The sequence below is a fragment of the Stenotrophomonas maltophilia group sp. RNC7 genome (assembly GCF_030910085.1).
Lineage (GTDB): Bacteria > Pseudomonadota > Gammaproteobacteria > Xanthomonadales > Xanthomonadaceae > Stenotrophomonas > Stenotrophomonas sepilia.
In genome coordinates, this window is the sequence record NZ_JAVFVN010000412.1 from 1 (window position 1) to 56,241 (window position 56,241).

Annotated in this window: 53 protein-coding genes and 1 pseudogene (1 of these 54 only partly in view); 12 read left to right on the top strand and 42 right to left on the bottom strand. The window is 68.6% G+C overall.

What is annotated here, in order from left to right:
* Positions 1-192 precede the first annotated feature (192 nt).
* On the bottom strand, positions 193-894 hold the full coding sequence (locus RCF13_RS06910) for an alpha/beta hydrolase (RefSeq protein WP_134969057.1): 702 nt from the start codon (positions 892-894) through the stop codon (positions 193-195).
* A gap of 98 nt (positions 895-992) precedes the next feature.
* Between RCF13_RS06910 and RCF13_RS06915 the strand changes: the two genes are divergently transcribed.
* Positions 993-1,373, top strand: a complete 381-nt coding sequence (locus tag RCF13_RS06915; RefSeq protein ID WP_065185897.1) for a YbjQ family protein — start codon at positions 993-995, stop codon at positions 1,371-1,373.
* Between the two features lie 55 nt (positions 1,374-1,428).
* Here the strand turns inward: RCF13_RS06915 and RCF13_RS06920 are convergent, their stop codons facing one another.
* Both RCF13_RS06920 and mgtE read right to left on the bottom strand, forming a co-directional pair.
* Positions 1,429-4,155 (bottom strand): bifunctional acetate--CoA ligase family protein/GNAT family N-acetyltransferase, encoded by a 2,727-nt coding sequence (locus tag RCF13_RS06920; protein WP_134969058.1) that lies wholly within the window; start codon positions 4,153-4,155, stop codon positions 1,429-1,431.
* Positions 4,156-4,289: 134 nt separating this feature from the next.
* Positions 4,290-5,660, bottom strand: coding sequence for a magnesium transporter (mgtE, locus tag RCF13_RS06925; protein WP_134969059.1), 1,371 nt, complete (start codon positions 5,658-5,660; stop codon positions 4,290-4,292).
* A gap of 340 nt (positions 5,661-6,000) precedes the next feature.
* On the opposite strand from mgtE, the gene RCF13_RS06930 reads away from it, so the two are divergent.
* The gene (locus RCF13_RS06930; RefSeq protein ID WP_134969060.1) at positions 6,001-7,779 is read left to right on the top strand and encodes a monovalent cation:proton antiporter-2 (CPA2) family protein; all 1,779 of its coding nucleotides are present in this window, start codon (positions 6,001-6,003) and stop codon (positions 7,777-7,779) included.
* A gap of 76 nt (positions 7,780-7,855) precedes the next feature.
* On the opposite strand, the gene RCF13_RS06935 is transcribed toward RCF13_RS06930, so the two are convergent.
* From RCF13_RS06935 to RCF13_RS07060, 26 genes are all read right to left on the bottom strand, one after another.
* Entirely contained in the window at positions 7,856-11,194 is a 3,339-nt protein-coding gene (locus RCF13_RS06935) for an ankyrin repeat domain-containing protein (protein WP_061478971.1), read from the bottom strand.
* Positions 11,187-11,447 (bottom strand): YcgL domain-containing protein, encoded by a 261-nt coding sequence (locus RCF13_RS06940; protein ID WP_014648833.1) that lies wholly within the window; start codon positions 11,445-11,447, stop codon positions 11,187-11,189. Before RCF13_RS06940 ends, RCF13_RS06935 begins: the two co-directional genes overlap by 8 nt.
* 160 nt (positions 11,448-11,607) lie before the next feature.
* On the bottom strand, positions 11,608-12,048 hold the full coding sequence (locus RCF13_RS06945; protein WP_005420284.1) for a hypothetical protein: 441 nt from the start codon (positions 12,046-12,048) through the stop codon (positions 11,608-11,610).
* 59 nt (positions 12,049-12,107) lie between these two features.
* The gene (locus RCF13_RS06950) at positions 12,108-13,346 is read right to left on the bottom strand and encodes a beta-ketoacyl-ACP synthase (protein WP_134968941.1); all 1,239 of its coding nucleotides are present in this window, start codon (positions 13,344-13,346) and stop codon (positions 12,108-12,110) included.
* On the bottom strand, positions 13,346-14,077 hold the full coding sequence (locus RCF13_RS06955) for a 3-ketoacyl-ACP reductase FabG2 (protein WP_134968940.1): 732 nt from the start codon (positions 14,075-14,077) through the stop codon (positions 13,346-13,348). The genes RCF13_RS06950 and RCF13_RS06955 overlap by 1 nt, the downstream gene beginning before the upstream one ends.
* Positions 14,074-14,529 carry a hypothetical protein gene (locus RCF13_RS06960; protein WP_005420287.1) on the bottom strand — a complete coding sequence of 152 codons (456 nt, stop codon included), beginning with the start codon at positions 14,527-14,529 and terminating at the stop codon, positions 14,074-14,076. Before RCF13_RS06960 ends, RCF13_RS06955 begins: the two co-directional genes overlap by 4 nt.
* On the bottom strand, positions 14,526-15,710 hold the full coding sequence (locus RCF13_RS06965; protein WP_061480631.1) for a beta-ketoacyl-ACP synthase: 1,185 nt from the start codon (positions 15,708-15,710) through the stop codon (positions 14,526-14,528). Before RCF13_RS06965 ends, RCF13_RS06960 begins: the two co-directional genes overlap by 4 nt.
* The gene (locus RCF13_RS06970) at positions 15,707-16,264 is read right to left on the bottom strand and encodes a DUF3261 domain-containing protein (RefSeq protein ID WP_134968939.1); all 558 of its coding nucleotides are present in this window, start codon (positions 16,262-16,264) and stop codon (positions 15,707-15,709) included. The genes RCF13_RS06965 and RCF13_RS06970 overlap by 4 nt, the downstream gene beginning before the upstream one ends.
* Positions 16,252-17,502, bottom strand: coding sequence for an NAD(P)/FAD-dependent oxidoreductase (locus RCF13_RS06975; RefSeq protein WP_134968938.1), 1,251 nt, complete (start codon positions 17,500-17,502; stop codon positions 16,252-16,254). The genes RCF13_RS06970 and RCF13_RS06975 overlap by 13 nt, the downstream gene beginning before the upstream one ends.
* Positions 17,503-17,555: 53 nt before the next feature.
* Positions 17,556-19,910 (bottom strand): MMPL family transporter, encoded by a 2,355-nt coding sequence (locus RCF13_RS06980; RefSeq protein WP_231352395.1) that lies wholly within the window; start codon positions 19,908-19,910, stop codon positions 17,556-17,558.
* Positions 19,903-20,532, bottom strand: coding sequence for an outer membrane lipoprotein carrier protein LolA (locus tag RCF13_RS06985; protein WP_061480635.1), 630 nt, complete (start codon positions 20,530-20,532; stop codon positions 19,903-19,905). Before RCF13_RS06985 ends, RCF13_RS06980 begins: the two co-directional genes overlap by 8 nt.
* Complete coding sequence (locus RCF13_RS06990) at positions 20,529-20,960, bottom strand: acyl-CoA thioesterase (RefSeq protein WP_134968937.1); 432 nt, start codon at positions 20,958-20,960, stop codon at positions 20,529-20,531. Before RCF13_RS06990 ends, RCF13_RS06985 begins: the two co-directional genes overlap by 4 nt.
* The gene (locus RCF13_RS06995; RefSeq protein WP_134968936.1) at positions 20,947-22,497 is read right to left on the bottom strand and encodes an aromatic amino acid ammonia-lyase; all 1,551 of its coding nucleotides are present in this window, start codon (positions 22,495-22,497) and stop codon (positions 20,947-20,949) included. The genes RCF13_RS06990 and RCF13_RS06995 overlap by 14 nt, the downstream gene beginning before the upstream one ends.
* Entirely contained in the window at positions 22,487-23,428 is a 942-nt protein-coding gene (locus RCF13_RS07000) for an acyltransferase (RefSeq protein ID WP_061480637.1), read from the bottom strand. The genes RCF13_RS06995 and RCF13_RS07000 overlap by 11 nt, the downstream gene beginning before the upstream one ends.
* A 1-nt stretch (position 23,429) precedes the next feature.
* A complete protein-coding gene (locus RCF13_RS07005) occupies positions 23,430-24,200 on the bottom strand; it encodes a glycosyltransferase family 2 protein (protein ID WP_061480638.1) in 771 nt (256 codons plus the stop codon).
* On the bottom strand, positions 24,190-25,875 hold the full coding sequence (locus tag RCF13_RS07010) for an AMP-binding protein (RefSeq protein ID WP_231352396.1): 1,686 nt from the start codon (positions 25,873-25,875) through the stop codon (positions 24,190-24,192). Before RCF13_RS07010 ends, RCF13_RS07005 begins: the two co-directional genes overlap by 11 nt.
* The gene (locus RCF13_RS07015; RefSeq protein ID WP_049416044.1) at positions 25,868-26,419 is read right to left on the bottom strand and encodes a membrane protein; all 552 of its coding nucleotides are present in this window, start codon (positions 26,417-26,419) and stop codon (positions 25,868-25,870) included. Before RCF13_RS07015 ends, RCF13_RS07010 begins: the two co-directional genes overlap by 8 nt.
* 22 nt (positions 26,420-26,441) lie before the next feature.
* Positions 26,442-26,699, bottom strand: a complete 258-nt coding sequence (locus RCF13_RS07020) for an acyl carrier protein (protein WP_005411609.1) — start codon at positions 26,697-26,699, stop codon at positions 26,442-26,444.
* A gap of 17 nt (positions 26,700-26,716) precedes the next feature.
* Positions 26,717-26,974, bottom strand: a complete 258-nt coding sequence (locus tag RCF13_RS07025; RefSeq protein ID WP_005411610.1) for a phosphopantetheine-binding protein — start codon at positions 26,972-26,974, stop codon at positions 26,717-26,719.
* Positions 26,961-27,758: a lysophospholipid acyltransferase family protein gene (locus tag RCF13_RS07030; RefSeq protein ID WP_308141009.1), complete on the bottom strand. Its 798-nt coding sequence runs from the start codon at positions 27,756-27,758 to the stop codon at positions 26,961-26,963. The genes RCF13_RS07025 and RCF13_RS07030 overlap by 14 nt, the downstream gene beginning before the upstream one ends.
* A complete protein-coding gene (locus tag RCF13_RS07035; protein ID WP_231352397.1) occupies positions 27,751-28,494 on the bottom strand; it encodes a beta-ketoacyl synthase chain length factor in 744 nt (247 codons plus the stop codon). The genes RCF13_RS07030 and RCF13_RS07035 overlap by 8 nt, the downstream gene beginning before the upstream one ends.
* 215 nt (positions 28,495-28,709) lie before the next feature.
* Positions 28,710-29,723 (bottom strand): cytochrome d ubiquinol oxidase subunit II, encoded by a 1,014-nt coding sequence (cydB, locus tag RCF13_RS07040; protein WP_134969411.1) that lies wholly within the window; start codon positions 29,721-29,723, stop codon positions 28,710-28,712.
* Between the two features lies 1 nt (position 29,724).
* Positions 29,725-31,122, bottom strand: coding sequence for a cytochrome ubiquinol oxidase subunit I (locus tag RCF13_RS07045; RefSeq protein ID WP_111201091.1), 1,398 nt, complete (start codon positions 31,120-31,122; stop codon positions 29,725-29,727).
* Positions 31,123-31,334: 212 nt separating this feature from the next.
* Positions 31,335-31,550 carry a hypothetical protein gene (locus RCF13_RS07050; RefSeq protein WP_134969410.1) on the bottom strand — a complete coding sequence of 72 codons (216 nt, stop codon included), beginning with the start codon at positions 31,548-31,550 and terminating at the stop codon, positions 31,335-31,337.
* On the bottom strand, positions 31,547-32,200 hold the full coding sequence (locus RCF13_RS07055; protein ID WP_088496996.1) for a sigma-70 family RNA polymerase sigma factor: 654 nt from the start codon (positions 32,198-32,200) through the stop codon (positions 31,547-31,549). Before RCF13_RS07055 ends, RCF13_RS07050 begins: the two co-directional genes overlap by 4 nt.
* Before the next feature lie 37 nt (positions 32,201-32,237).
* Positions 32,238-32,567 carry a hypothetical protein gene (locus RCF13_RS07060; RefSeq protein WP_134969422.1) on the bottom strand — a complete coding sequence of 110 codons (330 nt, stop codon included), beginning with the start codon at positions 32,565-32,567 and terminating at the stop codon, positions 32,238-32,240.
* 167 nt (positions 32,568-32,734) lie between these two features.
* Here RCF13_RS07060 and RCF13_RS07065 point away from each other — a divergent pair, with 167 nt between their 5' ends.
* The 5 genes from RCF13_RS07065 to hemF all read left to right on the top strand — a co-directional run bounded on the left by RCF13_RS07065 (position 32,735) and on the right by hemF (position 38,746).
* Positions 32,735-35,104: a S9 family peptidase gene (locus tag RCF13_RS07065; RefSeq protein ID WP_134969423.1), complete on the top strand. Its 2,370-nt coding sequence runs from the start codon at positions 32,735-32,737 to the stop codon at positions 35,102-35,104.
* Positions 35,101-35,520 carry an NUDIX domain-containing protein gene (locus RCF13_RS07070; RefSeq protein WP_061480546.1) on the top strand — a complete coding sequence of 140 codons (420 nt, stop codon included), beginning with the start codon at positions 35,101-35,103 and terminating at the stop codon, positions 35,518-35,520. Before RCF13_RS07065 ends, RCF13_RS07070 begins: the two co-directional genes overlap by 4 nt.
* A 30-nt stretch (positions 35,521-35,550) precedes the next feature.
* Positions 35,551-36,111, top strand: a complete 561-nt coding sequence (locus RCF13_RS07075) for a hypothetical protein (RefSeq protein ID WP_134969425.1) — start codon at positions 35,551-35,553, stop codon at positions 36,109-36,111.
* Between the two features lie 70 nt (positions 36,112-36,181).
* On the top strand, positions 36,182-37,795 hold the full coding sequence (locus RCF13_RS07080) for a hypothetical protein (RefSeq protein ID WP_134972533.1): 1,614 nt from the start codon (positions 36,182-36,184) through the stop codon (positions 37,793-37,795).
* A gap of 54 nt (positions 37,796-37,849) precedes the next feature.
* Positions 37,850-38,746 carry an oxygen-dependent coproporphyrinogen oxidase gene (gene hemF / locus RCF13_RS07085; RefSeq protein ID WP_154351638.1) on the top strand — a complete coding sequence of 299 codons (897 nt, stop codon included), beginning with the start codon at positions 37,850-37,852 and terminating at the stop codon, positions 38,744-38,746.
* Positions 38,747-38,782: 36 nt separating this feature from the next.
* Here hemF and RCF13_RS07090 read toward each other — a convergent pair.
* Together RCF13_RS07090 and polA are read right to left on the bottom strand one after the other, a co-directional pair.
* Positions 38,783-38,950: pseudogene (locus RCF13_RS07090) on the bottom strand (YetF domain-containing protein); the annotation flags it as partial.
* Positions 38,951-39,321: 371 nt separating this feature from the next.
* Entirely contained in the window at positions 39,322-42,096 is a 2,775-nt protein-coding gene (gene polA / locus RCF13_RS07095) for a DNA polymerase I (protein ID WP_231352398.1), read from the bottom strand.
* A 98-nt stretch (positions 42,097-42,194) separates the two neighbouring features.
* On the opposite strand from polA, the gene RCF13_RS07100 reads away from it, so the two are divergent.
* A complete protein-coding gene (locus RCF13_RS07100; RefSeq protein WP_049443782.1) occupies positions 42,195-42,479 on the top strand; it encodes a DUF2782 domain-containing protein in 285 nt (94 codons plus the stop codon).
* Between the two features lie 147 nt (positions 42,480-42,626).
* On the opposite strand, the gene RCF13_RS07105 is transcribed toward RCF13_RS07100, so the two are convergent.
* The 11 genes from RCF13_RS07105 to RCF13_RS07155 all read right to left on the bottom strand — a co-directional run bounded on the left by RCF13_RS07105 (position 42,627) and on the right by RCF13_RS07155 (position 52,820).
* Positions 42,627-43,073: a universal stress protein gene (locus RCF13_RS07105; RefSeq protein WP_005420335.1), complete on the bottom strand. Its 447-nt coding sequence runs from the start codon at positions 43,071-43,073 to the stop codon at positions 42,627-42,629.
* Positions 43,074-43,277: 204 nt separating this feature from the next.
* Positions 43,278-43,832, bottom strand: a complete 555-nt coding sequence (locus RCF13_RS07110) for a hypothetical protein (RefSeq protein ID WP_134969325.1) — start codon at positions 43,830-43,832, stop codon at positions 43,278-43,280.
* Between the two features lie 106 nt (positions 43,833-43,938).
* Positions 43,939-44,265, bottom strand: coding sequence for a low molecular weight protein tyrosine phosphatase family protein (locus RCF13_RS07115; RefSeq protein WP_049454192.1), 327 nt, complete (start codon positions 44,263-44,265; stop codon positions 43,939-43,941).
* A 65-nt stretch (positions 44,266-44,330) separates the two neighbouring features.
* Positions 44,331-46,523 carry a DNA helicase II gene (gene uvrD, locus RCF13_RS07120; RefSeq protein WP_134969326.1) on the bottom strand — a complete coding sequence of 731 codons (2,193 nt, stop codon included), beginning with the start codon at positions 46,521-46,523 and terminating at the stop codon, positions 44,331-44,333.
* A 9-nt stretch (positions 46,524-46,532) separates the two neighbouring features.
* Positions 46,533-47,954 carry an FAD/NAD(P)-binding protein gene (locus RCF13_RS07125; protein ID WP_231352399.1) on the bottom strand — a complete coding sequence of 474 codons (1,422 nt, stop codon included), beginning with the start codon at positions 47,952-47,954 and terminating at the stop codon, positions 46,533-46,535.
* Between the two features lie 45 nt (positions 47,955-47,999).
* Positions 48,000-49,418 (bottom strand): cardiolipin synthase, encoded by a 1,419-nt coding sequence (gene cls, locus RCF13_RS07130; protein ID WP_061480536.1) that lies wholly within the window; start codon positions 49,416-49,418, stop codon positions 48,000-48,002.
* 125 nt (positions 49,419-49,543) lie between these two features.
* A complete protein-coding gene (locus RCF13_RS07135; RefSeq protein ID WP_014038959.1) occupies positions 49,544-49,792 on the bottom strand; it encodes a hypothetical protein in 249 nt (82 codons plus the stop codon).
* A gap of 517 nt (positions 49,793-50,309) precedes the next feature.
* Complete coding sequence (rpmG, locus tag RCF13_RS07140) at positions 50,310-50,477, bottom strand: 50S ribosomal protein L33 (RefSeq protein ID WP_169411268.1); 168 nt, start codon at positions 50,475-50,477, stop codon at positions 50,310-50,312.
* A gap of 10 nt (positions 50,478-50,487) precedes the next feature.
* The gene (gene rpmB, locus RCF13_RS07145) at positions 50,488-50,724 is read right to left on the bottom strand and encodes a 50S ribosomal protein L28 (RefSeq protein ID WP_005411638.1); all 237 of its coding nucleotides are present in this window, start codon (positions 50,722-50,724) and stop codon (positions 50,488-50,490) included.
* A gap of 522 nt (positions 50,725-51,246) precedes the next feature.
* Positions 51,247-51,756 carry a DNA polymerase III subunit epsilon gene (gene dnaQ, locus RCF13_RS07150; protein ID WP_061480535.1) on the bottom strand — a complete coding sequence of 170 codons (510 nt, stop codon included), beginning with the start codon at positions 51,754-51,756 and terminating at the stop codon, positions 51,247-51,249.
* 170 nt (positions 51,757-51,926) lie between these two features.
* Positions 51,927-52,820 carry a LysR family transcriptional regulator gene (locus RCF13_RS07155; RefSeq protein ID WP_061480534.1) on the bottom strand — a complete coding sequence of 298 codons (894 nt, stop codon included), beginning with the start codon at positions 52,818-52,820 and terminating at the stop codon, positions 51,927-51,929.
* Between the two features lie 108 nt (positions 52,821-52,928).
* Here RCF13_RS07155 and RCF13_RS07160 point away from each other — a divergent pair, with 108 nt between their 5' ends.
* From RCF13_RS07160 to RCF13_RS07175, 4 genes are all read left to right on the top strand, one after another.
* Positions 52,929-53,318 carry a RidA family protein gene (locus RCF13_RS07160; RefSeq protein WP_061480533.1) on the top strand — a complete coding sequence of 130 codons (390 nt, stop codon included), beginning with the start codon at positions 52,929-52,931 and terminating at the stop codon, positions 53,316-53,318.
* Positions 53,319-53,509: 191 nt separating this feature from the next.
* Positions 53,510-53,848 carry a hypothetical protein gene (locus RCF13_RS07165; protein ID WP_134969470.1) on the top strand — a complete coding sequence of 113 codons (339 nt, stop codon included), beginning with the start codon at positions 53,510-53,512 and terminating at the stop codon, positions 53,846-53,848.
* A gap of 56 nt (positions 53,849-53,904) precedes the next feature.
* Positions 53,905-55,158 carry a TolC family protein gene (locus tag RCF13_RS07170; RefSeq protein ID WP_231352400.1) on the top strand — a complete coding sequence of 418 codons (1,254 nt, stop codon included), beginning with the start codon at positions 53,905-53,907 and terminating at the stop codon, positions 55,156-55,158.
* A protein-coding gene (locus RCF13_RS07175; RefSeq protein ID WP_231352401.1) for an efflux RND transporter periplasmic adaptor subunit crosses the window boundary here: on the top strand, positions 55,155-56,241 show its 5' portion. It continues 104 nt past the right edge of the window; 1,087 of the gene's 1,191 nt are visible here — the first part of the coding sequence; its start codon is at positions 55,155-55,157; its stop codon lies beyond the right edge, outside the window. The genes RCF13_RS07170 and RCF13_RS07175 overlap by 4 nt, the downstream gene beginning before the upstream one ends.

Here is a 56,241-nt window from a genome sequence, read left to right on the forward strand (position 1 = left end):
GTGGTTGTTGCAGGCCTGATGGATCCGCCGGGCAAGGCCCCGCGCGAACCCCGCCTATACCGGTGCCCCCGGCCCCGCCCCGCGGGCCCGCCTAAAAACCAGGCCCGCCCCAATCCCTGCCGGGTGGGCACGCGCATGCCCGGGCTCTCCCGCATACGAATGGGTAGCGCCGGCCAAGGCCCGGCGGATCCATCAGGCCTGCAACAACCACCCACGCATCGCCGCACTGACCTCGTCCGGCTTTTCCATCGGGGCCAGGTGCCCGCAATCGGGCACCACCACCAGCTGCGAGTGCGGCACCAGGTCGTGCATTTCCTCGCTCACTGCCAGCGGCGTGATGCGGTCGTTGGCCCCGCAGACGATCAACAGCGGATCTTGGTAACCGGCCAGCAGATCATGGCCGTCGCGCCGCTCCAGCGCACTCTGGCGCAGGAATACCTCCGCCCCCAGGCGGGCGGTCATGTCGCGCACGCGCTGCACCAGCACATAGTCGTCCAGCCGCGAGGCGTCGATGTAGCTGCGCATCAGCGCATCGCCGAAGCCGTGGAACCTGCCCGGCAGGCGCACGCTGGCGCGCTGGCTGCGGCGTTGTTCGGCACGTTCCGGTGAATCGGCGTGGATCGAGGTATCGATCAGCGCCAGCTGCAGCACGCGCTCCGGCGCAATGCGCAGGATCTGCTGGGCAACGAAGCCGCCCAGTGAGAAACCAGCCAGCGCAAAGCGCTCCGGTGCCTGTGCGAGCACGTCCTCGGCGACCGCTTGGAGGGTCTCGCCACGGGTCTGGTCGCCTACCGTGCAGTCAGCGATGTCGGCCAGGTCGGCCATCTGCGCGCGCCACAGCTCGGCATCGTTGAGCAGGCCGGGCAGCAGCAACAGGGGGATACGGTCGGTCATGGAGATATTGTCGCGCCGGCGGGGTGACGGCACCATGCCGCAACGGGTGATTGCACTGTAGAGTCGAGCAAGCTCGACTCTACGACACGGACGCGACCATGGCAGACCCCTACAACAGCGGCACCCCTTCCCCGCCGGCACTGCGCTTCGACGATGCGCTGGTCACCACCGCCTTCGAGCTGCCCGGCCATCGCGTGGTGCGCAACCTCGGCGTGGTACGCGGCATCACCGTGCGCTCGCGCTCGATCGTCGGCAATTTCCTCGGCGGCATCCAGACCCTGTTCGGCGGCAACATCACCATCTACACCGAACTGTGCGAACAGGCCCGCGAGGAAACCTACCGCGACATGGTCAAGCACGCGCGGCAGCTGGGCGCCAACGCGATCATCGGCATGCGCTACGACGCCACCGATGTGATGACCGGGCTGACCGAAGTGCTGTGCTATGGCACGGCGGTGGTGGTAGAGCCGGTGCGGTGATGCAGCCGCCAAGCGTACGCAAAAGCAGCCGAGCGTAGGCTCGGCTCTACAGGAATTACGCCACCGGCGGCACGTCGGGCACCTCGACCTGCTGCACCGGCAAGGTCACCATCATCACCGTCGGGTCGTCCGGGTCGAGTCGGGTCTTGAATCCCAGGCTCTGGCACATCGCCAGCATGGTGCTGTTCTCGCGCAGCACCTGGCCTTCGACCACGTCCAGGCCCAGCCACTTGGCGTACTCGATCATGATCGCCATCAGCCGCCAGCCGATGCCGTGGCCCTTCAGGTCCGAGCGGATCAGGATGCCGTACTCGCCGCGATGATAATCGGCATCGGCGTGCAGGCGCACGGCGCCCAGCATCTCGCCGCTGCGCGGTTCGATCGCTACCAGCGCGATCGAGCGCGCGTAGTCGAGCTGGGTCAGGCGCGCGATGAACTCGTGGCTGAAGTGCTTCACCGACTGGAAGAAGCGCAGGCGCAGGTCCTCGTCGCTGACGCGGGCGAAGAACGCACGGAACAGCGCGTCATCCTCCGGCCGCACCGGGCGCACGAAGGCCCGGCCGCCATCGGACAGTTCGATGGTGCGCTCCCACTCCTTCGGATACGGAAACACCGAAAAGCGCGGATGGCCACGGCCCTTGTGCAGGATGCGCGACGGTGCCACCGCCACGCGTGCGTCGAGGGCAAGGATGCCCTTGCTGTCGACCAGCAGCGGGTTGATGTCCAGCGTGCGCACTTCGGGAATATCGGCGGCCAGCTGTGCCAGCTTCACCAGTGCCAGCGCCAGCACGCGTTCGTCGGCAGCCGGTACATCGCCGTAGGCCTTGAGGATGCGCGAAGCACGGGTCTGGCCGATCAGCTCGTGGGCCAGGCGCAGGTCCAGCGGCGGCAGGGCCAGCGCCTTGTCGTTGATCACTTCGACGGCGGTGCCGCCACGGCCGACCACGATCACCGGGCCGAACGTCGCGTCATCGGCGATGCCGACAATCAGTTCGCGCGCCTTCGGGCGGACGATGGTCGGCTGCACCAGCAGGCCATCGATGCGCGCATCCGGCCGCAGCTGGCGCGCACGCGACAGGATCGCGTTGGCCGCGCTCTGCACCGCCGGCAGCGTGGACAGGTTCAGGCGCACACCATCCACTTCCGACTTGTGCGGAATATCCGGCGAGAGAATCTTCAGCGCAACCGTGGCACCGCGTTCCAGCAGCGGCTGCGCAAGGTCCATCGCCTCGTGCGCATCACGCGCGTGCATCACCGGCGCGGACGGGATGCCGTAGGCCTTGAGCAGCTCATGCGTGGCCAGAGGGTCCAGCCACTGCTGGCCATTGGCCAGCGCGGCATCGACCAGTGCGCGCCCGGTGCCCGTGTCGACGCTGAAGTCCTGCGGCAGGCTGGGCGGCGTTTCCATCAACGCGCTCTGTGCCTCGCGATAGCGCACCAGATGCTGGAAGCCACGTACGGCTTCGGCCTCGGTCGGATAGGTCGGCACCCGCGCCGCGTTGAGCGTGGCGGTGGCCTGGTCATCGTTGCCCAGCCACACCGCGAACACCGGCTTGTCGCGATGATGGCGCGGGCGTAGGCCGAGCGTGCGGGTGAGGGCCTGCGCCGCGTCTGCGGACGAGGTGAATGCGGTGGGTACGTTGACCACCATCACCGCGTCATTCTCGTTGTCGGCCAGCAGCGCTTCGATGGCCGCGGCATAGCGGTCACCATCGGCGTCGACCACGATGTCCACCGGATTGCTGCGCGACCAGCCCTGCGGCAGCACCGCGTCGAGTTTCTCGACCGTGCTGTCGGACAGGTTGGCCAGCGTGCCACGCAATGCGATGAGTTGGTCCACGGCCAGGCGACCGACACCACCACCATTGCTGAGGATGGCCAGGCGGCGACCGGGGAAGGTGCCCAACCGCCCGAGCGATTCGGCGGCGGTGAACAGTTCGTCCAGCGCACCCACGCGCAGCAGGCCGGCACGATTGAAGGCCGCGCCGTACACATCATCGGCACGCGCCAGGGCCTGCACATGGGTATCGCGGCTGCCCGGCTGCACGCGCTCGGCGCGACCGGACTTCACCACCACCACCGGCTTGGCGCGGGCGGCGGCACGCGCGGCCGACATGAACTTGCGCGCGTCCTTGATCTGCTCGACATAGAGCAGGATGGCGCGGGTGCGGTAGTCGGTGGCGAAGTAGTCGAGCAGGTCGCCGAAGTCGACGTCCATCGTGTCGCCCAGCGAGACCACGGCGGAGAAGCCCACCGAGCGCGCCACGCCCCACTCCACCAGCGCGGCGGCAATGGCCGAGGATTCGGAGATCAGGGCGAGGTCGCCGGCCTGCGGGAAGTGCGCGGCGATGCTGGCATTGAGTCGCGCGTGCGGCGCGATGACGCCCAGGCAATGCGGCCCGAGGATGCGCAGGCCATGCTTGCGCGCCACCGCCTCTACCTGTGCGGACAACGAACCCGGGCCTTCGCCCAGGTGCGCGGTGAGGATGATCGCCGCCTGCACGCCCCGCTCTGCAGCGGTACGCACCACCTGCGGCACGATCGCCGCGGGCGCGGTGATCACCACCAGGTCGGGCACCCAGTCCAGGTCCTTCAGCCGCTTGATCGTGCGGATGCCATCAATTTCGGCGTGCCGCGGGTTGATCCACGCCACCTTGCCGGGGAAGCCGGTGCTGCGCAGGTTGCGCATCACCGCGCGGCCGGCCGAACGCTCACGCGGGCTGCCGCCGATCACCGCGACCGACTGCGGACGGAAGACGGACTGCAGGTGGTAGGTACTCATGCGCCTACGGTACCCAAAAAAGGGGACGGAGGGGATTAAGTCGTTTGTGCCACAAACGACTTAATCCCCTCCGTCCCCTTTTTGTTCTGCGTGCCGACCAAGGTCGGCACCTACCAGAGCACGGTGGCTCCGGCTTACAACAACGTGCCGTGCAGGATCATCGCGGCGATGCTGAAGTAGATCACCAGGCCGGTCACATCCACCAGGGTGGCCACGAACGGGGCCGAGGCGCTGGCCGGGTCGAAGCCGAGCCGCTTCAGGATGAAGGGCAGCATCGAGCCGGACAGCGAACCGAAGGTGACGATGCCGACCAGCGCGGCACCGATGGTGATCGCCAGCAGGATCCAGTGCTCGCCGTAGTCATGCAGGCCACCCAGCTGCCAGATCACGATGCGCACGATCGCCAGGCAGCCGAGGATGGCACCCAGCACCATGCCGGTCGGGATCTCGCGGATGGCCACCTTCCACCAGTCGCGCAGGCGCAGTTCGCGCAGCGCCAGGCTGCGGATCAGCAGCGAGGTGGCCTGCGAGCCGGAATTGCCGCCCGAACTCATGATCAACGGGATGAACAAGGTCAGCACCACCGCGCGCGCCAGTTCGTCCTCGTAGTGCTGCATCGCGCTGGCGGTCAGCATCTCGCCCAGGAACAGCACGCTCAGCCAGCCGGCGCGCTTGCGCAGCATCTCTAATAAGCCGATCTGCATGTACGGCTTGTCCAGCGCTTCCATGCCGCCGAACTTGTGCGCGTCCTCGGTGGATTCCTCGATCAGCGCATCGAGCACGTCGTCCACGGTGACGATGCCGAGCATCTGCTGCTGCGCATCGACCACCGGGATCGCCAGCAGGTCGTGGCGGCGGATCAGACGCGCGACTTCTTCCTGGTCCATCAGCGCGTTCACCGTCACCGGCGGATTGACCTGGGCCACGTCCAGGATCGATTCCTCGGGCAGGCCGGTGATCAGCCGGCGCATGGTCACCACCTGCTGCAACTGCTGGCTGGCCGGCTCCAGCACGTAGATCGCGTACACCGTCTCGCGGGTACGCTCGACCTGGCGGATGTGCTGCAGGGTCTGCGCCACGGTCCAGCTGGCGGGTACCGCCACGTACTCGGTGGTCATCAGCGCGCCGGCGGTGTTCGGCGGATAGCTCAGCAGCTTCTGGATGGCCTGGCGGGCGTCGGTGCCCAGCAGTGGGATCAGCCGCGCGCGTTCTTCCTCATCCAGCTCGTGGACGATGTCGGTCGCGCGGTCATCGGCCATCAGACCGAGCAGGGCGGCGGCGCGCGCCGGCGGCAGCGCGGCCACCAGTTCGCCACTGCGGTGCAGTTCCGGCGCTTCCAGCATTTTTACTGCACGCGGCAACGGCAGCGCGGCCAGCGTTTCCGCGGCGCGGGCCAGTTCCAGTGTGTTGAGAAATTCCACCGCATCGGCGGTGTTGTAGTTCGCCAGCGGTGCAGCCAATGCGGCGGCATCGGCCACCGGGCGCAGCAATTGCTTCTGGTTCATCGGTTTTGCCTTGTGGGGGTGCGACCTCGCGCAACGCCAACGCAGGCAAACCGTCCCGATGTCAGGCGGTGGCCATCGCTGGCGTCGAACGAGGTCGACTTCTACTGTCGCTGGACATGGGTTGGGGACTCCGGAATGCGCGTGCCGGCGGTGCGCCGCCAGCGGCGGGCAGTCTGGACCCGCGGGCCATGCAGGTCAACCCGGCAGCCCCGCACCGAAGCCTGGCCGGTTGTTCTCGTGCGTACACAGACCGGCGCGCATAATGTCGCGGTGGTGCTCACCACGCCCTACCCCACCCGAACGGACGCACTGCGGGCTTCCCCGATGACCAGGTATTCCCATGCATAGCGGCGGTCTGGAACTGGCCCTGGTGCTGCTGCTGGCGGCGGTCATTGCCGTGCCGGTGTTCAAGAAGTTCGGCTTCGGCGCGGTGCTGGGCTACCTGGCGGCCGGCGTGGTGCTGGGCCCGGACGGGCTGGGCTTCGTGCAGGACGCCGACCGCATCCTCGGCGCGGCCGAGATCGGCGTGGTGATGCTGCTGTTCGTGATCGGCCTGGAGCTGTCGCCGGCACGCCTGAAGGTGATGCGGCGCTCGGTGTTCGGCGCGGGCGCGGCGCAGGTGGCGATGTCCGGGCTGGTGCTGGGCGGCCTGCTGCTGCTCGACCACTTCCAGTGGAAGAGCGCGCTGGTGGTCGGTATTGCGCTGGCGCTGTCATCCACCGCGGTAGGCCTGCAGCTGCTGTCCGAGCACAAGGCGATCAACAGCGACCATGGCCGGCTGGGTTTTGCCATCCTGCTGTTCCAGGACCTGATCGCGATCCCGCTGCTGGCGGCCATCCCGCTGCTGGGCGGGGCGAAGAACGAGACCCTGCGCTGGGAAGATGCCGCCGTGGCCCTCGGCGCGCTGGCCGTGGTGATCCTGTGCGGGCGACCGGTGCTGCGCAAGGTGTTCAGCATCATCGCCCGCACCCGCAGCCCGGAAGTGTTCACCGCCACCGCCCTGCTGGTGGTACTGGGCACTGCCTGGTTCATGCAGGAAGCGGGCCTCAGCCCCAGCCTGGGCGCGTTCCTGGCCGGGGTGCTGCTGTCCGATTCGGAGTTCCGGCACGAACTGGAAGCGCAGATCGAGCCGTTCAAGGGCCTGCTGCTGGGGCTGTTCTTCATCGCCGTGGGCATGGGCATCGATCTCGACCGCATCGCCGCAGAGCCGTGGCTGATCGCCGCCGGCGTGGCGATCCTGCTGGTGGTCAAGTTCAGCCTGCTGTATGTGATTGGCCGTATTGCAAAGCTCAGTCCGCGGCAGTCGCTGCTGCTGGGCGGCGTGCTGTGGCTGGGGGGCGAGTTCGCCTTCGTGGTGTTCAACGAAGCGCAGCGCGCGCACCTGCTCGGCAACGCCAATCACGATCGGCTGGTGGCGATCGTCGGCCTGTCGATGGCGATCACGCCACTGCTGATGATCGCGCTGCTCAAGCTGCTCGGCCAGGAGAAGGTTCCACCGCGCGGGAGCGCCGAGGCCGACAAGGTGGCACCGGACAACCGGCCCAAGGTGCTGATCGCCGGCATGGGCCGCTTCGGCCAGGTGATCGCGCGCCTGCTGACCGCACAGAAGGTGCCGTTCGTGGCGCTGGAGGCAAACCCGGACACGGTGGCCGACCTGCGCCGCTTCGGCAACCAGCTGTACTACGGCGACCCGACCCGCCCGGAGATGCTGCGTGCAGCGGGTGGCGAACACATCGATGTGTTCGTCATCACCGTGGACGACCCGGAGACCAACCTGCGCGCGGTGCGCATGGTGCGCCGGCTGTACCCGGACGCGAAGGTGCTGGCGCGTGCACGCAACCGCCAGCATGCCTGGCGACTGATGGACATGTCGGCCGAGCCGTTCCGCGAAGTGTTCGGCACCAGTCTGGAAATGAGCGGGCGCGTGCTGACCGCATTGGGCGTGGCGCCGGACGTGGCCGAACGCCATGTGCAGCGCTTCCGTGAGCATGATGAGCAGCTGCTGCGCGACCAGTACCTGGTGTACGACGACGAGGCCGCGGTGATCCAGACCTCGCGTGATGCACGCAACGACCTGATGCATCTGTTCGAGGCCGACGCGGAAAGCGACGGCAAGTAGGCGTGCCGACCCACGGTCGGCACCCACCACAGATTGCGGTTGCCGGCCAGCGGCCGGCACGACCCTTTTCCAGGAATCAGCCGTTGTCGCGCAGGAACCGCGCCATCGAGGAAACGCCCGGCACACGCGGCTCGAATTCGCCGGCCACGTCGATGAAGCCGCGCATCACCGCGATCTCGCGCGGACTGCGGTTGAGGCTGTCGCGCGCTTCAGGATCGGCGCCGGCGCGCAGCAGGCGCTGCACCAGCAGCGGCAGGCCATGCAGCGCGGCCAGATGCAGCGGGCCGAAGCCGCGCGGGTCGCGTACGTCCAGGCTTACGTCCTCGTCCAGCAGGCGCTCCACTGCGGCCATCACCACCTGCTCGTCGCAGGCGGTACCCGGCTCGGCGCGCGCGCCCAGCAGCAGCAGCAGCGGCGTGACAGAACCAGCGGCGGCCTGGTCCGGTTCGGCGCCGGCCAGCAGCAGGGTGTCGAGCAGCGCCAGCAGGCGCGAGCGGTCGCGGGCACTGAAACCGTAAAGCGCGGCACAGTGCAGCGGACCCAGCTGCTGCGCGTCACCGGCATGCACGTCGGCACCCGCCGTGAGCAGGCGCGCGACGATGTCCGGAAGGCCCAGCGCGGAGGCCAGCATCAGCACCGTCACGCCACCCGGCAGGCGGTGTTCCAGCTTGGCGCCAGCGTCGAGCAGGGCCGAAACGATGTCCACCTGGCGCATGCTGACCGCCGCCGACAGCGGCGTCGCGCCACTGGCCGCCGCGTGCTGCGGATCGGCGCCGCGCGCCAGCAGCAGGTCGGTTACCGCCAGGTGGCCGCCACCGGCAGCACGCAGCAGCGCGGTGCAGCCCTGTGCGTCGACGGCGTCGACGGCGAAGCCCAGATCGATCAGGCGGCGCACGGCATCGACGTCACCGGCCATTGCGGCGGCCGGTAGATCGGCCTCGCGCAGGGTGCGGCGCGGCAACGGCCACACCCGCCAATCGAGCCAGTCGGCCAGATCGCGGCGACCGATCGACAGCGCCACGCCCAGCGGTGTCTGGCCGTCGGCGGCACGTGCTTCCGGCGAGGCACCATGCTGCACCAGCAGCTTAAGCGCGCCTTCGCGGGCCAATGCGGTGGCCAGGTGCAGTGCGGTCATGCCGTGGCTGTCGCGTGCCTCGCGATCAACGCCGGCCTTGAGCAGGGCCTGCTGCAGCCGCAGCCACCCCAGCCGCACCGCCAGCGACAGCGGCGGATCGCCCGCCGGCGAGGCGGCGAACGGATCGGCGCCACGCTCAAGCAGTTCCAGTGCCAGCTGTTCCAGGCCACGCGCGGCCTGGTCGTGCTGTGCGCAGGCAGCAAGGAAGCGTGCCAGGCCACCGCGTCCGGCCGGCGACAGGCCACGCTGCAGCATGACCTGCAGCGCCGGCACCGCGTCGATGCCGCGCGACAACAGCGCGAACATCGGTGTGTCGGAACAGGCGTCACGCACGTAGGGATCGGCGCCGTGGCCCAGCAGCCAGTCCACCGCACGCGGTTCCAGCGCCAACTCCGGATCGAGCAGCAGCCCGCCCAGTTCCTCCGGCTGGCACAGCCTGGCCAGCGCCGCCATGCCGTCGGTATTGCCGAAGCCCAGGGCCTCGCGCAGCAGGGTCAGCGGCGGACGGTCCGGCAGCAGACCGCTGGCACTGGCCGCTTCGCCACGATCGGCCAGGCCATCACTGACCGCGGCCGGCAACGGATAGGACGGGTCCAGCAGGGCTACGATCGCCCAGCGGCCGGCTTCGGCGGCGTAGTCCACCGCACGGCGGCCGAGCGGATCGGTGGCATCGGCCGCGATGCCCAGTTCGACCAGGCGCTTGATCAGCAGCGGCGAGACATCCTCGGCCATCGCCGCCAGCTGCACCGCATTGCGGCCTTCGCCGTCCACCGCGACCAGGTCCGGCTTGTGCGGCAGCAGGTGCTCGATCACGGCGGCGCGACCGGCACGGGCCGCTTCCAGCCACGGCGTACGCCCCAGTGCATCGCGCGCCTCCAGATTGGCGCCCGCGCCGAGCAGCACGCCGATGATCTCGACATGGCCGGCCAGGGCCGCCTCATGCAACGCACTGCGGCGCTGGCGATCGCGGGCGTCGGCCCGTGCCTTGTGCTTGAGCAGCAGCTGCACGCCCGCCGGATCATCATCCTCGGTGGCGGCGGCGGCCAGCAGCACCGGGGTGCCATCGGCCGGTTCGCAGCGTGCACCGCGTTCGAGCAGGAAGCGGGCCAGACGCCAGTTGCCCACCTGGCAGGCCACCGCCAGCGGCGACCAGCCATCACGGTTCAGCGCATCGACTTCGGCAGCGGCATCGCGCAGCAGCGCGGCCACCCCCGGGTCGGAACTGCGTGCGGCATGGTGCAGCGGGGTGTTGCCATCACTGTCGGTGGCACGCGAGTCGGCGCCGTTGGCGAGCAGGGTCATCACCGCTTCGGGGCGGCCATGCCAACTGTCGCGGGTCGCCGCCAGCAGCGGGGTCATGCCCCGGTGCGGCGCATTCACATCGACGCCGCGGGCAATCAGTTCGCGCAGCAGGCGCAGGTCCGGCAGCACCGCGGCCAGCACCGCCAGGCTCCGCTGGTCACGCCAGTTCGGGTCCGGCAGCGCATACGGATCGGCACCGGCCTGCAGCAGCTGCAGGCCCCGGTCGATGCGGCCCTGGCGGGCGGCCTCATACAGCGCCGGTGTCAGTTCCTGCGGCGCCATCGCCTCCAGCGGCACGGTTTCGGCCGCCGCTGCGAACATCGGTTCGGGTGCAGCGCTGGACGCCGCCAACGGGCTGGAGCGCAGCGACACCAGCGGCGCGGGCGCGACCCGCTGCAGCAGCAGGTGCAGCACCGGCGACAGCAGTACGACCGCCAGTGCGGCGGGCCAGCGCGCGCTTTCCGGCAACAGGCCCGGCCAGGCCGGCAGCACCACCAGCGCGGCCAGCGCAATGACCAGCGCGGCCACTCCGAGGCCACGCCAGGCAGTCAGGTCGCGCCCCGCCAGCGCCTGCCAGTGCTGGGCCAGGCTGCCATCCAGGCGTTCGACATCGTTCCACAATGGCCAGGTGCGCCAGGCCGCCAGCAGGCCGGCACTGACCAGTACGCTCAGGCCAAGCACTGCCGCCAGGCTGCCGCTGTCACGCAGCGCTGCGAGCGGCCAGGCCAGCAGCAGCGCCAGCAACAGCGGCGCGGCTGCCCACAAGGCCAGCAGCGCCGGCAGGTCCTGGCGTGCGACCACCTTCAGCGGCAGCAGCGCGCGGCTGCGGCGCCACCACGATATCGCCAACGCGAACGCGGGCTGCGCCAATGCGGCAAGGACCGCACCCGGAACGCCGCCCACGGCGGCGCCCAGCGCCAGCACCGCGCCCGCGGCGAAGGCAATTGACAGAATGCGCGGACGGGAGGCGTCAGTCATAGTGGCGCGGCATCAGGCTGGCCACCGACGGCGGCACCTGCAGGTAGAACCCGCGCTCGCTCATTTCGCTGCGGACCTTTTCCGGGTCAGCCTGCGCCAGGCGGCGCTGGGCATCCAGGGCCACCTCCAGCACGAAGGCGAGCGTCCCCAGCGAGGTGAGCAGCGGCGCGGGCAGCGCGCTGAAATCATCGCGTCGGGGAACGTAGACGTAGGTGTCCGGCTTGAGTTGGCTTTTATAGACGTAGGCGTGCATGTCCGCGGGACGATAACCCGGGAAGAGCCATGATTGTGTCGGAAAGCCGACACCGGGGAAAGCCGTCAGCCGGCGATGGCGGCGCGATCGGCGGCGTTTCGCCTGCGGGGTTCAGCAATGTGGCGGCGACGTTCAGGCTGCGCCGCCGCCACACCGGCGCTTACTTGACCTTGGCGTAGGTGCCCTTCAGCGCGACACCCGCGAGGATGGCACCGGCGTAGCACTCGTAGTTGGTGCTGCTCTTGAACTCGTTCTTCTTGTAATAGCTGACGATGTCGACCACGGCGTTGGCGCCGCGCGACTTGGCACCGTCCTGCAGCGCGCGCAGTGCCGACAGCGCAACCCAGCGGCAGGCCTCGGCATCGCTCTTGTTGGCGGCGTTGGTCTTCTTGTTGGTCACGTCTTCGCCCAGGCGCTGCTGCACGCTGACCGGCTGGCCGGCCAGGTAGAAGCGCACGCTGCCGTCGATGCCGGCGTCCTTGGCGGCCTGCGAATTGACCAGTTCCTGCAGGGACTGTTCGACACGCGTGTCGCGGGCGGAAGCGGTGGAAGTCAGGGCCAGCAGCGCGGTAGCCGTGGCGATCATGAGAGTGCGGCGCATCGGAACATCTCCTTGTCGAGGGTGCGGGGGTAACGGGAACGGTGTGTTGGCGCAGTGGATCACTCGCTCCAGCGGCGGAACACCAGCGAGGTGTTGATGCCGCCGAAGGCGAAGTTGTTGCTCATCACGTACTCGGCCTGCAGTTCGCGGCCCTGCCCGGTGATGAAGTCGAGCTGGCCACAGCGCGGGTCGACCTCGGCCAGGTTCAGGGTGGGCGCGAACCAGCCGGCACGCATCATCTGGATGCTCACCCAGGCCTCGAACGCGCCACAGGCACCCAGCATGTGGCCGACGTAGCTCTTCAGCGAGCTGATCGGCACGCGGCTGCCGAACACCTGTGCGGTAGCCTGGGTCTCGGCGATGTCGCCGTGGTCGGTGGCGGTGCCATGGGCGTTGACGTAGTCGATCTGCGCCGCGTCCAGGCCGGCGTCCTCCAATGCCAGGCGCATGGCCTGGGCCATGGTGTCGGCACTGGGCTGGGTGACGTGCTGGCCATCGCTGTTGGTGCCGTAGCCGACCACCTCTGCAAGGATGGTGGCGCCGCGCGCCTGCGCGTGTTCCAGGTCTTCCAGGATCAGCGTGCAGGCGCCCTCGCCCAGCACCAGGCCATCGCGGCCGGCATCGAACGGGCGTGGCGTGGTCTGCGGCGCGTCGTTGCGCACGCTGGTGGCGAACAGCGTGTCGAACACCGCTGCAGCGGTGGCATCGAGCTGCTCGGCACCGCCGGCCACCATCACCGTCTGCTTGCCGCTGCGGATGGCTTCATAGGCCGCGCCCACACCCTGGCTGCCCGACGTGCAGGCGCTGGAGGTGGTGTACACGCGCCCGGACAGGCCGAAGAACACGCCGATGTTGACCGGCGCGGTGTGGCTCATCATCTTCAGGTAGGTCGTGGCGCTGATGCCATCCGTGGTGAATTCGTTGAGCATGCGCCCGAATTCGCCGGTGGCCTCGTGGCTGCCGGACGAGGAACCATAGGCCACGCCGGTACGGCCACTGCGCAGCACCGGATGCTCATGCAGGCCTGCCTCGCGCAGCGCCACCTCGGTGGCGCGCACCGACATGATCGCGACCTTGCCCATCGAGCGGGTGGTCTTGCGGTTGTAGTTCGGCGGCAGCTCGAAGTCCAGCGCCGGCGCGGCCAGCTTGGTGTTCAGCCCGGCATAGACATCCCACTCGGGCATCGCACGCACCGCGTTGCGGCAGCTGCGCAGGTGCGCTTCGATGGTGGGCCAGTCGTGGCCGAGCGGACTGACGGCGGCGGCGCCGGTGACCACCACGCGACGATCGGCGGCCATCAGAGCATGCCTCCGTTCACCGAGATCACCTGCCGGGTGATGTAGCCGGCCGGTTCGGACAGCAGGAACGCCACGGTAGCCGCCACTTCGTCCGGGCGGCCAACGCGGCCGGCGGGAATCAGCTTGAGCGCGTGTTCAACCACTTCGTCGTTGAGCATTTCGGTCTCGATCAGGCCCGGGGCCACGCAGTTGACGGTGATCTGGCGGCTGGCCAGTTCCAGCGCCAGGGCCTTGGTGGCGCCGATGATGCCGGCCTTGGCGGCACTGTAGTTGACCTGCCCGCGGTTGCCGGCCAGTCCGGAGACCGACGACAGGGTGACGATGCGGCCCGGCTTGCGCCGCCGCACCATCGGCATGATCAGCGGATGCAGCACGTTGTAGAAGCCATCCAGGTTGGTGTGGACGACCTGGTCCCAATCGTCCGCTGACAGCGCCGGGAAGGCGCCGTCACGGGCGATGCCGGCATTGCAGACCACGCCGTAATACGCGCCATGTGCCTCGACATCGGCTTCCAGCGCGGCCCTCGCGGCCTCGCGGTCGGCCACGTCGAACACCAGTACGCGGGCCTGCTGGCCCAGTGCCTGGATCTCGGTGACCACCGCCTGTGCTTCATCCACGCGGCTGCGGCAATGCACCACCACGTCGAAGCCATCGCGCGCGATGCGCAGCGCGATGGCCCGGCCGATGCCCCGGCTGGCGCCGGTCACCAGCACGCTTCGATTCCCTGTCATGCCTGTCCACTCTCCAGATAGGCCATCGCGTCGGCCGGTTCGAACACCGAGACGTTGGCTGTCGCCCATTCTTCCTCGCCTGCCAGGATGCGGCAGGCGAACATCCCCAATCCATTGTCACCCAACAGCTCGCAGCGCGCCTGTACGCGCAGCCGCGAACCGCTGGGGAAGCTGCTGCGCGCGCTGCTGTAGCGGCGGCTGCCGAGCAGGAAGCCCAGCTGCGGTGGCCTGCCGGCCGCACGCGCGCGGCAACCGGCCCAGGCCGCGATGGCCTGCGCCATGTACTCGATGCCGACCCATGCCGGCACCTGGTCATCCTCGACGAACAGGCCGGCCTCGGGCACCACCAGTTCGGCCTCGATGGCGTCCTGGTCCCATTGCGTGATGCGCTCCAGCAGGCACATGTCCTGGCGGTGCGGCACCACGTCTTCGATCGCGTACAGCGTGTTCATCGACGCTCCAGTGCCAGCACGGCATTGCTGCCGCCGAAGGCGAACGAATTGCTCAGCACCCGCCGTGGCGGCTGCGCAAGGCGCGTGCCCGGTGCGACCAGCGGCAGCACCGGCAGTGCCGGGTCGGCCACGCCGTCCCACCAGTGCGGCGGCAGCAGCTGCTGCGGGTTCTCGGCCAGCACGATCCAGCACAGCGCCGCCTCGATGGCACCCGAGGCACCCAGCGTGTGGCCGGTCAACGGCTTGGTCGAACTGGCCGGCACGTGGCTGCCCAGCACCTGCGACACGGCCAGGCTTTCCATCGCATCGTTGTGTCCGGTCGCGGTCCCATGCAGGTTCACATAGTCCACTTCACCGGCGGCCCAGCCAGCACGCTGCAGCGCCTGCTGCAGGGCGTCGATGGCACCCAGGCCCTGCGGGTCCGGGGCGGACATGTGATGGGCGTCGGCCGACTCGCCCCACCCCGCCAGGCATACCGGGCCGGGTTCGCGGGTGAGCAGGAACAGCGCGGCGCCTTCGCCGATGTTGATACCGGTACGATGCTGCGAGAACGGATTGCAGCGTTGGGCCGAGACCGATTCCAGCGCGCTGAAGCCGGCCACGGTGAAGCGGCACAGCGAATCGGCGCCACCGGCGATCACCGCATCGACGATGCCGGCGCGCAGCATGCGTGCGGCCGACATCAGCGCCTTGGCACTGGACGAGCAGGCAGTGGACAGGGTCCATGCCGGCCCCTGTGCGCCACTGCGCTGGCGCACGAACTGCGCGGCGGTGCCCATTTCCTGCTGGGCGTAATCAAAGCCCTGCGGCCACTGGCCCTGTTCGGCATGGCTGCGCAATGCCTGCTCCGATTCACCAATGCCCGAGGTGCTGGTGCCCAGCACCACCGCTACGCGCTCGGCGCCATGGCGGGCGATCGCCGCGGCCACTGCCGGCGCGATCTGAGCCAATGCCACGTCCAGCAGGGCATTGTTGCGCCCGCGCAGGGCCACCGGCAGGTCATCCAGCGCCGGCAGCGGCGTGCGTACTTCTCCCAGCGCCAGGGTGCGCCCCGGCAACAGGCTGTCGTTGTCGCTGAGCCCGCCCGGCGCGTCGGCGAACAGTGCCGACGTCACTGCGGCGCGGCCAGCGCCGAGTGCACAGACCACACCCAGGTCGTTCAGGTAGATCGGTGCGCTCATCGGTCCGGCCCGGCCATGTCGATCGATTCGATGCGCAGCGCATAGCCTTCGGCGCGGTTGTCCAGCTGCACGCTGCCATCGTCCAGCCGCTGCAGGTGCAGCCACACGGTGCCCTCACGCGACAGGCTGCGCTGATGGCCATCATCACTGACCTGCCAGCCCGGCGGCAGCACGGCGGCAATGGCCGCGGTCGGCCACAGCGCGAACTGCAGGTCATCCAGCACGCGCTCGGCGCGCACCTGCGGTGGCAGCCATGGCGCGCGCTGCTGGGTCAGCTGCTGGCCGTCCCATTGCAGGCGCACGCCGGTCTGGCCCATCGCCTGCACGGCCAGCTGCACCTGCTGGGCGTCGGCTTCCAGCAGCGCGTCGAGATCGCGCTCATGCGTGCCGAAGCGGAAATGCAGCTGCTGCTGCAGCGCCAGCGGCGTCGGCAGGCTGGCCGGCGCCAGGCGCAGCGGCGGCAGTTCCACCTGCGGTTTCGGCATGCGGCCGGCACAGGCGGCCAGCAGCAGGCACAGCAGCAGGGCCGCAGTACGGAAGATCAGGCGCTGCACAATTCCTCCAGCACGCGCATGCGGCGACCACTTTCATCGGCCACATACGGATTCTTGGTGTCCCAGGCGTAACCGGCCAGGATGGAGCTGATCATGTCGCGCACTTCGGGCTGCTGCTGCGGGTGGTAGATGATCTTCTGGAAGCCGCCCTGGTACCAGCTTTCGACGAAGCGGCGGAAGGTCTTCACGCCCGCGCGCAGCGGGATCGAGAACTCGGCCTCCCAGTCCACGGCCTGGCCGGCATAGCGGCGCTTGAGGCATTCGCTGGCGAGCTGCGCGGACTTGAAGGCAATGGTCACGCCGGAGGAGAACACCGGATCTAGGAACTCGCCGGCGTTGCCCAGCAACGCGTAGCCGGGCCCCCACAGCGAGCTGACGTTGGCCGAATAGCCGGTGATGCGGCGCACCGGCAGCACCGCCCATTCGGCGTTGGCCAGCAGGCGGGTCAGGTTGGGGTCCTCGCCGACGATGGCCTGCAGCTTCTGCAGGTCGTCACCCTCGTAGCGCTCGAAGAACGACGGCTCGGCGACCACGCCCAGCGAACAGCAGCCATTGGAGAACGGGATCGTCCAATACCAGACGTCGATGTGCTCGGGGTGGGTGGTGATCAGGATCTTGTTGCGGTCGAATTCCGCTTCGGCCGGAATGTTGTCGCGCACGTGGCAGAAGATCGCGCCGCGCACCGGGAAGTTGGACGGCGATTCCAGCTGCAGCAGCCGCGGCAGCAGGCGCGCGAAGCCTGAGGCGTCGAGGATGAAATCGGCCTCGATGCGGTACTCGCTGCCGTCCGGGCGGCGTACCGTCACCGCCGGTTGCTCGCCCGGCTCGACCGACAGCACCTCGTCGCCGAAACGCAGCGTGGCCCCCATGCGCTCGGCGCCGCGTGCCAGCACGTTGTCGAAGTCGGCGCGCTGCACCTGGTAGGTGGTGCCCCAACCCGGCGAGAACTTCTTCCTGAAATCGAACGCAGTACGCGCTTCGCCGTGCACGAAGGCGGCACCGTTCTTGTACTGGAAGCCCGCCTCGACCACGTCCTGCAGCAGGCCGGCCGCCTCGATGTACTCCATGCTCTGCGGCAGCAGGCTTTCGCCGATGGAGAAGCGCGGGAACTGCTGGCGCTCCAGCATCAGCACCTGGCGGCCCTGCTGGCGCAGCATCGCCGCGACCACGGAACCGGCCGGGCCGGCGCCGATGATCAGGATTTCAGTGCGTTCGACAGCATCCACAGCAGTGTTCATCGGTGCGTCCTTGTTGCTCGATCAAGTGGAAAGAAGGAAGTCGGAAAACAGGCTCAGGCCGGCGGCAGATCGTGCGGCGGCGGACGGAACAGCGGCGAGATCAGCCAGACCAGGCCGATGCCGAACAGCAGGGTCAGGCCGAACGCGCGCAACGCCGGGGTCTGCGACAGGCCCAGCAAGCCGAACGACAGCCAGGTGCTGGCCGCGCCCACGCACACGGCCAGCCAGGCACTGGCGTCGCCGCGGTGCTCGATCAGGAAAATGCCGTAGTCGATGCCCATGCCCAGCAGCAGCATCAGTGCCAGCACGTTGAACAGCTGCAGCGGCTGGCCGAACAGGCCCAGCAGGCCCAAGGTCAATGCGCCGGCAATCAGGGTCGGCGCGAACACGCGCCAGGCCTGGCGGCGGTAGCGCAGCCACAGCGCGGTGAACACCAGCACGATGCCGACCAGCAGCAGCCCGCCCATCAGCTTGCGGTAGTGGCCCAGCAGCTGCGAGAAGTCGGCGGTGCGATCCACCCAGCGCACACCGGGCAGGCCCTCGGCCGCGCCGCGCAGGGTGGTCAGCGCGTCGGCGCGCGACAGGTCATCGACCATCACCACGCTGATCATCTGCCCGCCGACCTGGCCCACCCACAGGTGCCGGAACGGCTGCGAGGCCGGCGAGGCCAGGAACGCTTCGGCGGTGAGTGGCGCGTCAGCGAACGGCGGTCGCTGCAGTGGCTCTCCCACGGCCTCGGACACGGCCGCAAGCACACCCGGTTCAACCTTCGCGGTCAGCGCCGCATCGGCCTGCTGGCGCGACGGCGACGGCAGCCAATCGCTGATCGCGCGATAGCCCCCAATGCGCTTCTGGTTGGCCAGTACGCGCAGGCGTTCGGTCAACGCTTCCTCACGCTGCAGCAGCTGCGCCGCGTCGGTGCCCTGTACCAGGTAGAACTGTGCCGGGCTGGGCATGCCCAGCAGCTGGCTCAAGCGGATCTGCTGCGCCATCAGCGCGGGCGGCGACGATTGCAGGCTGCGCAGGTCGTCGTTGCTGTGCAGGCGGGCGATGCCGATTGCAGCCAGTGCCAGCGTGATCACCACGAACACCGTCAGCGGGCGGCGGCCATGCAGGCGCGGGAAGCGCTCCAGCGTGTTGCCCAGCCACTGCGAGAAACGGGTCTGGCGGATCTCGCCGCCATCCAGCCACGGGAACCAGAAAATCACCGTAAGGAAGGCGGCGGCCAGGCCGACCACCGAGAACAATGCCATCTGGCGCAGGCCCGGGAACGGGGCCAGGCCCAGTGCCAGGTAGGCCAGCGCGCTGGTCAGCAGGGCCAGCCACAGGCCGGGCAGCAGGTGCCGCAGCAGTTTCCAGCGACGATCAGCCGGTTCGGCCTGGCGCGAAGCGAACCAGTGGATGCCGTAGTCCTCGGCCACGCCCACCAGCGACGCACCAAACACCAGGGTCAGCACATGCACCTTGCCAAACACCAGCACGGTCACCGCCAGCGCCACGCCACAGCCGATCAGCAGTGAGGCGGCAACCAGCAGGATCGGTCGCAGCGAACGGAACGCCAGCCACACCAGCAGCAGCACCGCGGCCAGCGAGCCCCAGCCGATCGTGTTGATCTCCTGGTTGGCCTGCACCGCCGCCGCTTCGGCGTGCAGCGGCACACCCGCATGCAGGATTTCCAGTTCTGGCGCCGCCGCCCTCGCGGCCAGCCCGGCACGTTCCAGCAGGCCGTCGAGATGGCGCTCGCCGTCAAGCTGGAACGCCGACCCCGGCGTATCGAACTGCAGTACGGCCCAATGCCTGCCCTCGGCTTCGAGCAGGCCGTCATCGCCCAGCCGCAACCCCGACCCCTGCGCCTGCTGCTGCCACCATTGCGGCCACAGCGACAGCGGGTCTTGCCGCCAGTCGGTCAGGCGCGGGGCGCCCATCGGGCCGTACAGCGCAGCCAACGCCTGCTCGGCCAACGCGCCCGGTTCGCTGCCCTGCAGCTGCTCGCGCTGGGCCGGGGTCAGCAGGCGGTCGCGGTACGGTGCGTAGAACGCGCGCGCCTCGTCGAACCAGCCTTCGATCGAACCGCTGGGCACCAGCAACGCGCTGTCGGCATCCGCCGCCATCGCCGCAGCGAACGCCGCCTGTGCGCGCTTGGCGGCGGCGCCATCCTTGCTGCCCAGCAGCACCACCACCTGGCGCGAGCTGCCGTCGGCGATGCGCCGGGTGACGTCACTCAACAGGCGGTCATGCGCGTCCTGCGGCAGCAGGGCGAGGATGTCGGTGTCGATCCGCGACTGCTGGCTCCACAGGCGCCATTGCTGCGCCCCCAACACCAGCAGGAGCACCAGCCAGGCGATGCCCAGCCAGTGCCACCAGCGCCGCAACCGGTCCGGCCCGTTCGATGCTGCCCCCTCACTCAAAGCGGCGCGCCTCGTCGGCGGTGAGCGTGGCCGGCGCTTCGCTCAGTGCACTGAACTGGATCTGCGTGCGGTCCTTGTTGGCCTCGACGATCTCGACCTGGCGCACGTAGCGGTCACCTTGCAGGGTCAGCGACTGGAACGCCTTGGCCAGCATCGCCGACTTCGGCGTCAGCCGCAGCCGCCAGCCCTGCCCTTCACGGCTGGCCGCCACGTTGAACTGGCCGGACAGCGCCTGCACGTCGCCACTCATCAGCGCGAACATGATCGCGTTCACCGAACGCATCGCCGGCTGCTGCCGCGCATCGAGCTCGACACGGGTGCTGCCATCGCGCTGGCGGCTGAGGATGCGGTCGGCGGTGACCACCACTTCGGAGGGGAACGGCTTGAGCGTGGTCCAGATCACGCCATGCTGGCGCGCGACCACGAACTGGCCCTGCGAGCGCAGCGGGTTCTTGAAGCCGCTGACCTGCTTTTCCTGGCTGAACTGGCCACGCAGCACGTCCGGCCGCGCCACCGCCTGGGTGATCACATCAATGGCGGCGTCGGCCGCCTGCACCTGCGGCGCGGCAATGAACATCAGCGCGCACAGAAGCACGCTCGAAAGGCGGACAAGGGTGTTCACGGTGCAGGCACTCCCAGGCGTTCCCACAGTACCGGCGGGCACTGGTACAGCATTTCCCTGCTGGTCGCGTCCACCGCGACCTGGATGGTCATCGCACGGGTCAGCACCTGGCCGCTTTCCACATCAAGGATCTCGTACTCGATCTTCAGCCGGTTCTCCCATTCCACGATGCGCGCAATCACGCGCAGCGCCTGGTTGAACAGCAGCGGGCGCACGTACTTCACCCGCGCATCGACCACCGGCCACAGGTAGCCCGATTCGAGCATCTGCGGGTAGTCGTAGTCGTAGCGCCCAAGCAGCGCGCAGCGCGCGATCTCGAAGTACTTGAAGTAGTTGCCATGCCAGACCACGTTCATCGGATCGCAGTCATGGAAGGCGGGGGTCAACGCAATTTCGCCAACCCGTTCAATAGCCTCATTCACCGGCATACAGCTCCCAACGTTGCGCGCGGATCTCCACCAGCAGTTCCCGCAGTTCGCGATCCAGCGCGCGGTCTTCTTCAACCAGGGCGATGCGCTGCCCCAGGTCGGCGTACATGCCGGCCAGACTGCCATGCAGCTGCGCGTTCAGGCCAACCCGTTCGCGCAGCGCCAGGCCCTGGCGGGCGGCGATCAGCATCGCGGCCACCACCTGTTCAGTCAGCTCGATCACGCGCAGGCAGTCGCGCGCGGCGATGGTGCCCATGCTGACCTTGTCCTGGTTGTGGCACTCGGTGGAGCGCGAAAACACGCTGGCCGGCAGTGTCTGCTTCAGCGCTTCGGCCGTCCAGGCCGACACGCTGATCTGCAGCGCCTTCAGGCCGTGGTTGATGGCCGCGCGCGGGCCGGTGGCCGCCGACAGGTTGGCCGGCAGGCCATGGTTGTAGCGGGCATCGACCACCAGCGCCAGCTGCCGGTCGAGCAGGTCGGCCACGTTGGCCACGGTGTTCTTCAGGGTGTCCATCGCCAGCGCGATGTGGCCGCCGTAGAAGTGGCCGCCATGCAGGATGCGCTCGCCGTCGGCATCGATCAGCGGATTGTCGTTGGCGCTGTTCAGTTCGGTTTCGATCAGCTGGCGCAGGAACGGCAGGCTGTCCTCCAGCACGCCGATCACGTGTGGCGCGCAGCGCAGCGAATAGCGGTCCTGCAGGCGCTGTTCATTGCGTGGCGGACGCTCGCTGTGCAGGTCGCTGCGCAGGCGCGCGGCGATGCGGCCCTGGCCCGGGTGCGGCTTGGCCGCGAACAGGGTTTCGTCGAAGTGGTGCGCGTTGCCGTCGCTGGCCAGCACGTTGAACGCGGTCAGGCGCGTGGCCATGCGCGCCAGGTAGTCGGCGCGCTGCCAGGCCAGGCAGGCCAGGCCGGTCATCACGGCGGTGCCGTTCATGATCGCCAGGCCTTCCTTCGGCCGCAGCTTCAGCGGGGTCATGCCGATCTTCGCCAGCACCTCGGCCGCCGGCTGCACGCGGCCATCGTGCAGCACCTCGCGCTCGCCACACAGCACCGCCGCCACGTAGGACAGCGGGGTCAGGTCGCCGCTAGCACCGACCGAGCCTTCGGCCGGAATCATCGGCAGCACATCGTGCTGCAGCAGCGTGGCCAGGCCTTCCAGCAGCGGCACGCTGACACCGGACATGCCGCGCACCAGCGATGCCAGGCGCGCGGCCAGCACCGCACGGGTCTCGACCGGGTCCAGGTAGCGGCCCAGGCCGCAGCCATGGTAGGTGTACAGGTGGTGCGGCAGTTCAGCCACCAGCGCCGGCGGGATGTTCACCGTGCACGAATCGCCATAGCCGGTGGTCACACCGTAGATCACGCCATCCTCGCGCAGCAGGCGGTCAAGGAAGTCGGCACCGCGCTGGATGTGTGCGCGGAACGCCGGCGCGTCGCTCAGTGCGGCCTGGCACTGGCGCTGGGCCAGGGCAACCACGTCTTCGATGGTCAACGGTGCATCGCCAAAGCGGCACACGGGTACGGCGTCAGTCGTCATGCGGAGCCTGATCCCAGAAGGGGAAGAAATTGAACCAGTCCAACGGGGACTGGATGACCTGGAGTTCCAGCCAGCGCGCGAAGCGCTGTGCCTGTTCGGCAAGTGCCGCGTCGCGCGAGCCACGCGGCAGCACGATGCGTTCGGCGAACTGTTCAAAAGCCACGCGATAGCCCTCGCCCTGGTGCAGGCAGGCCATGGTGTAGACCGGGCAGCCCAGCGCCGCAGCCAGCACGTAAGCGCCGATAGGGAACGGTGCGCGGTGGCCGAGGAAATCGGCGGTGACGCTGCGACCGCCCTGCACCGGCGTGCGGTCGCCGACGATGGCGACGAAGCCCCCCGCCGCCACGCGCTCGGCCAGCATCACCGCTGTGGCCGGCCCCATTCCGGTCACCTGCACCAGCTCCACCGCCGCCAGCGGGTCCAGCCGCTGCAGCAGGCGGTTGAAGCGCTGCGCATGCGCGGTGTGCACCAGCACGGTGATGCGGAACCCCGGCACCTGTTCGGCCAGCACCTGGCACAGTTCCAGGCAGCCGATGTGCGCGGTGAGGATCAGACCGCCTTCGCGGCGCGCGATCTTCTGCAGCACCAGGTCGCGGTGCAGGTGGATACGGTTGGCCGGGTAGCGCCCGCCCAGGCCGAGGATCTTGTCCAGCATCGTGTCGGCGAAGGCGAAGAAGTGGCGCAGGCTGTCGCGCCGGGTTGGCGCGCGGCCGAGCACGCCGCTGTATGCCTGCAGCCGCTGCAGGTACTGCATCGAGGCCTGTCGCCCCACACGGTTACCCAGCCAATGGCAGGCCACCACCGGCCACGCGCACAGGCGGAATGGCCAGCGCCCGAACCAGCGGTGCACCCAGCACAGGAACAGCACGCCGGCCACCGACGTCGATTCGCCGATGTCGGCCCAGTGCGGGGCGTCCTGCGCGGTCGCCATTTCAGCGCTGCCCCTGCAGGCGGCGCCACAGCAGCCGCGGTGCGCGCCAGAGCATGCCGAAGAACAGGCGGGTGTGCATGCGGCTGATGCGCACGTTGTCGCGCCACACATCGAAGTGCGACACGCCATCGGCGGGATAGGTCACGCGCGTGGCCAGGTGCTCGACCGGCAGCTGGCGCCAGTACAGGCGCACCATCACTTCAGTATCGAAATCCATGCGCCGGCCGATGGTCTCTTCACCGATCAGGCGCAGCACCGGTGGCAGGGGATACACCCGGAAGCCGCACATGGTGTCGCGCAGGTGCAGCGACAGCGTGTTGATCCAGACCCAGACGTGGGTGGCGTAGCGGCCATACAGGCGTGCCTTGGGAACACTGGCGTCGTAGGCCGGAATGCCGCAGATCACCGCGTCGGGATGCACACGCGCGGCCTCGATGAAGCGTGGCAGGTCAGCGGTATCGTGCTGGCCGTCTGCGTCGATCTGCAGCACGTGGCTGTAGCCACGCGCGCCGGCTTCAACAAAACCGGCCAGCATCGCCCCACCCTTGCCCTGGTTGGCGTCCAGGCGCAGCAGGTCGACGCCCTGGCGCTGTGCCAGCGTGCGCAGCACCGCCGCGCACGCCTCATGCGAACCATCGTCGACCAGCAGGCAAGGCAGGCCAGCGGCCTGCACACCGTCGACCACCGCCACGATGGCGTGCTCGTGGTCGTAGACGGGAATCACCACCAGTGGCGCAAACGCGGCACCGGCAACGGCCGGGTCAGTCCGCATCGGCGAAAACCACCTTGCCGCTGGCATGCACACCGTGGCTGGAGGTATAGCGGAAGGCGAGCACGTTGCGTGCGGCATCCCAGTCCAGCTGCAGGGTCAACTCATCGCCGGGGCGGGCCACGTGCTGGAACTTCACCGCGTCCATGCGCAGGAACACGCGCGGCATCGCAAATGCCTGGCGACCGAAACGCATCGCCCAGTCCAACTGCGCCACACCGGGCAGGATCGCCGCCTGCGGGAAGTGGCCCTGGAACGGTCGCAGCGCCGGGTCGAGGGTCATGCGCAGCGTGGCGCTGGCGGCGTCGCGGCGGTCCCAGACCGGCACCGGCATCAGTGGCTGGAACAGCGCCGCCAATGCCGCCTGGGTCACCTTGCCCTGCGCGTTGATCGGCAACGCCTGCACCAGGCGCCAACGGCGCGGCCGGGTCACCGCGTCATGCGCATGCGCCAGGCGCGCGCCCAGGCGTTGGCCGAGCGCACGGCGCGCGGCGTCGCCGCCCTCCAGCAGCGCCGGATCGGCCGGAACCACCACGGCGGCCAACTGCTCGCGCTGCCCGGGCAGCACCAGCACGCGCACGTCATCCACTTCGGTGTCTTCGCGCAGCGCGCGTTCCAGTGCATCCAGCGAGACGCGGCGCTCTTCGATCTTGACGATGCGGTCGGCGCGGCCCAGCAGCCGGAAACGGCCATCGGCCAAGGCTTCCACGCGGTCCTGGGTGCGCCACCAGCCGGGAGTTTCCAGATGCGCCGAGGCCACCGCCAGGCAGCCGTCGTCGATCCGCCATTGCACACCCGGCAGCGGCTGCCACGGCGGCAGGTCGGTGTCCCAGCGGCGCCAGGCGATACCGCCGGTCTCGCTGCTGCCATAGACCTCGGTCGGCGCCACGCCCAACCACTGCCGCACCTGTCGCGCCGCGTCCTCCGGCAGCGGGCCACCGGAGGAGAACACCGCGCGCAGGCGGCCATGCAGGCTGGCCCAGTCGAGCTGCTCGGGCAGGCGCTTGAGATGGGCCGGCGTCGCCACCAGCACCGTGTCGGTACCGGCCAGCGCACCCACCAGGTCTTCGTGGAAGAACCGGCGCGGATGGATCAGGCGGCCGGCGGCCAGCGGCCACAGCACCCGGAACAGCAGCCCGTAGATGTGCTGGTGGGACACCGTGCCGTGCACCTGCGCGCCCTCCAGCTGCGCGCCGAACGCGGCCTGCAGCGCTTCCACCTCGCGCGCCAGCTGGTCCAGGCGCTTGCCGATCGCACTGGGCTGGCCGGTGCTGCCGGAGGTGAACACGCACAGCTCGCAGGCGCGCTCGTCCAGCGCCTGCAGTTCGTCGTCCAGTGCCGCGTCCAGCGCCGCCAGCGGGCGGTAGTCGGCCGGCACGTCGCCCGCGAAACCGCTCACCTGCGGCTGCAGCGCCTGCAGCGTGGCCGGCAGGTTGTCAGCAGCCAGGAACACCCGCTTGCCGGCATGCCAGGCGCCGAACAGCGCCGCAGCGAAGGCCACGGCGTCATCGAAATACAGGGCCCAGTCGCGGCCTTCGGCCGCCGCAAAGGCGGCGCGCCAGCCCAGCACGCGCTGGCGGAAGCAGGCGTGGTCAACCATGTCTCCGTCGCACAGGCCGACGCTGCGCTGCGGCCGCGCCTCCAGCAGCAGCCGGTCCAGGGCAATCCACTCAGCCATGCGCGTGTGCCGCCTTCACCCGCCGCCGCACCAGCCACTCACCTGCGAACAACACGCCCATCATCACGTACGCCAACAGTCCGTTGTAGAGCATCCAGGCCCGGTCCGACGCGTACAGCGCGGTCAGCAGGGCCAGGCTGCCGTTGAGAACGAAGAAGCCGCACCACACCTGGGTGACGCGGCGGGTATAGGCCACCGCGAACGGGGGCAGGTCCGGCTCCTGCAGCCGCGCCAGGCGCTCCACCAACGGCGGCCCGAAGCGCAGGCTGGTGCCGAACACCGCCAGCATCACCGCATTGACCAGCGCCGGATATAGCTTCAGCGGCAGGGCCTGGTTGAGCACGGTGGCCAGCACCGCCAGCAGGCCGGTGCCGGCGGCGGCGGCCCACCACAACGGCTGGCGAGTGCTCAGCGCACGCAGCAGGGCCAGGGTGAACAGCAGCAGCGACAGCCAGCGCGGCTCGAAGCGGCCCATCGCCAGGTACACCAGCAGCGGGTAGGCAAGCGAAATCGCTGCCACCACGACGGTACGTGCGCGAGCCATGGCGAAGCCGCCGGCGCTGCGGTCAGGCGGCTGCCTGGTCCGGCAGCAGTCCATGCACGACATCAACGATGTCCTGCACGGTGCGCACGGCCTTGAACGCTTCCGGCTGCAGGTTGCGGCCGAGCAGTGGCTTGAGCTGCACGATCAGGTCGACCGCATCGATGCTGTCGATGTCCAGGTCGTCATACAGGCGGGCCTCGGGGGTGATCCGGGCGGTTTCAATCTCGAAGCTGTCGGTCAGGATGCTGACGATGCGTTCGAACAGTTCATTCTTGGTCATGGCTATTCCTGGCGCCGTTACGACTGGCGGGCGGCGACGAACTCGCCGAGCGCGCGCACGCTGGAGAAATGGCGACGGGTTTCTTCCGAATCGGCCGAGAGGCTGACACCGTACTTCTTCTGCAGCGCCAGGCCCAGCTCCAGCGCGTCGATCGAATCCAGGCCCAGGCCCTCGACGAACAGCGGCGCGGTCGGATCGATGTCCTCCGGCGTGATGTCCTCCAGCGAAAGGGAGGAAATGATCAATTCCTTGATCTCGTGCTCAAGTGCTTGCACGGGGCGGATCTCCAGACAGGTCGAAATAACGAGAAAGGTGCTCGGTGACGCGGCGGGCTGCCAAGGCATCCCCCCTTGGCGAGTCGTCATCGGCCAGGAAGGGCGCGATCGGGATATCTTCGCCGATCTGCAGCCGAACGTGAAAGCGACGTGAGGGGACACGATACCACTTCTGTCCCTTGGTCAACGTGGGCGGGGTGCAGGTGATCCGCACCGGGGTGATGTCCAGCCGGCCGCGGACGGCGATGTTGGCGGCCCCGCGCTGCAGCCGCGGCGGCTGGCCCGGCACGCTGCGGGTGCCTTCGGGGAAGATCACCAGGGTGCCGCCGGCGCGCACCGCCGCCACGCAGTCATCGACCAGGCCAGCGCCATCGTCATTGGAGATGTAGCCGGCCGCCCGCACCGGACCGCGCATGAACGGGTTGCGGGCCACGGCGCGTTTCACCACGCAATCGGCGTTGGGCAGCAGCGAGATCAGGCAGACCACGTCGATCAGGGTCGGGGGATTGGCCAGAACCAGCAAACCGTCGCGCTGCAGGCGTTCACCGCCCTCGATCTGGTAGGTCATCACCCCCAGCGCGCGCATCAGGCGCAGATGGCTGGCAAAGGCAACCTGAACCACGCGGCGCGCCCGGCGGCGACGGACCACCGGGTCGCGCATCAGCAGCAGCACCGGCATCACCAGCACGCCCAGCAACAGGCCACCCATGCCGAATGCGGCAAAGCTCAGGCCGGTGCCGAGCACCCGCCAGGCATGATCGAGACGGCGCAGCGCCTCAGCCACGGCGCCCCCAGCGCCAGCGCTGGCCTTGGGCCACGTGCTCCAGCGCCGGCGCACCGGACAGCAGGAAGCGGTGCAGGTCCAGCGCGTGCGGCAGCGCGCCCGGGGCGGTGGCAGTGGCCTCCGGCGCCGCCTCCCACTGCAGGGAGAGGGTCGGCTGGCCCGGCATCGGCGCCGTCAAACGCCAACACCAGGCAAAGAACGGGTCGGGTTCGTCGGCGAACGTCGCGTAAATCTCGGGAAGGCGCGACTCATACACCACCACCCGCACTTCGCGGGCGCCATCGGCGAGCAAACCGGCCGCTTCCAGGCAGGCGGTCTCGACCGTGGCCTGGCCGGCGGCCAGCGCCAGGTAGTTGCCACGGTGGCCGCGCGCGATCGAGTACAACGCAGCGATCGCGTTGTGCACCGACAGGCCGAACCCCGTCGGTGACAAGGGCTGATCGTTGGACAGCGCCCCCAGCAGCTCCATCGAACGGGCCACGTCGCCGTGGCGGCTGGCGAACACCAGCGGGACCTGGCTGTCTGCCCCCTGCCCCTCCTCGCACCAGCAGGCGGCCTGGATCGCCATCCGGCCCAGCCGCTCGATGCGCCGGCGCTGCATTGCCGGGATCTCGGCCAGCGCCGGCGTGTCCTCGCCAACCGGCGGATACGGCGCATCGGCCCAGCCCAGCCACTGGCTACGCTCGCTCAGGCCGGGCGCCCAGGCAGCCCAGTCGACGATGGAGAATTCGATCATTTAGCGAAGGTGGTTCAACGGGAGAACGATAGGCACGAGCCATTACGGCGACGCGCGGCGGCCCCCCAGTCCTGCAGCCGTGCGTCCGTCCAGGACGTCGCCGGCTGCCCCCCTGGCTGCCGGAAAGGAGCGCACGCTAGCACGTCCTGCACGGGGTGTGCAGGTTTCACATTCCCCAACACGGGAGCCGGCACCGGCGGCCCCGCTTCAAACGATCAGTGGTAACCGGTATCGGCGTGCACCTTGCCACGGAACACCCGGTACGACCACGCCGTATAACCGAGGATGACCGGCAGCAGAATGACCAGGCCAACCAAGGTAAAGCCCAGCGAGGAGGCCGGCGCGGCGGCCTGCCACAGGGTCATCGACGGTGGCAGCAGGTAGGGCCACATGCCGAGTACCAGGCCGAGGAAGCCGAGCACGAACAGGGCCAGGCTGAGCACGAACGGCGGCAGGTCGTGGCGCGGGTGGGTGGCACTGCGCCACAGCGCGGCGGCTACCGCGAGGGTCAGCAGCGGCACCGGCGACAGCCACCAGAAGTTGCCGTCGCTGAACCAGCGATCCATCAACCGCGAGTCGAGGAACGGCAGCCAGCTGCTGACCAGGCCCATCGCCGCGATCACCGCCACCACCAGCGGCCGGGTCATCTGCCGCGCCAGCGCCTGCACGCGCCCTTCGGTCTTCAGGATCAGCCAGGTGCTGCCCAGTAACGCATAGCCGGCCACCAGCGCGGCACCGGTCAGCATCGCGAACGGGCTGAACCAGGCGAACGGCCCGCCCTGATAGACACCGTCCACCAGCGGGATGCCCTGCACCAGCGTGCCCAGGATCACGCCCTGGGCGAACGTCGCCAGCAGCGAACCGAGGCCGAACGCCACGCTCCACAGCCGGCGTGACCGATGTGCCTTGAAGCGGAATTCAAAGGCCACGCCACGGAACACCAGCGCCACCACCAGCACCAGCACCGGCAGGTACAGCGCCGACAACAGCACCGCATAGGCCTTGGGGAAGGCCGCCAGCAGGCCGGCACCCCCCAGCACCAGCCAGGTCTCGTTGCCGTCCCAGATCGGCGCGGCGGTGTTCATCATCAGGTCCAGCTGCTCCTCGTCCTCGGCGAAGGGGGCGAGGATGCCGATGCCAAGCACGAAGCCGTCCAGCACCACGTACATCAGCACGCCGAAGCCGATCACCGCGAACCACGCCACCGGCAGCCAGGTCATCAGGTCCATGTCAGCGCTCCTCCAGCGGTTCGTCGGCTGCCGACAGCGGGCGCGCCGGGGTGTGGCTGCCGTGGTCCAGCGACGGCCCTTCGGCGTAGGGCTGCGGTCCGTGGCGCAGGATCTTCACCAGGTACCAGATGCCCCAGCCGAACACGAAGGCGTAGCCGACCACGTAGACGCCCAGCGACAGCGCGGTCATCCACGCGCTCTGCGGGCCGACCGCATCGGCGGTGCGCAGCAGGCCATACACCACCCACGGCTGGCGTCCCATCTCGGTGACGAACCACCCCGACAGCAGCGCGATGAAACCGCTAGGCAGCATCCAGTTCCAGCCGCGCAGCAGCCATGGCGAATCGAGCAGCTTGTTGCGCCACAGCTGGAAGGCCGACACCCAGGCCAGCAGCAGCATCAGCGTGCCCAGCCCGACCATGATGCGGAAGGCAAAGAACACCGGCGTCACCGGCGGCCGCTCGCTGGCCGGTACCGAGGTCAGCGGGTCGAAGGTGCCGTCCAGGCTGTGGGTCAGGATCACGCTGCCCAGCTTCGGGATGGCCACTTCGAAATCGTTGCGCTCCTCCTTCTCGTTGGGCAGCGCGAACACCACCAGCGGTACGCCCTCGCCTTCCCGGGTCTCATGCCAATGCGCCTCCACCGCCGCGATCTTCATCGGCTGGTGCTTGAGCGTGTTCAGGCCGTGCATGTCGCCGACGAAGATCTGCACCGGCACGGTCAGCGCAGCGAATGCCACGGCGGCGATCAGCATGCGCCGGCCCGCTTCCACGTGCGTGCCCTTGCGCAGGTACCACGCACCCACGCCACCAATCACGAAACAGGTGGTGATGAACGAGCCCAGCGCCATGTGCGCGAGGCGGTAGGGGAACGAGGGATTGAACACCACCTGCCACCAGTCCACCGGATGCACGATGCCGTTGACCATCTCGTAGCCGGCCGGCGTGTGCAGCCAGCTGTTGGACGACAGGATCCAGAACGTGGAGAACAGCGTGCCCAGCGCAACCATGCAGGTGGACAGGAAATGCAGGCGCGGCGAGACCCGGCCCCAGCCGAACATCATCACGCCGAGGAAGCTGGCTTCCAGGAAGAACGCGGTCAGCACCTCGTAGGTCAGCAGCGGGCCGATGACCGTGCCGGCCACCTCGCTCAGCCGCGGCCAGTTGGTACCGAACTGGAAGGCCATGACGATGCCGCTGACCACGCCCATGCCGAACGACACCGCGAAGATCTTCTGCCAGAAGAAGTACAGCTCGCGCCACACGGGCAGCCTCGTGCGCAGCCAGCGCCATTCGATGAAGGCCAGCCAGCTGGCCGTACCGATGGTGAAGGCGGGGAACAGCACGTGGAAACTGATGACGAATCCGAACTGGATCCGGGACAACAACAACGCGTCCAAGGGACGCCTCCTGCCTGCGACCGGTGGGATACCGGACCACTTTAGGAGGATTTCGTTAAGACGGGATGCGACCGGGTGACGCGCTGCTTCACTTTGTCGCAGGGGTCAACCGTTCTGGTAGCTGCCAACCTTGGTTGGCACACACGCCCAACGCCGACCCAGGTCGGCCTCTACCCACCGCGATTGGAGCGGCCCCTTGCCCGGCGGGTGCCTCAGTGCCAGAAATACCAGGCCGCCGCAGCCAGCATGGCGCCAAACAACAGCACCTGCACCACCACATAACCCACGCCACCGTCGCGCGACTCAGCGGCAATGCGCTTCTGCAGCGCCTCGCTCACATCCGGCGTTTCTTCCTGCTGCGCGTGCTCACGCAACGCCTGTGCCAGCGCGCGCGCTTCCGCATCGCGAGGGTCGGTCGGTGGATTCACAGCAGCTCTCCGGCGGTGGCATGCCGCGTCAGTTCCTGCTTCAGGATCTGGCGCGCGCGGTGCAGATGGCTCTTGATGGTACCGCGCGCCAGCCCGGTCACCTGTTCGATCTCGGCCAGATCGAAATCCTCCAGGTAATGCAGGCCGACGATCAGGCGCTGCGGCGGACTCAGCCGTTCCAGTGCCGCGCCGAGCTGGCGCCCGGCCTGCAGCGCCTCGCTCAACTCGGCCGGCCCGGGGCCTTCGTCACCGATCCCCAGATCCTCCGGCACCTCCACCGCCACCATCCACTGCGCCTCCAGCCGCCGCCGGCGCAGGTGCTGCAGCGCCGTGGTGTAGGCGATCCGGGAAACCCAGGTGCGCAGCGAGCATTCAAAACGAAACCGATGCAGCTGGCGGAACACGGCAAGGAAAGTTTCCTGCAGCAGGTCGGCGACCTGGTCGCGGTCGCCCACCATGCGTCCGATCACATGCGCGCAGGTGCGCTGGTGTGTCTCCACCAGCTGCGCGAAGGCCGACTGCGAGCCATCGATGATGGCCCGCACCAGGGCCTGGTCCGCGTCCAGCGCTTTGGCGGGGGCTGCCGTCGCCGCCGTATCCTCGCGGCGACGGCCCCGCAGTGCCGACAGCGCTTCGCCGAGCAGGCTCATCTACGGGGCGCCCCCTGTGCCCGTGGCATGCGCCGGCTCAGCCCTTGCGTGCGCCGGGGCGGGTGAAGTGCCAGGCCAGCAGCTGGCCCAGGCCGGCACTGCCGACCAGCGCGGCAGCGGCACCAAAGGTCAGGTCACGCGCACCGATGGCCTCCAGCAGGGCCATGGCCAGGGCCAGGCAGACCAGGCTGATGCCCCAGCGCAGGGCGCCCTGGCGGCGGCGTTCTTCTTCCAGTACCGCCAGCGAGCGGATAACTTCCTCTGGCACGTGCGGAGCCACCAGCTTGCTGCGGGCGCGGGCATCGGCAATGGCATGAATCGCGTAGGCGATGCAGATGAAGAGGGTGATCGGGATCAGTTCCTGCATGGTCGGGCTCCTGTTCGGTGGATGATGCGGGTTCAGGAGAATGGATGCGCGACCACGGCAACCGGTTGCGCCACTTTGCCAATCCCGCTGCCATGACCTGTGGCCCCTGCCCCGGGCCGGGGCGGCTGCTACCCTTGGCCGGTTTCCTCTTCTGGTGCCGTCCGCCCATGTCCCGAGTGCTGCCCCTGTCCCTCCTGCTGTCGGCCGTGCTGGCCGCACCGGCTGCGCATGCCGCGCCGACGCCGATCACCATCGAACAGGCCATGGCCGACCCGGACTGGATCGGTCCGCCGGTAGAGAAGGCCTGGTGGTCGTGGAACAGCCAGCAGGTGGAGTACCAGCTCAAGCGCAACGGCAGCCCGGTGCGCGACACCTTCCGCCAGCCGGTGGCCGGCGGCGTGGCCGCGCAGGTGGCCGATGACCAGCGCGGCACCCTGGACGTGGCCGATCCGGTCTACGACCGCAGCCGCAGCCGCAGCGCCTTCGTGCGCAATGGCGATGTGTTCGTGCGCGACCTGCGCAGCGGCGCGCTGACCCAGCTGACCCGCAGCAACGAGCGCGCGGGCAACGTGAACTTTGCCGCGGACAACGGCGTGATCTGGCGCGTCGGCCAGAACTGGTTCCACTGGACCGCCGCCAGCGGCGTGCAGCAGGTGGCCAGCCTGAAGGCCGAGAAGGACCCGCGCACGCCGCCGAAGGCCGACGTGCTGCGCGACCAGCAGCTGCGCACGCTGGAAACCCTGCGCCGCGACCGCGAGCAGCGCGAGGCATTGAAGGACCAGGACCAGCGCTGGCGCCAGGCTGATCCGACCCGCGCACCGGGCCCGGTCTACCTGGGCGCCGACGTCGAGATCGGTGACAGCGTGCTGTCGCCGGACCTGACCCACCTGATCGTGGTGACCAAGCCGAAGGACTTCGACGACGGCCGCACCAGCAAGATGCCGCTGTACGTGACCGAGTCGGGCTACGAGGAAACCGAGGACACCCGCACCCGCGTCGGCCGCAACGGCTTCGAGCCACACACCCTGTGGTACGTGGATGTGCGCACCGGCAAGGCCGAGAAGGTCTCGCTGTCCGGCCTGCCGGGCATCAGCACCGACCCGCTGGCCGAACTGCGCCGCAAGGCCGGCAAGGATGCGCTGAAGGGCGAGCGCAGCGTGCAGGTGATGAGCGACTTCATGGGCGGCGGCATCCGCTGGAGCGCCGACGGCCAGCAGGCCGCGGTGATGCTGCGCGCCAACGACAACAAGGACCGCTGGATCATCAGCGTCAATGCTGCCGACGGCCGCGTGCAGAACCGCCACCGCCTGACCGACAACGCCTGGATCAACTGGGGCTTCAACGATTTCGGCTGGATGGCCGATGGCCGCACGCTGTGGCTGTTGTCCGAGGAATCGGGCTTCTCGCACCTGTACACCCAGGCCGGCACCGCCAAGCCGCAGGCGCTGACCAGCGGCAAGTGGGAAACCTCGGCGCCGGTGCCGTCGGCCGATGGCAAGGGTTTCTACTTCCTGTGCAACCAGCAGGCGCCGCATGACTACGAAGTCTGCACGGTCGACACCGGCAGCCGCCAGGTGCGCGAGCTGACCAGCCTCAACGGCGTGGAGGATTTCTCGCTGTCGCCCGACGGCCAGCAGCTACTGGTGCGCTACTCCGGCGCCTACCTGCCGCCGCAGCTGGCGGTACTGCCCAGTGCCGGTGGCCAGGCGCGCGTGCTGACCGACACCCGCACCGCCGACTACAAGGCACGCCAGTGGATCCAGCCGAAGCTGGTGGCAGTGCCGTCCAAGCATGGTGCCGGCGTGGTCTGGGCCAAGTACTACGAACCGGAAAACAAGGAACCGGGCCGCAAGTATCCGATCGTGATGTTCGTGCACGGCGCCGGCTACCTGCAGAACGTGCACCAGCGCTACCCGGCCTATTTCCGCGAGCAGATGTTCCACAACCTGCTGGTGCAGAAGGGCTACATCGTGCTGGACATGGACTACCGCGGCAGCGAGGGCTACGGCCGCGACTGGCGCACGGCCATCTACCGCAACATGGGCCACCCGGAACTGGAAGACTACAAGGACGGCCTGGACTGGCTGGTCGACACCCAGCAGGGTGACCGCGACCACGCCGGCATCTACGGCGGTTCCTATGGCGGCTTCATGACCTTCATGGCGCTGTTCCGTGCGCCGGGCACCTTCAAGGCCGGCGCCGCGCTGCGCCCGGTGGTGGATTGGCACAACTACAACCACGGCTACACCAGCAACATCCTCAACACCCCGGACATCGACCCGGAGGCGTACCGCGTGTCCTCGCCGATCGAGTACGCGCAGAACCTGCAGGACAACCTGCTGATCGCCCACGGCATGATGGATGACAACGTGTTCTTCCAGGACTCGGTGAACCTCACCCAGCGCCTGATCGAACTGCACAAGGACAACTGGTCGATCGCCCCATACCCGCTGGAACGCCACGGCTATGTGCGTGCCGATTCCTGGCTGGACCAGTACAAGCGCATCCTCAAGCTGTTCGAGCAGAACCTGAAGTGAGCGACGCCGCAGCCACGATCCGGATCGTGGCTGCGGTCATCCTGGATGACCGCGGCCGGGCGCTGGTGGTGCGCAAGCAGGGTGCGCGCCGCTTCATCCAACCCGGTGGCAAGCCCGAACCCGGCGAGGCGCCCCTGCAGGCGCTGGCCCGCGAGCTGGACGAGGAACTGGGCGTGCAGCTGCGCGCCGATGCCGCCATCGCGCTGGGCACGTTCGAGGACTGGGCGGTGAACGAGCCCGGCCACCGCGTGCAGGCACAGGCGTGGTGGGTGCAGGTGGACGGCACGCCGCAGGCGCGCGCCGAAATTGCCGAACTGGCCTGGGTGCCGCTGCAACCGCCGCATGGCCTGCCCTTGGCACCCTTGAGCGAACACCATATCCTGCCGGCCGTCGCCACCCGGGCGACGGCCCGCTGAGCAGGCGGGCGCCGACTGCAAGGACATCGGATGTCAATGTCGATCCCGTCGATCCCCTCGCCGCTTTCCCCGGCCTATCACGCCTGGGTGCGCCCGGTCGCACAGGCTTCGTTCTGGCTGTCACTGCTGCTGACGATCTACTTCGTGCTGCAGGGACTGGTGCTGTGGCCGCTGCAGAACCTCGCGCTGTGGCACCTGGTGGAAGGTGAAGTGCAGCTCCAGCAGATGCACAGCCTGGTCTGGCTGCTGGCGCACCCGGTGGCCGCGTCAATGATCGTCGCGCTGTTGTGCCTGGCCTCGACCGTGTCCAGTTGGGGCCTGCTGCGTGAACGTCGCTGGGGCCTGTGGAGCTTCGTGGTACTGCTGCTGCTGAGTGCCCTGACCAACTTCGCAGCCGCCTGGTGGCTGGACCTGTTCATGGGCGACTTCATTCCGTTGCTGGCCGATGACCCGGCCCTGCTGCAGGAACTGCAGCTGAAACGCTGGCTGATCACGCTGACCGTGGTCGGCATGTCGTTCGTGCTTCTCGGCCTGCAGGGCTGGCTGGCCTGGCGCCTGCTGCGCCCCGACGTGCGCGCGCGCTTCCACTGAGTTCTGCCGGGCGTGGGCCAAGGCCTCCGGCAGCGCCCGGCGTTTTGCCTTTGATCGTCAAGGAGACGACATGCTCTCATTCGCACCGTACCGCCACTGGCTGGCCTGGGCGTTGCTGCTGGCCACGCCGGTGGCCGCGGCACAGTCACCGCAATGCGGCCTGTTCAAGGCCGACGAAGGCAGCAGCACGCTGCGCGTCAGCTCATCCAACCGTGGCGAGCAGAAGCACTTCGGCAGCGCACCGACCCCGGTCGCGTTCCAGCAGATCGAAGGCAAGCTGCAGCTGGTGAATCTGGAATATGGCCTGCCCAGCGCGCTGCAGGTGCGCGACCGTGGCCGCACCCTCGAGGTGGACGGCACGGTCTACACCCTGCAGGCCCCTGCACAGTGCGCCGCAGCCGCCGCGCCGGCTGCGGGCAGCTGCCTGGCCGATGCGGCGGCCTGCCTGGACAACCGCCACGAGGCGACCCCCACCGCGCTGGCAGCGGCGTGCCGGGAAGGCGTGCCCGGGATGTGCCTGCAGCTGGCCGATCGCTGGCATGACGAGGCCAGGGCGCCGGCCACGCCGGATGAGGCGCAGCAACAGGCCATCCTCGATACCGCACTGGCCGGCATCGAACTGCCTGTGCCGTGCCGGAATGGCGGCTTCAGCAACGAGACACCGGCCTGTGCAGCGGCGCTGGAAGCGGATCCGGCGCTGCAGGAGCAGATCGTCAAGGCCGCGATGGGTGCGGCGATGGTCGAAGCGGTGAGCTCCGTGCTGTCACCCTCCACGCCGGTGGTGGTGCCGGCCGCGCAGCGCCAGCAGCTGTTGCAGTTGTGCCAGCAGGTCGGCCATGGCGGCTTCTGCAGCCGCGTGGCCGAGCTCTCGTGGGAATCCGGCGACCCCTTGCAGGCGGTGCAGGCACTGGCCACAGCGTGCGCGCCCGGCAATGACAGCGCCGCCTGTGAGCGCCTGCCTGCGTTGCAGGCGCTGGGCGCCTCGTTGCGGCCGCAGCCGGCTACGGCGCTGCCCTGCGGCACCTTCCGCGCCGCGGGTGGCCTGATGGATACGCTGGACTTCGGCGATGCAGGACGGGTCGGCATCGGCTGGGACAGCCAGCTGCGTGCCCGTGTCGAAGACGGCGACGTCCGCATCCGCCACGACAAGGGCGGCGACTTCGTGCTGCGGCCGTTGCCCGGCGGCCAGCTGCTGGGCCTGGACACGTGGACACGCTTCCAGGTGTTCGTGCCGACCGGCGAGGGCGCGAGCACCTGCAGCCCGCCGAAACACTACACGGTGCTACCGCTGCCGCAGGACTGCCCGCAGGCGCTGGCCAGCGGCGGTGCCGAAGCCTGCTGCGCGCAGGGCAAGCTGCAGGGCTGCAACATTCTTGGCAACCGTCTTGCGCTGTCCGGCCAGTGGCGACAGGCGGCAGAGCACTACACCACCGTGTGCCGTGCCGGCGTGCGCGAGGGCTGCGAGAACCTGGTCGCAGCGCAGGGCCGCAGCAGCGACGTCGACGCCCATGCGACGCTGGAGCGGCTGTGCGCCGCCGACCGCAGCGGGCGCCACGTCGCCTGCGATGTGCTGGACACCGGAAACTGGAGCGCCCTGGAGCTGGGTCGCGTCCTGCAGGAGGCGGTGGACGAAGCGACGGCCGAGGACGCTCCGGCGCCGCGCACTTCCAATCGCAAGCGCTGAGCCTGCCAGGGCCTGTCCGCAGCGTTGGCCGGGCCCTGCGGTAAAGTACGCGCCATGAACGAATTCGAGCGCGTTCGCGCCTACCTCACCGAGCTGCAGGACCGCATCTGTGCGGCGATCGAGGCCGTCGATGGCCGGGCCCGCTTCCAGGAAGACCTGTGGCAGCGTGCCGAGGGCGGTGGCGGGCGTACCCGCGTGCTGCGCGACGGCGCGGTGTTCGAGCAGGCCGGCATCGGCTTCTCCGACGTCGCTGGCAGCCGCCTGCCGCCGTCGGCCTCGGCCAACCGCCCGGAACTGGCGGGCGCCTCCTGGCGCGCCACCGGCGTGTCGCTGGTGTTCCACCCGCTCAACCCGTACGTGCCGACCACCCATGCCAACGTGCGCTTCTTCCAGGCGCAGCGCGACGGTGAAGTGGTGGCCAGCTGGTTCGGCGGCGGCTTCGACCTGACCCCGTTCTATCCGTTCGACGAGGACGTGCAGCACTGGCACCGGGTCGCACGCGATCTGTGTGCGCCGTTCGGCGACGAACGCTACGCCGCGCACAAGCGCTGGTGCGACGAATACTTCTTCCTGCGTCATCGCAACGAAACGCGCGGCGTCGGCGGTCTGTTCTTCGACGACCTGCACGGCGACTTCGAGCGCGATTTCGATTATCTGCGCGCGGTCGGCGACGGCTTCCTCGATGCGTACCTGCCGATCGTGCAGCAGCGCAAGGACACCCCGCATGGCGAACGCGAACGCGAGTTCCAGCTGTACCGCCGCGGCCGCTACGTGGAATTCAACCTGGTCTACGACCGCGGCACCCTGTTCGGGCTGCAGAGCGGTGGCCGCAGCGAAAGCATCCTGATGAGCCTGCCGCCGCGGGTGCGCTGGGAGTACGGCTTCTCGCCCGAAACCGGCAGCCCCGAATCGCGACTTGCCGACTACCTGGTGCCGCGCGACTGGCTCTGAGGGGTGTCGTCGCGCGGGACGTGGGCTCGGCGCTGGTCAGCTGCCCTTTCGCGCGATGATGGTGATGTGCCCTGTCGTCTCCAGCAGGGCAATCTGCACGTCTTCAATCTGCAGCCCGCCCTGCTGGCGGAGCGCGGCATCGAAGTCGGCGCGGCTGATCAGCTCGCGCCGAAGTACCGCCTCGAACAGGCGACCACCGCGCGCAGGATGAATTCCCACCACGGCATGGCCAGCGCGAACAGGTCGGGCATGGTCTTCCCTTGCTGGACAGTGGCCCAGCCTGACCCCATCTGCGGTTCCGGCAGCACAAATAAAAAGCCCCGCTGACCAGGGGGAGGTCAACGGGGCCGGGGAACGGGCACTTGGGGAGGAGTCCCCGTTCCGAGATCTGCTCCAGGGGATGGGAGAGATCCACAACAGGCATTGCGCCTGTCGGGAGTTATAGAAGCACTCCAAACACTAACGGTTCGTGAAGGGGCCCCATTTAATGAAATTCAATCGGGGAAACATTCATGGTCGAGTCAGAAACCCCCGACTCATGAACACATTCACGTCGTTTTCGGCCTGAAATGCCGTCAGTGCGCTTCGTCCCAGTTGTTGCCGACGCCCGTGTCGACCACCAGAGGCACCCGCAGTTTGGCCGCTTGCGACATGCGCTCCACCACCTGCAAACGCAAGTCTTCCACGAAACCGCTTTCGGTTTCGAACACCAGTTCATCGTGCACCTGCAGGATCATCCGTGCCGGTGCCCCGCTGTCGCGCAGCCACTGGTCCACATCCACCATTGCACGCTTGATGATGTCGGCGGCGGTGCCCTGCATCGGCGCGTTGATCGCGGCGCGCTCGGCCCCGGCACGCAGGCCCTGGTTGCGGGCGTGGATGTCGTTCAGGTACAGGCGGCGGCCGAACAGGGTTTCCACGTAGCCCTGGTCGCGGGCCTGCTGGCGCATCCGCTCCATGAAGTCGCGCACGCCCGGGTAGCGGCTGAAGTACAGCGCCACATAGTCCTGCGCCTGGCCCCGGTCGATGCCCAGGTTGCGGGCCAGGCCGAAGGCGCTCATGCCGTACATCAGGCCGAAGTTGATCGCCTTGGCGGCGCGGCGCTCGTTCGGGGTCACCTCTTCCAGCGTGCGCCCGAACACCTCGGCGGCGGTGGCACGGTGCACGTCGGCGCCCTGCTCGAAGGCGCGCACCAGGCCCGGATCCTCGGACAGGTGCGCCATGATCCGCAGCTCGATCTGCGAATAGTCGGCGGCCAGCAGCTGGAAGCCTTCCGGCGCCACGAACGCGCGGCGGATGCGGCGGCCGTCCTCGGTGCGGATCGGGATGTTCTGCAGGTTCGGGTCCGACGAGGACAGGCGGCCGGTAGCGGCGCCGGACTGGTGGTAGCTGGTGTGCACCCGGCCGGTGTCCGGATTGACCATCTCCGGCAGCTTGTCGGTGTAGGTGCTGCGCAGCTTGGCCAATCCGCGGTAGTCGAGGATCACCCGCGGCAGTTCATGCTGGTCGGCAATCGCCTCCAGCGCCTCTTCGTTGGTGCTGGGCTGGCCCTTCGGGGTCTTCACCACCGCCGGCAGCTTCAGCTCGTCGAACAGCACCGCCTGGAGCTGCTTGGGCGAATCCAGGTTGAAGCTGCGCCCGGCCAGCTCGGTGGCCTTCTGCTGCGCGGCCAGCATGCGCGAGGACAGGTCCTGGCTCTGGCGGCGCAGTTCGTCGGTGTCGATCCGCACGCCGTTGGCTTCGATCGTGGTCAGCACCGGCACCAGCGGCATCTCGATGGTGCGGTACACGCTGTCCAGCGCCGGCTCGGCCAGCAGCTGCGGCTGCAGCGCGCGATGCAGGCGCAGGGTGATGTCGGCGTCCTCCGCCGCATAGCGGCTGGCTTCGTCGATGCCCACCTGCGAGAACGGAATCTGCTTGGCACCCTTGCCGGCCACGTCCTCGAACTTGAGGGTGGTGTAGCCCAGGTAACGCAGGGCCAGCGAATCCATGTCGTGGCGGGTGGCGGTGGAGTTGAGCACGAAGCTCTCGAGCATGGTGTCGTCGTGGTAGCCCTGCACCTCCACGCCGTGGCGGCGCAGCACATGCAGGTCGTACTTGCCATGCTGGCCCAGCTTCTTCTTCGCCGGGTCCTGCAGCACCGGCCGCAGCGCATCCAGCACCTGCTGCATCGGCAGCTGGGCCGGCGCACCCGGGTAATCGTGGCCGACCGGAATGTAGGCCGCCCTGCCCGGCTCGACCGCCAGGCTGACGCCGACCAGGCGCGCGCGCATCGCGTCCAGCGCATCGGTTTCAGTATCGAAGCTGATCAGCTCGGCCTGCTGCAGGCGTTCGATCCAGGCCTGCAGCTGCCCGCTGGTCAGCACGGTCTCGTATTCACCCGGCGCGGACAGTGCCGGATCCAGCGTGCCGGCGGCGGGCGCCTCGACGCTGCCACGCGCGAAGCCGGCCGCAGTGCCGCGCAGGCTCGGGGTCGCCTCGCTGGCGGCCACCGGTGCCGGCACCGGCGCGCCCAGCTCCTTCAACGCCTGGGTGAAGCCATAGCGCGTATACAGCTCGGTCAGCGCCGGCACATCCTGCTCGCGCAGGGCCAGCGTGGCCGGGCTGGCGTCCAGTTCCACGTCGGTACGGATGGTCACCAGCTCGCGGTTCAGCGGCAGCCGCTCCAGGGCGGCACGCAGGTTCTCGCCGATCTTGCCCTTCATGGTCGGCGCGGCCGCCATCACCCCGTCCAGGTGCTGGTACTCGGCCAGCCACTTGGCAGCGGTCTTCGGCCCGCACTTCTCCACGCCCGGCACGTTGTCGACCGCGTCGCCCATCAGCGCCAGCAGGTCGATGATCTGATCGGCGCGCACGCCGAACTTGTCCATCACCGCCGCGTCGGAATCCATGCGGCTGCCGGTCATGGTGTTGACCAGTTCGATGCCCGGCCGCACCAGCTGGGCGAAGTCCTTGTCACCGGTGGAAATGGTCACCTTCAGGTCCTGCGCCAGGCCCTGCAGCGCAAGCGTGCCGATCACATCGTCGGCTTCCACGCCGGGGATGCGCAGGATGCTGATGCCCAGCGCTTCGACGATGCGGCACATCGGCTCGACCTGGCTGCGCAGTTCATCGGGCATCGGCGGGCGGTTGGCCTTGTACTGGTCGTACAGGTCATCACGGAAGGTCTTGCCGGGCGCATCGACCACGAACGCGACGTAGGCCGGGCGCTCCTTCAGCGTCGAACGCAGCATGTTGACCACGCCGAACAGCGCGCCGGTGGGTTCACCCTGTGCATTGGACAGGGGCGGCAGCGCGTGGAACGCGCGGTACAGGTAACTGGACCCGTCGATCAGGACTAATCTGCTCATGCGCCGATTCTACGCGCCCGTGCCTGCACCGCGGCGACACGGCGCGCACACCGCGATGGGGCATAATCAGGGCTCTTTCCAGGCAAAGGCCCCCGCCGATGAAGACCCTGATGCTGGCTTCCCTGCTCCTGCTCGCTGGCTGCGCCAGCATGGGTGGCGCGGGTGCTCCCCCGGTGGACGTCAAGGGCGCGGATGTGTCCAGGCGCACCATGGACAACGGCGATGTCATCGAGGAATACCGTGTGTCCGGCCAGCTGCGCATGGTCAAGGTGACCCCGTCGCGCGGTGCCCCGTTCTACATGTACGACAAGAACGGCGATGGCCGATTCGACAACGACAAGGATGGCGTGTCGCCGGTCTACTGGAAGCTGTACAGCTGGTGAGGTGACCGGGTCGGATCCCTGCGATCCAGTAGATCCACGCCATGCGTGGATTCACCCCAGCCCCCTAAAAAAAACAACGCCGGCACGCATCCTGCGCACCGGCGTCGGGTCCCCTCCCCGGGGAACGCTTCAATCAGCGGGTATGGATCAGCGGATGACCAGTACCGGCAGCGTGCTGCGCGCCAGCACCTCGGCAGTCTGGCTGCCCAGCAGTACACGGGTCACGCCACGGCGGCCGTGCGAGGTCATCACGATCAGGTCGCTGTTGCGCTCGGCCGCCGTCTCGATGATGCCGTCGGCCGCGTAGCGGTCCAGCACGTGCACCGGGTTGGCCGTGATGCCCTGCTCGGCGGCCTTGGCCAGCGCCGGCTGCAGCACCTTCTGCGCGCCCTCCTCGCGGTCGGCCTTGTATTCCGGGCTGTTCATGTAGCCCACGCTCCAGCCCATGGCGTCATACATGCCCACGGCCCACGGCTCGGACACGGTCACGATATCGACCTCGGCATTGAGGTCCTTGGCCAGCTCCAGGCCCTTGGCCAGGCCCTTGTCGGCCAGCTCGGACCCGTCAGTGGCAATCAGGATGCGCTTGTACATGGTAGGGCTCCGTGGCGGTCTGCCAGATGGGAACAACACCATTGCACACCGGATGTGGAGGCGGCGCCTTGAGCAGGATCAATCCGGCGCCGTGCAGCGGCCCGTGCGCGCCACCCGCTTGCCCGCCCCCCTTCTGTAGAGCCGAGCCCATGCTCGGCTTCGGATGCATGAGCCGAGCATGACTCGGCTCCACATTTTCCGCCCTCAGGCGATCTGCACCACGCGTGCGTTCTGGCACAGGGGGTAGCTGCCCACGAATTCAGCGATCGCATCGCGCATCGCCTCGAACGATTGGCCGTACATGTACAGCGCGGTCTCGCTCGGGCCCTGCCACCAGCTGCAGATCTCGCCAAGGCCATCAATGCGCTCGGACAGCTGCTCGAACACGTGGTTGGAATCGCACTGTTCGTAGACCTCGTCCGGCAGGTTCAGGCCATCCAGGTAGATGCCCAGGCCCTCGGTCACGCCGAAGCTGCGATCGGCTTCACCCGCGCCCTGGATCTTCGAGCCCTTCGGCGCACCCAGCTGTTCCAGCAGATCGATCAGCTTCGGCACGCCATCGGCATCGACCAGCGCCACTTCGATATCGCCGTATTCGACCTCACCCAGGTCGGACATCGCCGTGCCGCCGCCGGTGATCTCGCCGACATTGGCCGCCTGCAGCAGCGCATCGAGTGGGTCCTCGAACAGTTCGTGGCGATGCTCGGGCTGCAGCCGGGCGTTCAACGTCACGGTGACGTGCAGCGTGGGTTCGGTCATGGGAGCGGTCCTGAAAGAAGTGCCGCCTATTGTAGAGCCGAGCCCCTGCTCGGCGGCTTTTCGCGCCAGAAGCAGCCGAGCATGGGCTCGGCTCTACAACAGCCCGTCAGCGCAGGAACGGGGTCACCTTGCGCTTGAGCAGCTCCACCAGCACCGGGTCCATGTACTCGTAGTCATCCGGGATATCCAGGCAGATCACTCGCTTGCCGTTCAACCACGCCTTGTAGCGGCTGGACAGCCGGTTGCGGTGGGCGCGCTCCATCACGAACACCAGGTCGGCCCACTGCAGCAGCTCGGGGCTGAGCACTTCCTCGGCGTCGGCCAGCAACCCGGCTGAGGCGGTCTCGATGCCCGGCCAATCGGCGAAGACCTGCTCGGCGGTGGGGCTGCGCAGGCGGTTCTGGCTGCAGAGGAAGAGCACGTTGCGGGTCATGCCGGCAGCCTAATCGGGGTCGGATCCCTTTTCCAACGGAAAGTGATCCGACCCCTTGGCGGTGATCAGATCACCGTCAGGTTGGCATACGCCATCACCAGCCACTTGCTGCCGGCGTCGGCAAACTCGACCTGCACGCGGGCGTGAGCGCCGTTGCCTTCGTAGTCGGTCACCATGCCTTCGCCGAACTTGGGATGGGTGACCAGCGCGCCGAGCTTGATCGGCGGCGCCTCGATCGAAGCATGGCCCATCACCCGGCTGGCGCCCATCGAGGCCGGCCGCGAGACCTGCACCTTGGGGCGCACTTCGTGCAGCAGCTCACGCGGAATCTCGCGCAGGAAGCGCGACGGCAGGCTGTAGTTGTCCTGGCCGTGGATGCGGCGCGATTCGGCATAGCTCAGCACCAGCTTCTGGCGCGCGCGGGTGATGCCGACGTAGGCCAGGCGGCGCTCTTCCTCCAGACGCCCGCTTTCTTCCAGCGAACGTGCGCTGGGGAACAGGCCGTCTTCCATGCCCGCCAGGAACACCAGCGGGAATTCCAGGCCCTTGGCCGAGTGCAGGGTCATCAGCTGCACGCCGTCCTCGCCGGCCTGCGCCTGGCCCTCACCGGCCTCCAGCGCGGCATAGGCCAGGAACGCGACCAGCTCGTCCATGTCCTCGCCCACTTCCTCGATGTCGTCGGCGCGGCGCACGAAGCGCGAGGCGACCGAGACCAGTTCGTCGAGGTTGTCGGTGCGCGATTCCGAGTCCAGCGCGTTGCGGCTTTCCTTGCTCCAGTGCTCGCGCAGCTGCGAGCGGGCCAGCACGTGGTCCACGCGCTCGGCCAGGGTCATGTGCACGGTCTGCGCCTGCAGCTCGTTGACCAGCCCCAGGAAGCCGGCCAGTGCATTGCGCGCGCGCGCGGCCAGCGCACTGCCCTGGGTGACCAGCATCGTTGCTTCCCACAGCGAGATGCCCTGCGCGCGCGCCTCGCGGCGCACTTCGTCCAGCGTGCGGTCGCCGATGCCACGCGTCGGCGTGTTGACCGCGCGCTCGAAGGCGGCGTCATCGTTGCGGTTGGACAGCAGGCGCAGGTAGGCCAGCGCGTCCTTGATTTCGGCACGCTCGAAGAAGCGCATGCCGCCATACACGCGGTACGGCACCTGTTCGCTCAGCAGCGCTTCTTCCAGCGCGCGCGACTGCGCGTTGCTGCGATAGAGCACGGCCACTTCGGTGTAGCTGCCACCGTCGCGCACCCACTGGCGGGCGCGCTCGACGATGTAGCGCGCCTCGTCCATCTCGTTGTACGCGGCGTACAGGTCGATCGGCTCGCCGTCACCGCTGTCGGTCCACAGCTGCTTGCCGATGCGATCCGGGTTGTGCGCGATCACCGCATTGGCGGCGCCGAGGATGTTGGCGGTGGAGCGGTAGTTCTGCTCCAGGCGGATGGTCTGCGCACCCGGGAAGTCGCGCAGGAAGCCCTGCACGTTCTCGACCTTGGCACCGCGCCAGCCGTAGATGGCCTGGTCATCGTCGCCGACCACGAATACGTGGCCGGAATCGCCGGCCAGCACGCGTACGAAGGCGTACTGGATGGCATTGGTGTCCTGGAACTCGTCCACCAGGATCTCGCGGAAGCGGGCGCGGTAGTGCGACAGCAGCGCCGGGTTGTCGCGCAGCAGTTCGTGCGCGCGCAGCAGCAGCTCGGCGAAGTCGACCAGGCCGGCGCGGTCGCAGCGTGCCTGGTACTCGATGTAGGCCTGCCGCATGGTCTCCAGCCACGCATCGTGCGGTTCGGGCTGGATGTGCTGCGGGCGGCGGCCTTCGTCCTTCTGCGCGTTGATCCACCACGCGATCTGCTTGGGCGGGTACTTGCCGTCGTCCAGCTCCAGCGCCTGCACCACGCGCTTGACCAGCCGCAGCTGGTCGTCCGAATCCATCACCTGGAAGCCTTCGGGCAGCTTCGCATCCTGCCAATGCAGGCGCAGCAGGCGGTTGGCCAGGCCGTGGAAGGTACCGATCCACATGCCACGGCTGCCATGGGGCAGCTGGGCATCGATGCGGTGGCGCATTTCGCCGGCCGCCTTGTTGGTGAAGGTCACCGCGAAAACGCCGTGGGTCGGCACGCCATCGACTTCATGCAGCCAGGCGATGCGGTGGGTGAGTACGCGGGTCTTGCCGGAACCGGCACCGGCCAGCACCAGGTGGTGGCCGGGGGGAGCGGAGACGGCTTCGCGCTGGGCCGGGTTCAGGCCATCAAGCAGGTGGGAGACATCCATGCCCCCATTTTACGGCATCGCCGTCGCGGCTCCTGCGACCACCTGGGTGGCCAGCGCCTGCGCCTGCTGACGCAGTTCAGGCACCGCCAGGCTTTCCCACAGGCTGCCGATGCGCAGGCTGCCGAGCACGCCCAGCCGTGCCTGCGGCTGGCCACTGGCGCTGCGCAGGCGGTCGCCCGGCACCGTGCTGTCCAGGCCCAGCCCATGCGGGCCGGGGCGTGCCAGGCCCTCGGCCTGCAGCTGCTGCAGCAACGGATTGCGCAGCGCACTGGCGCGGGTTTCCACGCCGGTGGCGTTGACCACACCGCCGATCGTCCAGTGCTGTTCATTGCCGTTGGCATCGCGACCCGACAGCCGCAGGGCATCGCCTTCGCGGCCGACGGATTGCAGGCGGGACCGGTGAATGCGCAGTTGGCCGCTTTCGATCAGCGCCTGCAGCTGTGCGTCGACCTCTTCGGCGATGCGGTGGCGATGCACGTCCCAGTAGCGCACCACATGGCGCAGGAAGCGGCGCTGGTCGGCCGCGTCGAGGCTGCACCACAGCGCCTGCCCGTGCGGACGGATGCGGTCCATCACGCCCTGCCACGGCAGCCCGTCGGCCTGCGCCTGGCGCGCAAACCCACGCAACGCGCGCAGGCGCTGGCGCAGGTTCATCTGCAGCAGCGTGGCCGGGTCGAACGTGGGCAGGCCGCCATGCGCATGCGGCAGCGGCAGCAGGCCATGGCGCGAGATCACGTGCAGCGGGCCGGTGTGGCCGGCGGCAACCAGCGCCAGCACGGTGTCGGCCATGCTCAGGCCGGAGCCGACGATGGCCACGGCCTGCTCACCGGCCAGGGTACGCACGCCGTCGTAGTCCCAGGCCTCGATCACATCATCGGCGGGCAGTGCCTCGGCACCGGCCACCGGCAGCGGCCGCATGCTGTTGCCGGTGGCAAGCACCGCCTGCACGGTGTGCAGCGTCCGGGCATCGCCAAGTGTCAGCCGGTAGCCATGGTCATCCGGCTGCAGGCCCAGCACCGGCTGCGCGATCACCTGCAGCTGCGCCGGGCTGGCCGCAGCGGCCTCCTGCAGGCGCTGCTGCAGGTAGGCCGCAAAGTAGTGGCGGCATACGTAACGCTCGCCCAGCACCTCGCGCGCCTGGCCCGGGTAGGCGTTGGCGGCCATCAGGTAGTCGAGGAAATCGCCGGGCTGGTCGGCAAACGCACTCATCTTCGCCGCCGGCACGTTCAGCAGGTGCTCCGGCCACGGCGTGGCATAGGCGATGCCCTGGGCCAGCTGCGAAGCCGGTTCGAGAATGGCCAACGCCAGTGGCGCCTTGGCTTGGCGCAGCACCTGGATCGCCACCAGCACCCCGGCCGCACCACCACCGATGATTGCCAGGTCCAGTTCGCCATTACGCGGTGAATCAGTCATGCGCCGATTGTAGGCCATCGGCGATGACGGGCCGGATTGCCGAAGCGGGCGGTTGCCACCGTTTCACATCAACGCATCGGCCAGCCGTGCGATGCCTTCGCGGCTGCGCCGCCACGTGGGACGGCTGCGCCACTGCTGCAGGTCCAGCTGCCGCGACTCGCGCAGGTAGCCATCCTCGATCGCGCACAGCTGCTGCACCAGCGCGCGGTCGTAGCAGACCAGGCCGATTTCGGCATTCAGCGCGAATGAGCGGATGTCCATGTTGATCGAGCCGAGCACGGCGATGTCCTCGTCCACGCTCATGTGCTTGGCATGCAGGAACTGCGGCTCGTACAGCGCGATGCGCACGCCACAGCGCAGCAGCTCGTCGTAGTAGGCCTCCTGCGCCCACGAGGTCAGCCGCTGGTTGTTGCTGGCCGACAGGATCAGCTGCACCTGCACGCCGGACAACGCCGCAATGCGCAAGGCGCTGAGCGTGGCTTCGTCGGGCACGAAGTACGGGGTGACCATCACCAGCCGTCGCCGCGCCAGATGGATCAACGCCGCCACCGCGTCGCGTGCGTTGCTGTACGGATAAGCCGGGCCGCTGGGCAGCAGCTGGGTGGCGATGTCGTCGCTGCACTCGGGCACATCGGCGATCACGTCCAGGCGCTGGCCGGTTTCCATGTACCAGTCGCTGGCGAACACCGCTTCCAGATGCGCCACCGCCGGGCCGCGCACGCGCGCCACCAGTTCGCGGTTCGGGTGGCCGGGCACGAACTGCGGGCCGGCCAGGTTCTGCGAACCGACATAGGCCACTTCGTTGTCGATCACCGCGATCTTGCGGTGGTTGCGCAGGTCCATGCGCCCGCTGCGGCGCCAGCGCAGGCCACCGGGCAGCATCGCGCGCACTTCGATGTCGCGCGCCTGCAGGCGCTTGCGATAGGCACGCAGGCCGCGCTTGGCGCCCACCGCGTCGAGCAGCACGCGGCACTGCACGCCACGCGCGGCGGCACGCTGCAAGGCCTCGACAATGGCCTCGCCGACCGCGTCATCGAACATCAGGTAGTACAGCAGGTGCACGCGGTCTTCGGCCTGGTCGATATCGGCAATCAGCGTGTGCAGCGATTCGTCGTAGTCGGTCAGCAGGTCGACCGCGTTGCCGTGCACGGGCATGAAGTCGCCCTGGCGCTGCACCAGCGGCACGATCTCGGCGCAGGCGGTGTCCGGCTGCGGTGTCCAGCGCAGGCGATGCTGCAGCGCCTGTTCCTCGCGGATGACCTGCGAGGCCTCGGCCTGGCGGCGGATGCGCTCGCGCGACAGCCACGGGTGGCCGAACAGCAGGTACAGCGGCAGGCCCAGCAGCGGCACGAAGCCGACCAGCAGCAGCCAGCTGCGCGCCGCCCCCGGCGTGGTGCGGGTGGGAATCCAGCACAGCGCGACCAGCCGGATCAGCCAGTCGATCAGCAGCAGGTAGGAACCCAGCAACCACTCGAACAGCATCGTGTCGCCCGTCGGGAGGTGATGGGCCATTCTGCCCAGCAGGATTTGCAGAGTCGAGCCATGCTCGACTGCCTTTCGGCCCGACAGCGGAGCAGCCGAGCGTGGGCTCGGCTCTACAGGATGGATCAATGCCGCACCGGCACCTCACACAGCTGCCGCACCGATTCGGCATGACGGCGGCCGTTGAGCGCCATGCAGGCGATCGCCTGTGCGGCCCGCTCCAGCTGCGCCTCCGGCAGCGGTGACGGCGCGCCGTTGGCCAGTGCCAGATGGTGGTCGCACAGCAGCAGCGCCATGCCCTCGATGCCTTGCAACATGCGCTGCAGGCGCAGCCAGCCCAGTTCCAGGTCCTGCCGGTGTGATGGGGTGTTCATGCAACCTCCTTCAACGGATCTGGCCACCGTGAAGGTGGCGGACGATGCGTGGTTGCAATACCGGGAAGCAATCAATCAGCAAACGAACCGGCGGGCGCAAGGCCCCCTCGCACCGTCCGCCATAGAGGCGGATAGGTCACCAACCGTCGCCGGAGAGATCTCCGGCGAAGGCGGGCGAGTCTACTGATTGATTGACTTCACGGGATTGCAAGCCCGACCGCTGCAACCGCAGCGGCTCGCCATCATGGGCACGGCCACGCCCGTCGTTCCAATCGATTTGAACAGCGCGAGGCGCCGGAACCAGTAGGAAGAATCACTTATCGCAATCGGCCCTTCGCTCCAGACATGGCGCCATTGGCGACAGCGTGCGCAGGGACTGCCCAGTGCCGACCAACGGTCGGCACCCACCACCACCACAGCAGCATCGGAACGGTCGGTATCCACCAGGTAAACGCAGGGCATAAAAAAACCCGCCACAAGGGCGGGTTTCTTCGCGGGGATCAGCAATCCGTGCGGATTACTTGATCTTGCCTTCCTTGTACAGGACGTGCTTGCGCACGACCGGATCGTACTTCAGGAATTCCATCTTCCCCGGGGTGTTCTTCTTGTTCTTGTCGGTCGTGTAGAAGTGGCCGGTACCGGCCGAGGAAATCATACGGACCTTATCGCGCTTGCCTGCCATGATGCTTTACTCCTCAGACCTTTTCGCCGCGCGCACGCAGCTCAGCCAGAACGGAATCGATGCCGTTCTTGTCGATGGTGCGCAGTGCATGCGCGGAAACACGAAGCTTGACCCAGCGGTTCTCGCTGGCCACCCAGAAACGGCGCTCGTGCAGATTCGGCAGGAAACGACGACGGGTCTTGTTGTTGGCGTGCGAGACGTTGTTACCCGTCTGCACTCGCTTGCCGGAAACCTGGCATACGCGGGACATTGCGCACCTCGATAGTAGTAGTTGTCAGCCCGTAGCCCGGGCGACGGCGGCCTCGATGGTTGCCCACCACACGTCAAGAGAATCAAAGGGTTACGCTGGCGTTGGGCGGCCGGGGACGTGCTCCCGGGGGCGCCGCCCGGTAGAAAACCGGACACAGCGAGCCGCGTATTATGCACGGGTTCAAGCACTTGCGCAAGTTACCCACAGGCGGGGGCTGAACACGGCGATCGCCCCCTGTAGAGGCGCGGCCCCCCCCCCCCGCGGCGGGGCCGCCCCCCCCCGCCCCCCCGGGGGGCCGCGCGGCAACAAAAACCCCGGCCGCCCCCCCCCCCGGCGGGGGCGGGCCCGGACGCCCGGGCCGCGCGGGGGGGCGGGGCTTCAACCAAGACCCGGGCCGGGCAAACCACGGGGGGCAGCAACCGGGCTTTCCCCCCTGGTAGTGCCGCGCCCAGGCGGGGGTGGTGCGACCCGGACGGCCTGCGCCGCGGGTGGGCTCGGCTCTACAACAATGACCGGGCCGGCTCAACGCAGGTGCGGAATCACCTGGGCGAGAAGATGGGCATCCTTCAACGCGCCGTGCAGGCCGCGCTGGCTGGGAATGCGCAGGCGCTGCAGCACATCATCCAGCTTGTTGCCCTGGCCGGGCCAGCGCCCGCGCGCCAGCTTCAGGCTGCAGGTGATGCGGCAATGCTGGGCCAGCGTGCCAGGAATACCGGACAGACGCAGCTCGTTGTCCAGGAAGCCCACATCGAAGGTGGCGTTGTGCGCGACCATCTCGCTGCCGCGCAGGAAGTCGAGCAGTTCAGCAGCCTTGCTGGAGAACAATGGCTTGCCCACCAGCATCGCATCGCTGATGCCGTGCACGCGCTGTGCGCCCCAGTCCACCTTGCGCTGCGGCTGCAGGTAGGTGTGGAACTGGCGGCCGGTGAGCTGACCATCGATCAGTTCGACGGCACCGATTTCGATCACCCGGTGCCCCAGGCGGTGGGAGATGCCGGTGGTTTCGGTATCCAGTGCGACGATGCGATTCATGCGTGGCGATGTTTCCTGTTGCGTGCCGCGATGATTTTCGCATGCTTGCAGCAGGAAGCTCCCTCTGTAGAGCCGAGCCCGCGCTCGGCTCACGCGCGAAGCGCGGGCCTTGAGCGCTGGTGACAGAAGCAGCCGAGCGTGAGCTCGGCTCTACAGATGCGCGCGCGCGATCACCCCAGCGCTTCCACCACCCAATCGATGAACACCCGCAGCCGCTGGCTCATGTGCCGGTTCGGCGGGAACATCACATGCATCGGCATCGGCGGCAGCTGCCAGTCCGGCAACACCGGCAACAGCTCGCCGCGCGCCACGTGCGGCTCGGCCATGTAGCTGGGCAGCGCCACCACGCCCAACCCCGCCAGCGCTGCGGCCAGATAGGCATTGCCGTCGTCAAAACCGACCGTGTAGCAGCCCTGCACCTCGATGCGCTCATCGCCGCGCTGTGCAACGAACACGCGTGCGCGGCCACTACGCGGGCTGAGGAAGCCGACCATGTGGTGATCGGGCCCTTCCAGCGCGCGCGGATCGGTCGGCAGGCCGAAACGCTGCACATAGCCGGGGCTGGCGTGGAAGCCGATCGGCAGCGCCGCCAGCGGCCGCGCCACCAGTGCCGGGTCGGCAGGGGTGCCGCCGCGGATCACGCAGTCGACGTTGTCGGCGATGACGTCGACCTCGCGGTCACTGACGCCGATATCCAGCTGGATCTCCGGGTAGCGCGCCTGAAACTCCGGCAGCGCCGGTACCAGCCGCAGCCGCGCGTAAGGCCCCGGCACATCCACGCGCAGGCGGCCGCGCGGCTGGCTGGCTGCGTCACCCAGCCCGCCCTCCACCTCTTCCAGCTCGGCCAGCAGGCGGGCGATGCGCGGGTAGTAGGCCGCGCCGTCGGCGGTGACGCTGACCCGGCGCGTGGTGCGGTTGAGCAGGCGCAGCCGCAGGTGTGCCTCCAGCTGCTGCACCAGCTGGGTGGCCGTGGTGCGGCTGATCTGCAGGGTCTGCGCCGCACGGGTGAAGCTGCCAGTCTCCACCACCCGGGCAAACGCCCGCATCGCCTCGAAACGGTCCATGGCTGGCCGGGATTGTTTGGAATTGGCAATCAATCTAGGCCGATCATCGCGGTTTATCCAGACACCGCTGGCGGGGAGGATGGCGTCCTCTCCCACGGGATCTTCCCCATGTCACAGCGTGATGTCGTTTTCCCCGCCGGCCGCCAAGCGCTGTACGAGCGCAACCGCTACTCACCGGCGATCCGATCCAACGGTTTCCTGTTCGTCTCCGGCCAGGTCGGCAGCCGTGAGGACGGCTCGCCCGAGCCGGACTTCGAAATGCAGGTGCGCCGCGCCTTCGAGAATCTCAATGCGGTGTTGGCTGCCGCAGGCTGCACGTTCGATGACGTAATCGACGTGACCGTGTTCCTGGTCGATCCGGAGAAGAACTTCGAGAAGGCCTGGGCGATCGTGCCCGAGTACTGGGGCCAGGCGCCGCACCCGACCCTGACCGGTATCGGCGTGACCTGGCTGTACGGGTTCCAGTTCGAGATCAAGGTGATCGCGAAGCTGCCGTGACCTTCGTTGTAGAGCCGAGCCCATGCTCGGCTGATCGTGCGACAGCAGCCGAGCATGGGCTCGGCTCTACAGAAGCGCAGCCCGGTGGGCCGAAAGGCGTGCCCGGCCCACCTGAACGGGAGGTTCCGACGAATTCCCGAGGTGGCCATTGATATTGTATCCGGCGAAAACCGCTTGCTAGCCTCCCGTCCATGCGCCGGATCACCCGCCAACTGCGTACGTACCTGATGATGCTGCTGATGGCGGCATTCGTGGTCGTTCCGGTGGCCGACGTGCTGGCCTGCGCGGTCGAACCGCACGACACCACTGCGGTGCACGTGGAAAGCAACACCAACGATGCCGAGGGTGACAGTGACCGCAAGCACGCCGGTGCCTGCAGCCACAACCACTGCCACCACTCCAACCTGAGCCTTCCGGCCAGCACCCTCGCCGCCTTCGGTGCGCCACTGCCGGCGCGCTGGATGAATGCCGGCGACGCGGCGACCTATGCGGTCGCCCAGGATGAATTGACGCGTCCCCCCCGGGCGTGAGTTGAGCGCGTCCCGCGATTGCGGGCTCCCGTTTCACTCACAACCGGAATCCCCCTATGTCGATCCTGACACCTCGGTCGCTGCGTGCGGCCGGGCGGGTCGTCGCCGTGTTGCTGGGCCTGGCCCCGGCGGCATCGGTGATGGCGCAAGCCGCCCCTTCCTACGACACCCTGCTTGAACGCCTGGACCAGCTGCCCGGTACCCGCGTCGGTGCGGCGCTGGCCGAGGCCGCCGATGCGCGCGCCGACCAAGCCCGTGCGTTGCCCAACCCTTCACTCTCCTACTCCGCCGAGAACGCCTGGGGTACCGGCTCCTATGGCGGCATGGGCAAGGCCGACAGCGTGCTTACCCTGTCCCAGCCGTTGGAGGTCTGGGGCCAGCGCGGCGCGCGCGTCCGTGCGGCCCGTGCCGAGGCCCAGGCGGCCAACCTGCGTGGCGCGCAGAGTCGCAGCGACGTGGCCAGCCAGCTGGCGGTGGTCTATGCACAGGCGGAAAGTGCACTGCGCCGCTACACCCTGGCCGAGGAAGCACTGTCACTGACCCGCGATGACGCCAACGCCGTCAACGCCATGGTCAAGCAGGGCCGCGAACCGCAGCTGCGTGCGGTGCAGGCGCAGAGCGAAGTGGCCAATGCCAGCGCCGCGCTGGATGAGGCGCAGGCCTTCCGCGACGCCGCGCTGGCCCGCCTGGCCGGCACCGCGCTGCTGGATGCGCCGGTGCAATCGATCGACGACAGCCTGCTCGACCGTGCGCCGCCGCTTCCACGCGGTGCCATCGATACCGCACTGGCGGTGCGCATCGCTGAAGCCGAGGCCGATGCGGCGGGCAAGCTGGTCGACGTGGAGCGCAAGCGCGCCCTGCCCGATCTGAGCGTCACCGCCGCGCAGACCCGCTTCCGCGAGGGGGGCGAGCGTGCCTACAACCTCGGGCTCAGCCTCAGCATCCCGCTGTTCGACCGCAACCGCGGGGGCATCCGCGCCGCCACTGCCGACCAGCGCGCGGCCGAGGCACGCCTGGACCAGCAGCGCCGCGACAGCGAGGCAGAGCGCCTCTCCGCGGTGGCCGGGTTGAAGGCCGCCAGCAGCCGTACCCGCGCCGCCGATGAAAGCGTGGTCGCCGCCGAAGAGGCGTATCGCCTGGCCCGCATCGGCTTCGACGCCGGACGCATCTCGCAGCTGGAACTGCGCAGCACGCGCAGCGCCCTCATCGCCGCCCGCGCCGCCGCTGTGGATGCGCGCCTGTCGCGCGTCGGCGCGGAAATCGATCTTGCCCGCCTTGAAGGGCGCGCACCTTTTGTGGAGGCCCCATGACTCTCTCCCGTACCTTCCCGCTGATCGGCGGCGTGCTGCTGACCGTGCTGCTGGCCGGCTGCGCAGGCAATGCGCAGACACCTGCAAATGAAGACTCCGCCGCGGCCAAGGCGGGCACCGACGATGGCCATGGCCACGCGACCGACAGCAAGGAAGCCAAGGCGCCGGCTGACGCCGATGAAGGCGTGGTGCCGCTGACCCCGGAGCAGATCAAGGCGTCCGGTATCGAGGTGGTCGCCATCGGCCGCGGTGGCGGTGGCTCGACGCGCCTGTCCGGCCGCGTCGAGCCGTCGGTGGGTGCCCGTGCCTCGGTGGCCTCGACCGTGACCGGCCGCGTCGAACGCGTGCTGGTCGCACCGGGCACCGCAGTGAAGCAGAACCAGGCCCTGGCCATCGTGGTCAGTGGCGAAGCGGCGGTGTTCCGTGCCAATGCGCTGGCCGCCTCGGCCGAAGCCGAGGCCGCGCGCCTGGCCTATGGCCGCGACAAGGCGCTGGTCGACCAGGGCGTGGTCGCGCGCCAGGAGATGGAAGCCTCGCGCGCACGTTCGCTGGCGGCACAGGCGCAGGCCGCTGCCGCGCAGGCCCAGGCCGCCGCCAACGGCGCGCCCGATGCCAGTGGCCGCGTGCGCATCACCAGTCCGGTGGCCGGCATCGTCGGTAACGTGCAGGTCACTCCGGGCGGTGTGGTCGCCGCCGGCAGTGCAGTCGCCGATGTAGCCGACCCGTCGATGAACGAGCTGGTGTTCACCGCACCGCCGGCGCTGGCTGCACAGGTCACGCCGGGCATGAAGCTGGAAGTGAGCGTGCCGGGGGGCAGCTTCACCGCCACCGTCACCGGCTCGGCCGCCGATGTCCGCCAGCAGGGCGGCGTCGCGGTGATCCGCGCCACGCCGGTGGATGCGTCGCTGCCGCCGGCCGGTTCGCCGGTGTCGGCCGTGGTGGTCACCGAAGGCCAGGACGGCTCGCTCAGCGTGCCCGCCGATGCGGTGCAGAACGTCGATGGCAGCAGCGCGGTGTTCGTCGCCGTCGAAGGCGGCTTCAAGGCGCAGCCGGTGCTGGCCGGGCGTCGCGCCGGCGACCGTA

What these genes read in the sequence shown, in the direction of transcription:
- RCF13_RS06910 (WP_134969057.1), bottom strand. Translation starts at nt 894, where the DNA reads ATGACCGACCGTATCCCCCTGTTGCTGCTGCCCGGCCTGCTCAACGAT.
- RCF13_RS07075 (WP_134969425.1), top strand. Translation starts at nt 35,551, where the DNA reads ATGTCAATGTCGATCCCGTCGATCCCCTCGCCGCTTTCCCCGGCCTAT.
- RCF13_RS06950 (WP_134968941.1), bottom strand. Translation starts at nt 13,346, where the DNA reads ATGGCCGCCGATCGTCGCGTGGTGGTCACCGGCGCCGCCGCCGTCAGT.
- RCF13_RS06960 (WP_005420287.1), bottom strand. Translation starts at nt 14,529, where the DNA reads ATGAACACGCTGTACGCGATCGAAGACGTGGTGCCGCACCGCCAGGAC.
- RCF13_RS07015 (WP_049416044.1), bottom strand. Translation starts at nt 26,419, where the DNA reads ATGGCTCGCGCACGTACCGTCGTGGTGGCAGCGATTTCGCTTGCCTAC.
- RCF13_RS07125 (WP_231352399.1), bottom strand. Translation starts at nt 47,954, where the DNA reads ATGGCCTACAATCGGCGCATGACTGATTCACCGCGTAATGGCGAACTG.
- RCF13_RS06955 (WP_134968940.1), bottom strand. Translation starts at nt 14,077, where the DNA reads ATGACAGGGAATCGAAGCGTGCTGGTGACCGGCGCCAGCCGGGGCATC.
- RCF13_RS06940 (WP_014648833.1), bottom strand. Translation starts at nt 11,447, where the DNA reads ATGCACGCCTACGTCTATAAAAGCCAACTCAAGCCGGACACCTACGTC.
- RCF13_RS06975 (WP_134968938.1), bottom strand. Translation starts at nt 17,502, where the DNA reads ATGAACACTGCTGTGGATGCTGTCGAACGCACTGAAATCCTGATCATC.
- RCF13_RS07170 (WP_231352400.1), top strand. Translation starts at nt 53,905, where the DNA reads ATGTCGATCCTGACACCTCGGTCGCTGCGTGCGGCCGGGCGGGTCGTC.
- RCF13_RS06990 (WP_134968937.1), bottom strand. Translation starts at nt 20,960, where the DNA reads ATGCCGGTGAATGAGGCTATTGAACGGGTTGGCGAAATTGCGTTGACC.
- RCF13_RS06920 (WP_134969058.1), bottom strand. Translation starts at nt 4,155, where the DNA reads ATGAGTACCTACCACCTGCAGTCCGTCTTCCGTCCGCAGTCGGTCGCG.
- RCF13_RS07105 (WP_005420335.1), bottom strand. Translation starts at nt 43,073, where the DNA reads ATGTACAAGCGCATCCTGATTGCCACTGACGGGTCCGAGCTGGCCGAC.
- RCF13_RS07020 (WP_005411609.1), bottom strand. Translation starts at nt 26,699, where the DNA reads ATGACCAAGAATGAACTGTTCGAACGCATCGTCAGCATCCTGACCGAC.
- RCF13_RS07005 (WP_061480638.1), bottom strand. Translation starts at nt 24,200, where the DNA reads ATGCGGACTGACCCGGCCGTTGCCGGTGCCGCGTTTGCGCCACTGGTG.
- RCF13_RS06915 (WP_065185897.1), top strand. Translation starts at nt 993, where the DNA reads ATGGCAGACCCCTACAACAGCGGCACCCCTTCCCCGCCGGCACTGCGC.
- RCF13_RS07135 (WP_014038959.1), bottom strand. Translation starts at nt 49,792, where the DNA reads ATGAACACCCCATCACACCGGCAGGACCTGGAACTGGGCTGGCTGCGC.
- RCF13_RS07110 (WP_134969325.1), bottom strand. Translation starts at nt 43,832, where the DNA reads ATGACCGAACCCACGCTGCACGTCACCGTGACGTTGAACGCCCGGCTG.
- RCF13_RS07165 (WP_134969470.1), top strand. Translation starts at nt 53,510, where the DNA reads ATGCGCCGGATCACCCGCCAACTGCGTACGTACCTGATGATGCTGCTG.
- RCF13_RS07035 (WP_231352397.1), bottom strand. Translation starts at nt 28,494, where the DNA reads ATGATCGAATTCTCCATCGTCGACTGGGCTGCCTGGGCGCCCGGCCTG.
- hemF (WP_154351638.1), top strand. Translation starts at nt 37,850, where the DNA reads ATGAACGAATTCGAGCGCGTTCGCGCCTACCTCACCGAGCTGCAGGAC.
- RCF13_RS07065 (WP_134969423.1), top strand. Translation starts at nt 32,735, where the DNA reads ATGTCCCGAGTGCTGCCCCTGTCCCTCCTGCTGTCGGCCGTGCTGGCC.
- RCF13_RS07155 (WP_061480534.1), bottom strand. Translation starts at nt 52,820, where the DNA reads ATGGACCGTTTCGAGGCGATGCGGGCGTTTGCCCGGGTGGTGGAGACT.
- RCF13_RS06995 (WP_134968936.1), bottom strand. Translation starts at nt 22,497, where the DNA reads ATGACGACTGACGCCGTACCCGTGTGCCGCTTTGGCGATGCACCGTTG.
- RCF13_RS07010 (WP_231352396.1), bottom strand. Translation starts at nt 25,875, where the DNA reads ATGGCTGAGTGGATTGCCCTGGACCGGCTGCTGCTGGAGGCGCGGCCG.
- polA (WP_231352398.1), bottom strand. Translation starts at nt 42,096, where the DNA reads ATGAGCAGATTAGTCCTGATCGACGGGTCCAGTTACCTGTACCGCGCG.
- RCF13_RS07080 (WP_134972533.1), top strand. Translation starts at nt 36,182, where the DNA reads ATGCTCTCATTCGCACCGTACCGCCACTGGCTGGCCTGGGCGTTGCTG.
- rpmB (WP_005411638.1), bottom strand. Translation starts at nt 50,724, where the DNA reads ATGTCCCGCGTATGCCAGGTTTCCGGCAAGCGAGTGCAGACGGGTAAC.
- RCF13_RS07160 (WP_061480533.1), top strand. Translation starts at nt 52,929, where the DNA reads ATGTCACAGCGTGATGTCGTTTTCCCCGCCGGCCGCCAAGCGCTGTAC.
- mgtE (WP_134969059.1), bottom strand. Translation starts at nt 5,660, where the DNA reads ATGAACCAGAAGCAATTGCTGCGCCCGGTGGCCGATGCCGCCGCATTG.
- RCF13_RS06935 (WP_061478971.1), bottom strand. Translation starts at nt 11,194, where the DNA reads ATGACTGACGCCTCCCGTCCGCGCATTCTGTCAATTGCCTTCGCCGCG.
- RCF13_RS07000 (WP_061480637.1), bottom strand. Translation starts at nt 23,428, where the DNA reads ATGGCGACCGCGCAGGACGCCCCGCACTGGGCCGACATCGGCGAATCG.
- RCF13_RS07060 (WP_134969422.1), bottom strand. Translation starts at nt 32,567, where the DNA reads ATGCAGGAACTGATCCCGATCACCCTCTTCATCTGCATCGCCTACGCG.
- uvrD (WP_134969326.1), bottom strand. Translation starts at nt 46,523, where the DNA reads ATGGATGTCTCCCACCTGCTTGATGGCCTGAACCCGGCCCAGCGCGAA.
- cls (WP_061480536.1), bottom strand. Translation starts at nt 49,418, where the DNA reads ATGCTGTTCGAGTGGTTGCTGGGTTCCTACCTGCTGCTGATCGACTGG.
- RCF13_RS06945 (WP_005420284.1), bottom strand. Translation starts at nt 12,048, where the DNA reads ATGCGCCGCACTCTCATGATCGCCACGGCTACCGCGCTGCTGGCCCTG.
- RCF13_RS07055 (WP_088496996.1), bottom strand. Translation starts at nt 32,200, where the DNA reads ATGAGCCTGCTCGGCGAAGCGCTGTCGGCACTGCGGGGCCGTCGCCGC.
- dnaQ (WP_061480535.1), bottom strand. Translation starts at nt 51,756, where the DNA reads ATGAATCGCATCGTCGCACTGGATACCGAAACCACCGGCATCTCCCAC.
- cydB (WP_134969411.1), bottom strand. Translation starts at nt 29,723, where the DNA reads ATGGACCTGATGACCTGGCTGCCGGTGGCGTGGTTCGCGGTGATCGGC.
- RCF13_RS06930 (WP_134969060.1), top strand. Translation starts at nt 6,001, where the DNA reads ATGCATAGCGGCGGTCTGGAACTGGCCCTGGTGCTGCTGCTGGCGGCG.
- RCF13_RS07115 (WP_049454192.1), bottom strand. Translation starts at nt 44,265, where the DNA reads ATGACCCGCAACGTGCTCTTCCTCTGCAGCCAGAACCGCCTGCGCAGC.
- RCF13_RS06965 (WP_061480631.1), bottom strand. Translation starts at nt 15,710, where the DNA reads ATGAGCGCACCGATCTACCTGAACGACCTGGGTGTGGTCTGTGCACTC.
- RCF13_RS07100 (WP_049443782.1), top strand. Translation starts at nt 42,195, where the DNA reads ATGAAGACCCTGATGCTGGCTTCCCTGCTCCTGCTCGCTGGCTGCGCC.